This is a genomic window from Parasphingorhabdus pacifica (assembly GCF_054779195.1).
In genome coordinates this window covers 285867-343537 of sequence record NZ_BAAGYS010000010.1, presented here as the reverse complement: position 1 = coordinate 343537, position 57671 = coordinate 285867, and the positions used below count along the sequence as shown (strand labels likewise).

At 67.8% G+C, this 57671-nt stretch carries 53 protein-coding genes and 1 pseudogene (1 of these 54 only partly in view); 37 read left to right on the top strand and 17 right to left on the bottom strand.

Annotated elements, in window-relative coordinates; all coding sequences use genetic code 11:
* Window positions 1–114: 114 nt before the first annotated feature.
* Window positions 115–1158, bottom strand: coding sequence for a polysaccharide deacetylase family protein (locus tag ACYVAN_RS16865; protein ID WP_460960669.1), 1044 nt, complete (start codon window positions 1156–1158; stop codon window positions 115–117).
* A 212-nt stretch (window positions 1159–1370) separates the two neighbouring features.
* Between ACYVAN_RS16865 and ACYVAN_RS16860 the strand changes: the two genes are divergently transcribed.
* The 6 genes from ACYVAN_RS16860 to ACYVAN_RS16835 all read left to right on the top strand — a co-directional run bounded on the left by ACYVAN_RS16860 (window position 1371) and on the right by ACYVAN_RS16835 (window position 7892).
* On the top strand, window positions 1371–2933 hold the full coding sequence (locus tag ACYVAN_RS16860; protein ID WP_460960667.1) for a putative glycoside hydrolase: 1563 nt from the start codon (window positions 1371–1373) through the stop codon (window positions 2931–2933).
* Window positions 2934–3199: 266 nt separating this feature from the next.
* Window positions 3200–4063 carry a CE1 family esterase gene (locus ACYVAN_RS16855; protein ID WP_460960665.1) on the top strand — a complete coding sequence of 288 codons (864 nt, stop codon included), beginning with the start codon at window positions 3200–3202 and terminating at the stop codon, window positions 4061–4063.
* A 197-nt stretch (window positions 4064–4260) separates the two neighbouring features.
* Window positions 4261–4809, top strand: coding sequence for a peptide deformylase (gene def, locus ACYVAN_RS16850; RefSeq protein ID WP_460960663.1), 549 nt, complete (start codon window positions 4261–4263; stop codon window positions 4807–4809).
* Between the two features lie 10 nt (window positions 4810–4819).
* Window positions 4820–5740 (top strand): methionyl-tRNA formyltransferase, encoded by a 921-nt coding sequence (gene fmt / locus ACYVAN_RS16845; protein WP_460960661.1) that lies wholly within the window; start codon window positions 4820–4822, stop codon window positions 5738–5740.
* Between the two features lie 257 nt (window positions 5741–5997).
* A complete protein-coding gene (locus ACYVAN_RS16840; protein WP_460960659.1) occupies window positions 5998–7317 on the top strand; it encodes an RsmB/NOP family class I SAM-dependent RNA methyltransferase in 1320 nt (439 codons plus the stop codon).
* Window positions 7318–7433: 116 nt separating this feature from the next.
* Entirely contained in the window at window positions 7434–7892 is a 459-nt protein-coding gene (locus ACYVAN_RS16835; RefSeq protein ID WP_460960657.1) for a nucleoside deaminase, read from the top strand.
* A 138-nt stretch (window positions 7893–8030) separates the two neighbouring features.
* Here the strand turns inward: ACYVAN_RS16835 and ACYVAN_RS16830 are convergent, their stop codons facing one another.
* Entirely contained in the window at window positions 8031–8750 is a 720-nt protein-coding gene (locus ACYVAN_RS16830; protein WP_460960655.1) for a zf-HC2 domain-containing protein, read from the bottom strand.
* Window positions 8751–8813: 63 nt separating this feature from the next.
* Between ACYVAN_RS16830 and ACYVAN_RS16825 the strand changes: the two genes are divergently transcribed.
* The 9 genes from ACYVAN_RS16825 (at window position 8814) to ACYVAN_RS16785 (ending at window position 16286) form a co-directional block, all read left to right on the top strand.
* Window positions 8814–9386, top strand: coding sequence for a sigma-70 family RNA polymerase sigma factor (locus ACYVAN_RS16825; RefSeq protein ID WP_460960653.1), 573 nt, complete (start codon window positions 8814–8816; stop codon window positions 9384–9386).
* 151 nt (window positions 9387–9537) lie between these two features.
* A complete protein-coding gene (locus ACYVAN_RS16820) occupies window positions 9538–9954 on the top strand; it encodes an OsmC family protein (RefSeq protein ID WP_460960651.1) in 417 nt (138 codons plus the stop codon).
* Window positions 9955–10053: 99 nt separating this feature from the next.
* Window positions 10054–11481: an amino acid permease gene (locus ACYVAN_RS16815; protein ID WP_460960649.1), complete on the top strand. Its 1428-nt coding sequence runs from the start codon at window positions 10054–10056 to the stop codon at window positions 11479–11481.
* A gap of 167 nt (window positions 11482–11648) precedes the next feature.
* Window positions 11649–12350: a ribulose-phosphate 3-epimerase gene (gene rpe / locus ACYVAN_RS16810; protein ID WP_460960647.1), complete on the top strand. Its 702-nt coding sequence runs from the start codon at window positions 11649–11651 to the stop codon at window positions 12348–12350.
* A gap of 6 nt (window positions 12351–12356) precedes the next feature.
* Window positions 12357–13379, top strand: a complete 1023-nt coding sequence (ribD, locus tag ACYVAN_RS16805; RefSeq protein ID WP_460960645.1) for a bifunctional diaminohydroxyphosphoribosylaminopyrimidine deaminase/5-amino-6-(5-phosphoribosylamino)uracil reductase RibD — start codon at window positions 12357–12359, stop codon at window positions 13377–13379.
* 9 nt (window positions 13380–13388) lie between these two features.
* Window positions 13389–14036, top strand: a complete 648-nt coding sequence (locus ACYVAN_RS16800) for a riboflavin synthase (protein ID WP_460960643.1) — start codon at window positions 13389–13391, stop codon at window positions 14034–14036.
* Window positions 14033–15346, top strand: a complete 1314-nt coding sequence (locus tag ACYVAN_RS16795; RefSeq protein ID WP_460960641.1) for a bifunctional 3,4-dihydroxy-2-butanone-4-phosphate synthase/GTP cyclohydrolase II — start codon at window positions 14033–14035, stop codon at window positions 15344–15346. Before ACYVAN_RS16800 ends, ACYVAN_RS16795 begins: the two co-directional genes overlap by 4 nt.
* Window positions 15343–15840, top strand: a complete 498-nt coding sequence (gene ribH, locus ACYVAN_RS16790) for a 6,7-dimethyl-8-ribityllumazine synthase (protein ID WP_460960640.1) — start codon at window positions 15343–15345, stop codon at window positions 15838–15840. Before ACYVAN_RS16795 ends, ribH begins: the two co-directional genes overlap by 4 nt.
* Window positions 15837–16286, top strand: coding sequence for a PH domain-containing protein (locus ACYVAN_RS16785; RefSeq protein ID WP_460960638.1), 450 nt, complete (start codon window positions 15837–15839; stop codon window positions 16284–16286). Before ribH ends, ACYVAN_RS16785 begins: the two co-directional genes overlap by 4 nt.
* 65 nt (window positions 16287–16351) lie before the next feature.
* Here ACYVAN_RS16785 and ACYVAN_RS16780 read toward each other — a convergent pair whose 3' ends face one another.
* On the bottom strand, window positions 16352–16615 hold the full coding sequence (locus ACYVAN_RS16780; RefSeq protein WP_460960636.1) for a GlsB/YeaQ/YmgE family stress response membrane protein: 264 nt from the start codon (window positions 16613–16615) through the stop codon (window positions 16352–16354).
* 187 nt (window positions 16616–16802) lie between these two features.
* Here ACYVAN_RS16780 and ACYVAN_RS16775 point away from each other — a divergent pair, with 187 nt between their 5' ends.
* Window positions 16803–17867 (top strand): beta/alpha barrel domain-containing protein, encoded by a 1065-nt coding sequence (locus tag ACYVAN_RS16775; protein ID WP_460960634.1) that lies wholly within the window; start codon window positions 16803–16805, stop codon window positions 17865–17867.
* A 127-nt stretch (window positions 17868–17994) separates the two neighbouring features.
* On the opposite strand, the gene ACYVAN_RS16770 is transcribed toward ACYVAN_RS16775, so the two are convergent.
* Entirely contained in the window at window positions 17995–18813 is an 819-nt protein-coding gene (locus ACYVAN_RS16770; RefSeq protein ID WP_460960632.1) for a maleate cis-trans isomerase family protein, read from the bottom strand.
* 972 nt (window positions 18814–19785) lie between these two features.
* Here ACYVAN_RS16770 and uvrC point away from each other — a divergent pair.
* From uvrC to rraA, 11 genes are all read left to right on the top strand, one after another.
* The gene (gene uvrC / locus ACYVAN_RS16765) at window positions 19786–21822 is read left to right on the top strand and encodes an excinuclease ABC subunit UvrC (protein ID WP_460960630.1); all 2037 of its coding nucleotides are present in this window, start codon (window positions 19786–19788) and stop codon (window positions 21820–21822) included.
* A 399-nt stretch (window positions 21823–22221) separates the two neighbouring features.
* The gene (gene rapZ / locus ACYVAN_RS16760; RefSeq protein ID WP_460960628.1) at window positions 22222–23100 is read left to right on the top strand and encodes an RNase adapter RapZ; all 879 of its coding nucleotides are present in this window, start codon (window positions 22222–22224) and stop codon (window positions 23098–23100) included.
* Window positions 23097–24086, top strand: a complete 990-nt coding sequence (locus ACYVAN_RS16755) for a gluconeogenesis factor YvcK family protein (RefSeq protein ID WP_460960626.1) — start codon at window positions 23097–23099, stop codon at window positions 24084–24086. The genes rapZ and ACYVAN_RS16755 overlap by 4 nt, the downstream gene beginning before the upstream one ends.
* On the top strand, window positions 24056–25063 hold the full coding sequence (gene whiA / locus ACYVAN_RS16750; protein ID WP_460960625.1) for a DNA-binding protein WhiA: 1008 nt from the start codon (window positions 24056–24058) through the stop codon (window positions 25061–25063). Before ACYVAN_RS16755 ends, whiA begins: the two co-directional genes overlap by 31 nt.
* A 304-nt stretch (window positions 25064–25367) precedes the next feature.
* A complete protein-coding gene (gene gap, locus ACYVAN_RS16745; protein WP_460960623.1) occupies window positions 25368–26378 on the top strand; it encodes a type I glyceraldehyde-3-phosphate dehydrogenase in 1011 nt (336 codons plus the stop codon).
* A 302-nt stretch (window positions 26379–26680) separates the two neighbouring features.
* Window positions 26681–27883 (top strand): phosphoglycerate kinase, encoded by a 1203-nt coding sequence (locus ACYVAN_RS16740; protein WP_460960621.1) that lies wholly within the window; start codon window positions 26681–26683, stop codon window positions 27881–27883.
* Window positions 27884–28015: 132 nt separating this feature from the next.
* On the top strand, window positions 28016–28801 hold the full coding sequence (gene tpiA, locus ACYVAN_RS16735) for a triose-phosphate isomerase (RefSeq protein ID WP_460960619.1): 786 nt from the start codon (window positions 28016–28018) through the stop codon (window positions 28799–28801).
* A gap of 297 nt (window positions 28802–29098) precedes the next feature.
* A complete protein-coding gene (gene secG / locus ACYVAN_RS16730; protein ID WP_460960617.1) occupies window positions 29099–29332 on the top strand; it encodes a preprotein translocase subunit SecG in 234 nt (77 codons plus the stop codon).
* A gap of 58 nt (window positions 29333–29390) precedes the next feature.
* Window positions 29391–29732 (top strand): RNA polymerase-binding protein RbpA, encoded by a 342-nt coding sequence (locus ACYVAN_RS16725; RefSeq protein ID WP_460960616.1) that lies wholly within the window; start codon window positions 29391–29393, stop codon window positions 29730–29732.
* A 998-nt stretch (window positions 29733–30730) separates the two neighbouring features.
* Window positions 30731–32065 (top strand): hypothetical protein, encoded by a 1335-nt coding sequence (locus ACYVAN_RS16720; RefSeq protein WP_460960614.1) that lies wholly within the window; start codon window positions 30731–30733, stop codon window positions 32063–32065.
* A 248-nt stretch (window positions 32066–32313) separates the two neighbouring features.
* Window positions 32314–32787, top strand: a complete 474-nt coding sequence (gene rraA, locus ACYVAN_RS16715) for a ribonuclease E activity regulator RraA (RefSeq protein WP_460960612.1) — start codon at window positions 32314–32316, stop codon at window positions 32785–32787.
* Window positions 32788–32893: 106 nt separating this feature from the next.
* Here rraA and pgl read toward each other — a convergent pair whose 3' ends face one another.
* The 6 genes from pgl to tkt form a co-directional block, all read right to left on the bottom strand.
* A complete protein-coding gene (gene pgl, locus ACYVAN_RS16710; protein ID WP_460960610.1) occupies window positions 32894–33643 on the bottom strand; it encodes a 6-phosphogluconolactonase in 750 nt (249 codons plus the stop codon).
* Entirely contained in the window at window positions 33640–34605 is a 966-nt protein-coding gene (gene opcA / locus ACYVAN_RS16705) for a glucose-6-phosphate dehydrogenase assembly protein OpcA (RefSeq protein WP_460960608.1), read from the bottom strand. Before opcA ends, pgl begins: the two co-directional genes overlap by 4 nt.
* The gene (gene zwf / locus ACYVAN_RS16700) at window positions 34602–36137 is read right to left on the bottom strand and encodes a glucose-6-phosphate dehydrogenase (RefSeq protein ID WP_460960606.1); all 1536 of its coding nucleotides are present in this window, start codon (window positions 36135–36137) and stop codon (window positions 34602–34604) included. Before zwf ends, opcA begins: the two co-directional genes overlap by 4 nt.
* Window positions 36138–36139: 2 nt before the next feature.
* On the bottom strand, window positions 36140–37765 hold the full coding sequence (locus tag ACYVAN_RS16695) for a hypothetical protein (protein ID WP_460960604.1): 1626 nt from the start codon (window positions 37763–37765) through the stop codon (window positions 36140–36142).
* Window positions 37766–37995: 230 nt separating this feature from the next.
* Entirely contained in the window at window positions 37996–39099 is a 1104-nt protein-coding gene (gene tal / locus ACYVAN_RS16690) for a transaldolase (RefSeq protein ID WP_460960602.1), read from the bottom strand.
* Window positions 39100–39113: 14 nt separating this feature from the next.
* Window positions 39114–41213 (bottom strand): transketolase, encoded by a 2100-nt coding sequence (gene tkt, locus ACYVAN_RS16685; protein ID WP_460960600.1) that lies wholly within the window; start codon window positions 41211–41213, stop codon window positions 39114–39116.
* 555 nt (window positions 41214–41768) lie between these two features.
* Here tkt and ACYVAN_RS16680 point away from each other — a divergent pair.
* The 4 genes and pseudogenes from ACYVAN_RS16680 to ACYVAN_RS16665 all read left to right on the top strand — a co-directional run bounded on the left by ACYVAN_RS16680 (window position 41769) and on the right by ACYVAN_RS16665 (window position 45351).
* A complete protein-coding gene (locus ACYVAN_RS16680; RefSeq protein ID WP_460960598.1) occupies window positions 41769–42707 on the top strand; it encodes a heme o synthase in 939 nt (312 codons plus the stop codon).
* 172 nt (window positions 42708–42879) lie between these two features.
* A pseudogene (gene tnpA, locus ACYVAN_RS16675) lies at window positions 42880–43277 on the top strand (IS200/IS605 family transposase).
* 74 nt (window positions 43278–43351) lie between these two features.
* Complete coding sequence (locus tag ACYVAN_RS16670) at window positions 43352–44341, top strand: DUF2157 domain-containing protein (RefSeq protein WP_460960596.1); 990 nt, start codon at window positions 43352–43354, stop codon at window positions 44339–44341.
* A 167-nt stretch (window positions 44342–44508) separates the two neighbouring features.
* Entirely contained in the window at window positions 44509–45351 is an 843-nt protein-coding gene (locus ACYVAN_RS16665; RefSeq protein ID WP_460960594.1) for an SAM-dependent methyltransferase, read from the top strand.
* A gap of 147 nt (window positions 45352–45498) precedes the next feature.
* On the opposite strand, the gene ACYVAN_RS16660 is transcribed toward ACYVAN_RS16665, so the two are convergent.
* Window positions 45499–46467, bottom strand: coding sequence for a quinone oxidoreductase family protein (locus tag ACYVAN_RS16660; RefSeq protein ID WP_460960592.1), 969 nt, complete (start codon window positions 46465–46467; stop codon window positions 45499–45501).
* Window positions 46468–46645: 178 nt separating this feature from the next.
* On the opposite strand from ACYVAN_RS16660, the gene ACYVAN_RS16655 reads away from it, so the two are divergent.
* The 3 genes from ACYVAN_RS16655 to ACYVAN_RS16645 all read left to right on the top strand — a co-directional run bounded on the left by ACYVAN_RS16655 (window position 46646) and on the right by ACYVAN_RS16645 (window position 48575).
* Window positions 46646–46963, top strand: a complete 318-nt coding sequence (locus ACYVAN_RS16655) for a hypothetical protein (protein WP_460960590.1) — start codon at window positions 46646–46648, stop codon at window positions 46961–46963.
* A complete protein-coding gene (locus ACYVAN_RS16650; protein WP_460960588.1) occupies window positions 46960–47841 on the top strand; it encodes an ATP-grasp domain-containing protein in 882 nt (293 codons plus the stop codon). The genes ACYVAN_RS16655 and ACYVAN_RS16650 overlap by 4 nt, the downstream gene beginning before the upstream one ends.
* A gap of 239 nt (window positions 47842–48080) precedes the next feature.
* Window positions 48081–48575 carry a GbsR/MarR family transcriptional regulator gene (locus tag ACYVAN_RS16645; RefSeq protein ID WP_460960586.1) on the top strand — a complete coding sequence of 165 codons (495 nt, stop codon included), beginning with the start codon at window positions 48081–48083 and terminating at the stop codon, window positions 48573–48575.
* Between the two features lie 60 nt (window positions 48576–48635).
* On the opposite strand, the gene ACYVAN_RS16640 is transcribed toward ACYVAN_RS16645, so the two are convergent.
* From ACYVAN_RS16640 to mptB, 6 genes are all read right to left on the bottom strand, one after another.
* Window positions 48636–49595, bottom strand: coding sequence for a COX15/CtaA family protein (locus ACYVAN_RS16640; RefSeq protein ID WP_460960584.1), 960 nt, complete (start codon window positions 49593–49595; stop codon window positions 48636–48638).
* A gap of 109 nt (window positions 49596–49704) precedes the next feature.
* The gene (locus ACYVAN_RS16635) at window positions 49705–50562 is read right to left on the bottom strand and encodes an SCO6745 family protein (protein ID WP_460960582.1); all 858 of its coding nucleotides are present in this window, start codon (window positions 50560–50562) and stop codon (window positions 49705–49707) included.
* Between the two features lie 22 nt (window positions 50563–50584).
* Window positions 50585–51388 (bottom strand): ABC transporter permease, encoded by an 804-nt coding sequence (locus ACYVAN_RS16630; protein WP_460960580.1) that lies wholly within the window; start codon window positions 51386–51388, stop codon window positions 50585–50587.
* 214 nt (window positions 51389–51602) lie between these two features.
* The gene (locus ACYVAN_RS16625; protein ID WP_460960578.1) at window positions 51603–52328 is read right to left on the bottom strand and encodes a CAP domain-containing protein; all 726 of its coding nucleotides are present in this window, start codon (window positions 52326–52328) and stop codon (window positions 51603–51605) included.
* 117 nt (window positions 52329–52445) lie between these two features.
* Entirely contained in the window at window positions 52446–53381 is a 936-nt protein-coding gene (locus ACYVAN_RS16620; RefSeq protein WP_460960576.1) for an ABC transporter ATP-binding protein, read from the bottom strand.
* A gap of 11 nt (window positions 53382–53392) precedes the next feature.
* Window positions 53393–54997 carry a polyprenol phosphomannose-dependent alpha 1,6 mannosyltransferase MptB gene (gene mptB, locus ACYVAN_RS16615; RefSeq protein WP_460960574.1) on the bottom strand — a complete coding sequence of 535 codons (1605 nt, stop codon included), beginning with the start codon at window positions 54995–54997 and terminating at the stop codon, window positions 53393–53395.
* Window positions 54998–55238: 241 nt separating this feature from the next.
* On the opposite strand from mptB, the gene ACYVAN_RS16610 reads away from it, so the two are divergent.
* The 3 genes in view from ACYVAN_RS16610 to sufD are tightly spaced (at most 1 nt apart) and all read left to right on the top strand, a layout consistent with a single transcriptional unit that may run on beyond the window.
* Window positions 55239–56087, top strand: coding sequence for a helix-turn-helix transcriptional regulator (locus ACYVAN_RS16610; RefSeq protein ID WP_460960572.1), 849 nt, complete (start codon window positions 55239–55241; stop codon window positions 56085–56087).
* Window positions 56084–57547 (top strand): Fe-S cluster assembly protein SufB, encoded by a 1464-nt coding sequence (gene sufB, locus ACYVAN_RS16605; RefSeq protein ID WP_460960570.1) that lies wholly within the window; start codon window positions 56084–56086, stop codon window positions 57545–57547. Before ACYVAN_RS16610 ends, sufB begins: the two co-directional genes overlap by 4 nt.
* 1 nt (window position 57548) lies before the next feature.
* Window positions 57549–57671 carry the 5' end (the start) of a Fe-S cluster assembly protein SufD gene (sufD, locus tag ACYVAN_RS16600; RefSeq protein WP_460960568.1) on the top strand. 1083 nt of this gene lie beyond the right edge of the window, so only the first 123 of its 1206 coding nucleotides appear in the window; its start codon is at window positions 57549–57551; its stop codon lies off the right edge, out of view.

Sequence of the window (57671 nt, the reverse complement as noted above, 5' to 3'; positions counted from 1 at the left end):
TTCGCCGAGCGGGGGCGTGCGGCGGTTCGGTCTCCGGCGTGGTGCCGGCATCACCCGGTCCCGGAGCTGGTACGCCGGGACCGGGCACGGATGCTCTCGGTTCGATCAGTGGGTCTAGTACCGGTGGACGCGGGGGCCCACGTGTGGGGCGGGCTCCGTGGGCACCGATTTCGGGGCCGAGATCCGTTCCGGGTCGCCGTCGGAGGTGTAGCGACGACCCGGGTTCGCGGCGAGCTCGTCCAGCCACGCGGTCGATCCGAACTCCGAGCCCTCGCCGTCGGGGCCCTGTGAGCGGATCCGGGGCACGTTCACCGGATCGAAGTCCGCCGACCACGGTGAGGGTGCCGGGTTGGAGCCGACGAGCATGACGCTGTCGTACTGGTAGTCGGTGCCGCCGGCGGAGCCTTCGGCGGCGAGCTCTTCCCGGTCCGGATGCACGCCCAGCGGGAGCGCCAGCGAACGAACCCGCATTCCCGGTACCGCGCTGGTGACGAGCCGTTGCAATCCTGCGATCTGGTCTTGCACCTCGGTGTCGTCGACGGTGCCGAGGTTGGGGTGGTCGAGCGTGTGGTTGCCGATCTCGAAACCGTGCTCGTGCAACCAGTTCAGCGTTGCCCGCCCAGCTGGTTCCTCGAAGGGCGGGTCGAACACGTAGAAGGTGGCCACCGGTTGGAATTCGGGGTGTTCCCGGGCCACTTCGAGCATGATGTGCACTGCGGTTCCCGGTTTCGGTGAACCGGATTCGTCCAATCCGAACTGGGTTGCCGAACCGTCGTCGAAGGTGAGTACGACCGGATGTCGTCCGGCGGGGATGTCGATCCGGCCGGTGGCGAATTCCGTGGCGGTGATGGGGGTGTATCCCTCGTCGGCCAGCCTTTCGAGTTCCGCCCGGAACTCCTGAGGCGTGCGGCCGTAGACGCTCGAAGGCGACTCTGTGATCCGGTGGTACATCAGCACGGGGACGTCACCGAGTTCGTTGGCACCCACGGATTCCGGTGTCGGTGACGGTTCTGGGGGTGGCACCGCGGGTTGTGCCGGTGTGGTGGTTCTGTCGGGCTGCGGGCCGGGCGGTTCCGGGCTGCACGAACCGGTGATGAGTGCGGTGAGCAGTGTTGCGGTGGCGACCGTGACTCGGCGCTTGCTCGTTGTCGGACGCATTCGTCCGCAGAGTAGTCGACGCGGCGGCAGTCGTGGATACTCCAAGTGGCTAATTGATCTTTCGTGTGTCACCTGGGAGAGTGGATTGCGCAAGTCGTAGCGACTCAGCGTGAAAACACTTGCGTCGTGAATTCGCCGAAGTCGGGGAGGCGAAAACGTTGACGGGATCAGCATCCGAATCGGAAGCCGCTCGGAAAACCGAATCGGGCGGAATGTCCAGATGGCTATTGGTCGGAGTTATCACGATCGCGGTGGCGGTACTGGGATACCTGCTGCTCCGCTGGTCGTCCACAGAGGATGTTCGAATTCACGGGCTGCCTCCTCATCCGGTGGCACCGGCCGTCGTGTCCGGCGGAGCCATCCGCATCGAGACGGGAGATTCGCAGCGAGCACAGGTGTACCTCGACGGTGAAGAGGTGCCCACCAGCACGCACGGCGACGAACTCGCCGTTCGATCCGGCCCCCTGACCGACGGTGAGCACGAACTGCGCGTCGTGGTTCCGCGCGGATTCTCCTGGCTCGGGTCCAGTGCGGAAACGCGTTCGTTCACAGTGGATAGCGCGGCGCCAGCGCTGCGAGTGGCGGACACGCTGCAACCGGAATCGCCGGGTGCTCCGGTGTCGGTTTCCGGGAAGGTCGATGGGGCGTCCGACGTGACCATCGCCGGGCGCACTGTCGAGCCGGCGGAAGACGGCTCCTTCGCGCTGACGGTCGAACGGCCGGAACGCGAAGTCGAGGTGGTCGCCACCGATCGCGCGGGCAACCGGGCCTCCAAGACCATGACCGTCCACACCAGACACCCCGGCATGCGGGCCGTGCACATGACCGGGCTCGCCTGGACGAGCAGCGCACTGCGTGAACCCGTGCTCGAGATGGCCAGGCAAGGCAAGATCGACACGGTGGAGCTGGACCTCAAGGACGAGAGCGGCGAGGTCGTCTACGACTCCGAAGTGCCGATGGCTCACCGGATCGGCGCGGTCAAGGGGTACTACGACGCCCGCGCGGTCATCGATCAGCTGCACAGCATGGACGTTCGAGTGGTCGGCAGACTGGTCGCCTTCAAGGACCCGATCCTGGGTGAGGCTTCTTGGCACAACGGGCATCCCGAACGGGTGGTGCAGACCGCGTCCGGTCAACCGTGGCAGGGCGGTTACGGCGCGTACGCGTTCACGAACTTCGCGAACCCCGAGGTTCGCCAGTACAACATCGACATCGCCGCGGAAGCGGCTGAGCTCGGGTTCGACGATGTCCTCTACGACTACGTGCGCCGGCCGGACGGGGCCATCGAGGAAATGCGCTTTCCCGGGTTGGGAGGCACTCCGGAGAGCAGCATCGCCGGTTTCCTCCGGCAGACCCAGACCGCGGTGCGGTCGCACGGCGCGATGCTCGGTGCGTCGGTGTTCGGCATCGCCGTCGACCGGCCGACCCAGATAGCCCAGGACATCCCGCAGATGGCCCGGTATGTGGATTACATCGCGCCGATGGTCTACCCGTCCCACTGGGGGCCGGGTGAGTTCGGCGTCGACGCCCCGAACTCCCAGCCCTACGAGATCGTCCGGCGTTCGCTGGCGAAGTTCGCCGAAGCCGTGCGGGGCACGGAGGTGGCGATCATCCCGTGGTTGCAGGACTTCAGCCTCGGCGTCCCCTACGGGCCGGCCGAGGTGGAGGCACAGATCCGCGCGGCCGCGGACAACGGTATGCCGTCCTATCTGCTGTGGTCACCGAGCGTGCGCTACCACTCCGAGGCGCTCGAACCGGACCGAGCGGGCGGGTAGCGGTCGTCTTGCCTTCGGTGGTCGCCCGCGCACCCATCGGGCGTGTTGAGCGGTGTGGCCGCCGGAGGTGCTGTGTTTGCGGAAACCGGTCGGATGACCACGGCCGAGCCGGGCCGGTTGGCCCGTCCCGGTGGCCGATGCGCTCCGCGCTCGGCCACCGGGACGGACGGCGGTTTGTCCGTAGGTCGATACCCGCTCCGTGCGAATAGTGCGGAGCTCGGTGTGGTGGTTTGGATCTCGATGGGCGATGTCCGAGAGTGGTTCGCGTGTGGAGTCGATGGATCACGTTGCTCGGTGTGGTGCTCGTTGTCCTGGCGGGAGTCGTGGGAGGGACCGGAAGTGCGTTGGGGCAGACAGGTGCCGACTGTGGCGGTTCGTTCACCGGGACCGGAACACTCCGATCCGGAGGTGTCGAGCGCAGCTACCGGGTGCACGTACCGGCCGATGCCGGCCGCAAAGTGGCACCGCTGGTGATCGGCTTGCACGGGCGTGGCAGCACCGGCGCGACCATGGAGCGCACCTCGGGCCTGTCCGAGCTGGACGTGATCGCGGTGTATCCGCAAGCACTCGCGGGCAAGGACGGCCAGACGGCCTGGCAGGGCGCGCCATACTCGTCTTCGGTTGACGACGTGTCGTTCATCAACGATCTCATCAACCACCTGGAGGGTCGGTTCTGCGTCGACACCACCCGGGTTCACGCCGTCGGTCTGTCGAACGGTGGTGGGTTCGCCGCGATGCTGGGCTGCCGCCTGTCCGGACGGCTCGCCGGCTACGCCACCGTGGCGGGCGCGTTCTACCCGGGTGGCGGGGACTGCACCCCCACTCGGCCACTGCCGGTGGTCAACGTGCATGGCACGGGAGACCGGGTGGTGCGCTACGAAGGGAATCCGTCGAAGGGGCAGCCTCCGGTTCAGGACTGGTTGCGCGAACGCGCCGAGCACAACCGGTGCCGGAACGAAAAGGAGGGGACCTCGCACAACGACGTGGAAACGCAGCGCTGGACCTCCTGCATCCTCGGATCGGCGGTCACCCATTACCGCATCGTCGGCGGTAGGCACGAATGGCCGCAGCACATCGACACCGCCGAACTGATCTGGTCCGGGCTGAACCGGGTGCACAGCGCTACGTGAGGCACGCGGGCCTCGGTGGGACGGATGGCGAGCAGTGTGGCGCGCACGGCGGTTGGCGCTCGAACCATCGGTTCGGCTGGCCTGACCTGGATCGGCTCGCCCGCCGTGGCCTCTGTGATCCGGTAGGCGCCACGGCGAACCGGCTTCCCGGGCGATTAGACTCGTCGCCAGCCATCATCGATTTCCAGGGAGCTCGTGTGACCGTCCAGCCGATCAGACTTTTCGGCGATCCCGTGCTGCGGACCCGCGCCGACGAGGTCGTCGACTTCGACAAGGAGCTCCGTAACCTGGTCAAGGACCTGTGGGACACGATGGAGACAAAGGGCGGAGCCGGTCTCGCCGCGCCCCAGCTCGGGGTGGGTCTGCGCGCGTTCACGTACCACTGCGACGGCTTCGCCGGTCACCTGATCAACCCCACGTTCGAGGCAGTGGGAGACGAGCTGCAGCTCGGCCCGGAAGGTTGCCTGTCCATCCCGGGTATGTCGTGGGACTGCAGCCGCTACCTGAGGGTGGCCGCGCGGGGCTGGAACATGCACGGGGAACCCGTGGAGGTGGAGGGCTCGGACTTGCTGGCCCGGTGTCTGCAGCACGAGACCGACCACCTCGACGGGGTGTTGTTCGTCGACCGCCTCGACGAGGAGGCTCGCAAGGCGGCGTTGCGGGAGATCCGCCAGGCCGATTGGTTCGACGGGCAGGTCCCGACCGTGAAGGAAAGCCCGCACCCACTGTTCGGAAAGGCCCGCTGAAATGCGCGTGGTGTTCGCAGGCACACCTGAACCTGCGGTACCGGCACTGCGGGCATTGCTCGACTCGCCGGAACACGAGGTCGTCGCTGTGGTGACCCGCCCGGACGCCCCGGCGGGGCGCGGGCGCAGGTTGGTTCGCTCGCCGGTCGGTGCGCTCGCGGACGAGCACGGCATCGAAGTGCTGACACCGGCCCGTGCGTCCGAGCCGGAGTTTCTCGACCGGCTGCGGAGACTGGAACCCGACTGCTGCCCGGTCGTGGCCTACGGTGCGCTGCTGCGGGAGGAGGCGTTGTCGATCCCGGCCCGCGGCTGGGTCAACCTGCACTTCTCGCTGCTGCCCGCTTGGCGGGGAGCAGCGCCGGTCCAGGCTGCGGTCCGCCACGGAGACGAGATCACGGGAGCTACCACCTTCCAGCTGGTCCCGGAGCTCGATGCGGGGCCGGTCCACGGCGTCGTCACCGAGGAGATCAGGAACGAGGACACCACTGGGGACCTGCTGGAACGGTTGGCTTCCTCGGGCGCGAAGCTGCTGGTCGCCACGTTGGACGGGATCGAGAGCGGGACGTTGCGCGCGGAGGAACAGCCTTCCGAAGGCGTCAGCTACGCGCCCAAGGTCACCGTGGACGACGCGAAGGTCGACTTCGAGACGCCCGCGCGGGCGATCGACCGAGTGATCCGGTCGGTCACTCCCGAGCCGGGCGCGTGGGCGAGGTTCCGCGGTGAACGGTTCAAGCTCGGCCCGGTTTCCTTGACCGAGGACGAAGCCGAACTCGCGCCCGGCGAGATCAAGGTGGAGCGCAAGCGGGTGCTGGCGGGCACCGCTACCTCCGCGGTGTGCTTGGGCCAGGTACAGGCACAGGGCAAGAAGCGGATGGCCGCGACCGACTGGGCCCGTGGCACCCGCATCGATCAGGGCGAGCGGTTGGAGTGACCAGCTGGCTCGTAGGAAGAAAAACGGCCGAACTGCGCGGGCCGCCGGATGCGGGTGCGCAGGCCGGGGTGGCGGTCACATCGTCAGAGGAGTGCCGTCGCACGACGTCCGCCCGCCACGTGCGGGAACCGGGCGTCCATTGATTGGAGTTCGCAGTGAAGGACAACCGTCCTCGTCGACCCTCGCGTCCGAAGGGGTCGCGTCCGCCGCAGCGCCGTTCCGGTCCGGAACGGCCGCCGGCGGAGGATCCGGCCCGGATGGCCGCGCTGGAAACGCTGCGGGCGGTCCGTGAGCGCGACGCCTACGCCAACCTGGTCCTGCCCGGCATGCTCAAGCAACGCCGGATCAGCGGCCGGGATGCCGCGCTGGCCACCGAGCTGACCTACGGGGCCTGCCGCGCGAAGGGATTGCTCGACGAGATCATCGTGGATTGCAGCGGTCGACCGCTGTCCGAAGTAGACGATCAGGTACTCGACGCGCTGCGGCTGGGGGCCTACCAACTACTGCGGACCCGGATCCCACCGCACGCCGCAGTGGATTCCACTGTGAATATCGTGCGCGGTGAAGCGGGTTCGCGAATCGCGGGATTCGCCAATGCCGTGCTGCGCAAGATCGGCGAACTGGACGAGCAGGGCTGGATCGACAAGCTCGCACCCGATCGCGCTGTCGACCCGGTCGGGCACCTTGCGCTCCGCTACGCGCATCCGCGCTGGATCGCCAGGGCCTTCTCCGATGCGCTCGGATCCACCGGGGCCGAACTGGAGGCCGCGCTCGCGGCCGACGACGCGCGGCCGGAAGTGCACCTGACCGCACGCCCGGGCGAGATCAGCGCGGACGAGCTCGCCGCGATCACCGGTGGAGACCCCGCGCCATACTCGCCCTACGGCGTCCACCTGGAGCCGGGTGGTGGGGACCCCGGCGAGTTGGAGCCGGTGCAGGAAGGTTTCGCCACGGTCCAGGACGAGGGCAGTCAACTCGTCTCACTGGCCATGACCAAGGTCGAGGTGGCGGGGTCCGACACCCGCTGGCTGGACCTGTGCGCCGGGCCGGGCGGAAAGGCGAACCTCCTCGGCTCGCTGGTCACCCTGGACGGTGGCAGCTTGGACGCCGTTGAGCAGACCAAGCACCGAGCGGAGCTGGTGGAGCGGATCACCAGCGGACTCGCGGTGAACGTGCACGTCGTCGACGGGCGCGAACCCGGACTCGAACCGGGGTACGACCGCGTGCTGGTCGATGCGCCGTGCACCGGACTCGGGGCACTTCGCAGGCGGCCGGAGGCCCGCTGGCGCAGGCAGCCATCGGACGTGGCTGAGCTCGCGAAATTGCAGCGCGAGCTGTTGCTCTCGGCGGTCGGTCTGACCCGTTCCGGTGGTGTGGTGGCCTACGTGGTGTGTTCGCCGCACTTGTCCGAGACGGAAGGGGTCGTCTCGGACGTTGTACGCCGGTCCGGTGCCGAACTGCTCGACGCGCGGCCGTACTTTCCGGACGTCCCCGAACTCGGTGCGGGACCATCGGTTCAGCTCTGGCCGCACCTGCACGGCACCGATGCGATGTTCTGCGCGCTGCTCCGAGTCTGAAGACGGCCCGGGTCCGGGAACGGGATCTGGCCGTGCGGCAGGACGCGCCTGCCTGTGGGCTGTCGGCGGCACGACGAGCGCTGTTCGCGGAGTGAACGCTTGCGAAGGGAACCGAGATGGTCGAGCAGGACTACCATTGGTGGCTGTCGGTGGCCCTGGAGCAGGCACGCGCGAGTGCTGCCGAGGGCGGCATCCCGATCGGTGCGGCGCTCATCGGTACGGACGGCGAGGTGCTGGGGCGGGGCCACAACCGACGCGTCCAGGACGAGGATCCGTCGGTGCACGGCGAGACGGCCGCCTTCCGGAACGCCGGACGGCAGCGCTCGTACTCCGGGACGACGATGGTCACCACACTCTCGCCCTGCTGGTACTGCAGTGGTCTCGTCCGCCAGTTCGGCATCGGCCGGGTGGTCATCGGAGAGGCCCGCAACTTCCACGGCGGCCATGACTGGTTGGCCCGGCACGGTGTCGAGGTGGTCGTGCTCGACGACGCCGAGTGCGCGGAGCTGATGGCGCGGTTCATCGCCGAACGTCCGTCCCTGTGGCACGAGGACATCGGCGAGAACGAAGGCTGACCGGGTCGTTCGGCGGTCCGGAGACCGGCCTCGCGTGGTGAAGTCGGTCGGATCGGTCTCGTGGTGCTCGGAACTCCGACGCGGTGCTGACGCCGAGCGGGTCGCCGCTGCGAAGAGCGGGCCTTGCCCGGCCAAGTGCTACGCGGCGTCCTCCTGCGCGCTCGGCCCCGGGAGCCGGGTTCGCCGCACGTGCGGCCAGCGGGACGGGTGTTCCCGTTCCGGCCGATCCGCGGTGGTGCTGCCGAGAACGTCCGGACTTTCGGCGGTGCTCGGGTTCGGATCGTCTCCCCGGTTCGAGCGATCGATGGCGTAGAGAAACCCCAGGCCCAGCGCGAGCAGGCCGTGGGACGCGACTCGCCCGGGGTCCACCGCACCCACGCTGAGGTCGTGCGCCGAAAAACCCGCCAGCACCAGCAGGAAAACCGAGAGCGCGGGCAGCAAGCCGGATGAGCCGCGATTCCGCACCGCCACCCAGAACAGCGCGACCCCGAGCGCGATGTTCCACGCGGTGCTCTCATTGAACAGGTGGGAACCACCCGAGTGCGGTTGGCCACCGATTCCGAGTGCCTGTACGAGGCCCAGGCCCAGCTGGGCGGTAGCCACACCCCCGAGCGCGAACCGCGCGAACCGCGAACGCCGTTTGGGCAGGGCTTCGGTGCGAAGCACCGCTTCGACCAGATCCGGAGTCGCCACCGCCGGGTGCACGCGCAGGCCACGGGTCAGCGCGGCGGCCTCTGCCTGCCAAGTTCGGCACGCCGGGCACTGTTCCAGGTGCGCGTCCACCTCGTCTTCGGGGTCGCCACCGTCTTCCCCGTCCAACCGCGCCGAAACCGAGGTGCGACAGCTTTCACAGTCCACTCCTCGATTGTCGAGCGTGACGTCCACGGATCTCCACGCGGGTCGTGGATTACTCTGCGAATCGTGTTCTACTCGGAGGCGGAGGACGCCCGCACGACCGAGCTGGCGCTGGCCGCCGCGGCAGGGGAGAAAGACGCATTCGAGAGATTCGTCCGGGCGACCCAGCGCGACGTCTGGCGCTTCATCGCACATCTGGCCGGTGTCGGAAGCGCCGACGACCTCGCGCAGGAGACGTTCCTGCGGGCGCTGCGCGGGGTGCGCGGATTCGCGGGCCGCTCGTCGGCCCGCACCTGGCTGCTCTCGATCGCCAAGAGGGTAGTCGTCGATCAGATCCGTTCGGAGCGGACACGTCCCCGGGCCAGCCGAGCCGACGTCGACTGGACGACCATCGCCGAACGCGCGCAGCTCGATCGTCGCGGAGCAGGATTCGAAGATCTCGTCGAGACCAACCTGCTGCTCGACGAGTTGAGCGAAGATCGGCGGGCAGCCTTGGTGCTCACCCAGCTGCTGGGGTTGCCCTACGAGCAGGCCGCGGACGTGTGCGGCTGCGAGGTCGGCACGATCCGCTCTCGGGTGGCGAGGGCGCGGGAAGATCTCGTGGCCCACACCCGGGGTCTCTCGGCCGGGACGGGCTGAGCGGTCGCGCGCAGGTGGCCGCCCGGTGGTCCGGCCCCTGGACGAGAAGTGGGGAACAATCCCGCCTCGATGCCGGTTGATCACATACGTGTCAGAACACCGGTGAACCCAGCGGAACACCGGTGGCCCCGCCAGAGAGCTGAGGTATCGAATGGCTTCCACCCCCGTCGACGTGCGGCGCACCGGTAAGCACTCGTTCACCGCGACCAACGACCGCGGCATCGAGGTCGCGATCGGTCGGGACGGCGATCCCGACGCGTTCACCCCGGGTGAGCTGTTGCTCGCGGCGATCGCGGGCTGCTCGGCGGTCACCAGCGAGAATCTGCTGACTCGCCGGGTGGGGGAGGAGGCCCCGATCGCGGTGCACGCCGACCGGACCAAGACCCAGGACGATCCCAACAAATTCGCCTCCGTCCAAGTGAACCTCGACGTCGACCTGGACGCGGTCGAGGACCCGGACGAACGGGCGAAGCTGGCCGAAGCCGTCCAGCGGGCGATCGACCGGTTCTGCACGGTGAGCAGGTCGGTGGAGGAAGGTACTCCGATCGAACTCACGCTGCCCGACTGATCGCGCACCGTTCTCCGGGATCTGCCCGCCGAGCCTCCGTCACGTCGTAGAGTGCTCGGGTCGTCGCTCGAGGCGGCTCGCGGAGCACGAGGAGGAGCAGTGGAGCGGACCGACGAAGCGGGCACCGAGGAATCCGGCCTACGTCGAGATCTCAGCGGACGCCAGGTCGGAATGATCGCCATCGGAGGCGCGATCGGAACGGGGTTGTTCCTCGGCTCCGGCCTGGCCATCTCGATCGCCGGTCCCGCGGTGATCATCGCCTACGCGGTGGCCGCGTTCGCCGCGCTCGCGCTGGCCTATGCGCTGGCCGAAATGGTCGTGGTGCATCCGGAAGCCGGGGGCTTCGGGCCGATCGCCCAGCGCTACCTCGGCGGGTTGGCCGGGTTCGTCCAGCGCTGGATCTACTGGGCGGCGCAGGTGGTCAACATTGGCAGCGAGGTGGTCGCGGCCGGGCTCTACATGCAGTTCTGGTACCCGCAGCTACCGCTGTGGATGCCCGTCATCGCGTTCTCGGTGTTGATGCTCGCGATCAACTCGGCGGCGGTGCGCTTCTTCGGTGAGTTCGAGTACTGGTTCGCCATGATCAAGGTCGTGACGATCGTGGTGTTCATCGGGCTCGGACTGACCTACATGGTCATCGGCCTGCCGGGCCAGGACGCCGCGGGAGTGGGGGCGCTGACCGAGCACCAGGGCTTCCTGCCCAACGGGATCGGTGCGGTCTGGTTGGCGCTGACCGTGGTCACCTTCGCCTACCTCGGTACCGAGGCCGTCGCGGTCACCGCGTCCGAGTCCCGCAACCCGGGACGGGACGTGCCGCGCGCCGCGCGCGGCATGGTGCTGCGGTTGGGCCTGTTCTACATCCTCGGCATGCTCGTGGTCGTCTCGATCCTCCCGTGGAACCAGGTTTCGACCGGTGACGATGTCACGCAGAGCCCGTTCGTCCGGCTGTTCGACATCGCGGGAGTTCCGGCAGCGGCGGGAGTCATGAACTTCGTGATTCTCACGGCCGCGTTGTCGGCGATGAACACCAATCTCTACGTCACCGCGCGGATGACCTTCTCGCTGGCGCGGGACGGCTATGCGCCGAAGTGGTTCGCGAAGCTGAGCGACAGCGGTGCCCCACGGCGGGCTCTGGTGCTCTCGGCGCTGGGACTGGCGCTGGCGGCCGCGGTGTCGGTGTTCGCGCCGACCACGGCATTCCCGATGTTGCTGGGGCTGGCACTGTTCGGGGCGCTGGTGACCTGGCTGATCATTTTCGCCAGCCAGCTGGCGTTCCGGCGTCGCCGGGCGGCCGAAGGGCTTCCGCCGTCTCCGGTACGGCTTCCGGGAGCGCCGGTGACCACGGTGGTGGCAATGCTGTTCGTGGCCGCCGTGCTGTTGACGACCCCGTTCACCGAGCAGTTCAACACGGCGTGGAAGGCGGGCGTTCCGTTCCTCGCGGTGCTGTGTGTGAGCTACTACGTGGTCCGCCGACGTGCGCGCACGAGGAGTTCGGTCGGGACCGAGGCGGAACCCGCCTCCGGGTGAGGACCCGCTCGCCGGGTATTGATCCGGCACGTACCGTGCCCAGTCGGACACGGTTCGTGCCGGTTGAGCGGGTCGCTCGGCCGGATGGCGGTCGTTGGCGTCCGGAAAGTTCCTTCAAATCGCAGCCCGTCCGAGAATTGCGGGCGGCGGGATTTACACTCGCGCTTGTGTCGAACCACCCGATGATCGCGCCCTCCATCCTTTCCGCCGACTTCGCGCGTCTCGCCGACGAACTGGAAGCCGTCAACGGCGAGCCCGGTCATCGAGCGGACTGGTTGCACGTGGACGTCATGGATGCGCACTTCGTGCCGAACCTGACCCTGGGCCTGCCAGTGGTGGAGTCGCTGCTGAAGGTCACCGACATCCCGGTCGACTGCCACCTGATGATCGAGAACCCGGACCACTGGGCGATCGGTTACGCCGAGGCCGGTTCCTACAACGTCACCGTGCACGCCGAGGCCGCCGCCGACCCCGTGATGCTGGCGAAGAACCTCCGAGCGGCAGGAGCCAAGGCAGGACTGTCGATCAAGCCGAACACACCGTTCGAGCAGTACGTGGACGTTCTCAAGCACTACGACACCTTGCTGGTGATGTCGGTCGAGCCCGGCTTCGGCGGACAGAAGTTCATGGCCGAGGTGCTCGACAAGGCACGCGCGGCGCGACACATGGTCGACACCGGACACCTCAACCTCGTGGTCGAGATCGACGGTGGGATCAACGCCGACACGATCGAGCAGGCGGCGGAGGCAGGTGTCGACTGCTTCGTTGCCGGTTCGGCGGTGTACGGCGCCGAGGATCCCGCCCGCGCCGTCGAGGCGCTGCGCGAGCAGGCGACCCCGGCCTTCGCGCACTCGCACGCGCAGCGGTGACCCGTGGTGGGTGGCGCGGACTGGGCGACCGCCATGCGGACCGCGATCGCCGAGAGTGAGCGGGTACGCGGGGCCACCAGTCCCAACCCACCCGTGGGTTGCGTGATCCTGGATGCCGACGGTGCCGTCGTCGGTGTGGGGGCCACCAGCCCGCCCGGCGGGCCGCACGCCGAGGTCGTCGCGCTGCGCGCGGCGGGGAACGCGGCGGTCGGTGGCACGGCCGTGGTCACCCTGGAGCCGTGCGGGCACACCGGGCGCACCCCGCCCTGCGCCCGAGCGCTGCGTGAAGCGGGGGTGGTTCGCGTCGTTCACGCGATCCCGGACCCGAACCGCGAAGCTTCCGGTGGTGTCGAGTTGCTCCGTGCGGGTGGTGTCGAAGTCCATTGTGGTCTGCTCGCGGAAGCGGTCGAACGTGGGCCGCTGCGGGCATGGCTGCATTTCGTGCGAACCGGTCGTCCACATGTGACGTGGAAGTACGCGGCTACATTGGACGGACGCTCGGCCGCTGCGGACGGGACCAGCAAGTGGATCAGCTCGGCGGCTTCCCGGGCGGAGGTGCACGGTCTGCGGCGACAGGTCGACGCCATCATCGCCGGTACTGGAACGGTGCTGGCGGACGACCCACAGCTGACCGCCCGCGACCAGGACGGTCGCCCGGCCGACCGGCAACCCCTGCGGGTGGTGGTAGGTGATCGCGAACTCCCGACGGCGGCTCGTGTGCTTGACGACTCGGCCGGGACCGTGCGGCTGCCCGGCGGAGACCCGGCGGCCGTGCTCGCGGAACTGGCGAGACGGGACGTGGTCGACGTGCTGCTGGAGGGGGGTCCCAGACTGGCGGGTGCCTTCGTCGGAGCGGACTGCGTCGACCGGGTGCTGGCCTACGTCGCTCCCGCCTTGTTCGGTAGCGGTTCGGCCGCGCTGGGGGAAGCCGGTGTGGGAAGCATCGGACAGGCCAAGTGGTTGGATGTCGAAGAGACCACGATGAGCGGTCCGGACGTGCGCATCAGCGCCGTTCCGCGACCTCGATAGGAGGCAGCAGTGTTCACCGGGATCGTCGAGGAGCTCGGCACGATCACGTCCGTGGAGCCCGGGGCCGAATGTGTGCGCCTCACCGTGTCCGGTCCGGTGGTGACCTCGGATGCCGGACACGGCGACTCGATCGCGGTAAACGGCGTGTGCCTGACCGTCGTGGACGTCATGGACGGGACCTTCACCACTGACGTGGTGCACGAGACGCTCCGCCGCTCGGCGCTGCGGGACATCGCCGCGGGTGACCGCGTCAACCTCGAACGGGCGATGGCCCTCGGGGAACGGCTGGGCGGCCACATCGTGCAGGGGCACGTGGACGGCACCGCGGTCGTGCAGGGGCGGGACACCGGCGGTCTCACCCGCTTCGAACTGCCCGAACGGTTGTCCCGTTACTTGGTCGAGAAGGGATCCATTACCGTCGACGGCGTGTCGCTGACCGTCGCAGATCTGGGGGAAGCGGACTTCAGCGTCGCCCTGATCCCCACCACCGAGGAACTCACGACTCTGGGTCTGCGCAAGCCAGGTGATGAAGTCAACATCGAGGTGGACGTGCTGGCCAAGCACGTCGAGCGCCTCGCCGCCGCACAGGTGGCTCACCTCACCCGTGGTGACAGCACACTTTCGGGGGAGAATGAACAGGTCGGGACCGAGCGGTGAGCCACAACGAGGTGCACCCCGATAACAAGGGCACGGACACGGTGAGCAGCACGACACGATTCGACGACATCGAGCGCGCACTGGCCGACATCGCGGCCGGGAGGCCGGTGGTCGTCGTCGATGACGAGGACCGCGAGAACGAAGGCGACTTGATCTTCGCCGCGGAGAAGGCGACGCCCGAGCTAGTGGCGTTCATGGTGCGCTACACCTCCGGCTACATCTGCGTGGGCCTACCCGGTGAGGACTGCGACCGGCTCGACCTGCCGCCGATGTACCACTCGAACCAGGACCGGAAGGGCACCGCCTACACGGTCACGGTCGACGCCGCCGAGGGGGTGACCACGGGAATCTCGGCAACCGACCGGGCTCGTACCCTGCAGGTCCTCGCCGACTCCGAAACCACTCCCGAGGACCTGCACCGTCCGGGCCACGTCGTTCCGCTGCGTGCGCGGGAGGGCGGCGTGCTGCGCAGGCCCGGGCACACCGAGGCTTCGGTCGACCTTTCGCGCCTCGCCGGCCTCCAGCCTGCCGGTGCGCTCTGCGAGATCGTCAGCCAGAAGAGCGAAGGCGATATGGCCCGCCGCGACGAGCTGGACGTGTTCGCGGCCGACCACGACCTCGTGGTGATCAGTATCGCCGACCTCATCGCCTACCGGCGCCGGTTCGAGAAGCAGGTCGTCCGGGTCGCGGAGGCACGGATTCCCACCGCTCACGGAACCTTCCGGACCTTCGGCTACGACAGCACGCTCGACGGGATCGAACACCTGGCGCTGGTCTACGGCGAGATCGGCGACGGTACGGACCTGCTGGTGCGGGTGCACTCGGAATGCCTGACCGGGGACGTGCTCGGGTCACTGCGCTGCGATTGCGGCCCGCAGCTCGCCGCGGCCATGGAGAAGGTCGCCGAGGAGGGCCGCGGCGTCGTGCTGTACATGCGCGGTCACGAGGGGCGCGGCATCGGGCTCATCCACAAGCTGCAGGCATACCAGCTCCAGGACGACGGGGCCGACACCGTCGATGCCAACGTGGCCCTGGGCATGCCGGTGGACGGCCGGGACTACGGCCAGGGCGCGCAGATCCTCTGCGACCTGGGCGTGCGATCGATGCGCCTGCTGACGAACAATCCGGACAAGAGGGTCGGTCTGGAGGGCTACGGCCTGAAGATCGTCGGGCGCGAACCGCTGCCGATCCGGCCCAACCCGGAGAACCTCCATTATCTGCAGACGAAACGAGACCGGATGGGCCACGAGCTCAGCGAACTCGACGACGGAGAAGACTCCTCTATCGGTGATGCGGGGGTGACCGCATGAGTGGTGAAGGACGGCCGAGGACCGCAGTGCCCAACGCCGAGGGACTGCGGGTCGGTATCGCGGCCATCCGCTGGCACGAGCGCATTACCGGGCAGCTGCTGACTCGCGCGCTCGCGGCCGCGGAGGAAGCCGGCATCGCCGAACCGACGGTGGTGCGCGTACCGGGGTCGGTGGAGCTGCCGGTGGTGTGCCAACAGCTGGCGCACCAGCACGATGCGGTGGTCGCGCTGGGTGTGGTGATCCGGGGAGGGACACCGCACTTCGAGTACGTGTGCGACTCGGTGACCACGGGACTGACGCGGGTCTCGCTGGACGAGTCCACCGCGATCGGAAACGGTGTGCTGACCACCGACACCGAGCAGCAGGCGCTCGACCGCGCCGGGTTCGAGGATTCCTTCGAGGACAAGGGGTTCGAAGCGACCGCGGCCGCGCTCGACACGGCGATGGTGCTCGGGGAACTTCGAGGGTGGACCAGCGAGCGGGGTTTCCTATGAGCAGCGACCCCGATGCCGTGGTGGTGCGGCCGAAGAAGGTTCGGCGAGTCGCGATTCCGATCGCGATCACGTTCGTGATCCTCTTCGCCGTGGTCGGCACGCTGCTCCGGAGCACGCCCACCGGTGTGTACTTTCGCGTGTCCGATCAGGTCTCGATGGTTGGGCTGGGCGTGTTGCTCGCCGCCGGCGTGATGCTGTTGACGCGCCCGCGGCTGCGGGCGGACAAGGCAGGGCTGGAGATTCGCAACGTCCTCGCCACCCAGCACTACGAGTGGGGGATGGTGGAGGCGGTCAGCTTCCCGGACGGTTCCGCGTGGGCGCGGCTGGAGCTCCCCGCCGACGAATACGTGCCGATCATGGCGATCCAGGCGACCGATGGGCCGCACGCCGTACGCGCGATGCGGGATCTTCGCGATCTGCGGCGGAAGATCGGAAACCTGTCCTGAGCGAGATCGCCCGGCTGGTCCCGGCGAGCGGGGTCCGGAGCGCGCTCCGGACCCCGCTTCGCATCTCACGCGCGGGACTTGTGGAACAGTAGCCGGTAGACGATCAGCAGAATCAGTGCGCCGATCACGGCCCAGAGGAAGCTCATCAGGTCGAATCCCGACACACCACCGCTGCCGAACACCGAGCCGCCCAGCCAGCCGCCGAGGAGTCCGCCGGCGATCCCGAGCAGGATCGTCACGATGATGCCGCCCGGATCCTTGCCCGGCATGATGAACTTCGCGATCACTCCTGCTACCAGCCCGAACACGATCCAACTGAGAATTCCCACGGAGCTCTCCTTTCCGCACGCGCATCGTCCGAAACGCGCTTGCCGATCTTGTGCTCCGCCGGTGTACCCCGATCAGCGGACTTGCACGCGTGACCTCGGCCACCGACTTGGTACTCGTGGTCCTCGGTGGCCCGCGGGTGGCCAGGTGAGTGCGAGGGCCTGCCGGTCGTGAGGGACAATGAGGGCGATGACGCGGATGCGCCGGCGTCGAGGCAGGCAGGAGGACATCGTGAGCGTGGCCCATGAGCGCAACCTTCGGCTCGTGCGGGACGAGCTTCGCGCGCCCGCTGTCCGGCTCGGGGACATCACCTTGCGGAACCGGCTCGTGACTTCCTCCAGCCTCCTGGGGTACGGAGTGGCCAACTCCAAGGTCTTCCCGTACGGCATGAGCCCGATCTCGCAGTTCGTGCCGCTGGACCGGTTCGGTGCGATCACCACCCGGACGCTGACCGTCGAGCCGCGCGAGGGCCACTTCACCACGCGGGACGTCTGGCCGTTGACGGAGCTGCCCGCGCTGATCAAGCGGTATGGTCAGGCGCTGCGCCAGGTCGACGGCGGATGGATCAACGCGTTCGGCTGGTGCAACGTCGGCATCGACTCCTACCTCCGGGACTACTACCCGCGCACCCGCGGACAGAACACGATCATTTCGGTGGGCGGTTTCTCCGTCGAGGAGTTCGTGACCCTGGTCGACAAGGTCAACGCGGCGATTCCCGCCGGAGATATCGCTGCGGTCGAGTTCAACGTCTCCTGCCACAACGTGAACTTCGACTTCAACAGCATCATCGAGGCGGTGCTGGCGGAGGCGGTGCCGCGCAGCAACCACCCGGTGATTCTCAAGCTCTCACCCGACTACGACTACCTGGCCCACGCCCGCCTCGCCGCCGAACACGGTGTTTCGGCGTTGACGGCGATCAATACCGTCAAGGGGTTGCGGCTCGACCCGGAGACCGGCGAACCGTTGCTGAAAAACCGGTTCGGTGGCCTGTCCGGCCGGGCGATCAAGCCGATTGGTCTGCGCGTGATCGCCGAACTGCGGGATGCCGGTGTCACGTTGCCGATCATCGCGACCGGGGGGATCCGCGGTTTCGACGACTGCCGCGAGTATTTCTGGGCCGGTGCGGACGCGGTGAGTCTCGGCAGCGCCAGCTGGTTCGCGAGCTATCCCGGTTATGCGCTCTCGCCGTTGTACGGCATGCGCATCCGGAACCTGCTCCGGCGGATCGAGCGCTACCAGCCGCCGACTCGCTGACGGTTTCGCGCGGTGGGAGATGCCGCGGCGTCGTTCCCTCGTCGCAGGAAAGCGTCCAGAAGCGATTCGAAACGGTCGTGGGGGCGAGCGTGGACCGCGGGGAGTGGCGCGCACCGGGCGGTAACGGTCACATCGCCAGCAGCCGCTCCGCCGGGGCAGGGTTGCGCGGGTGCGGGGCGGACGTTCCGGCTGAGGTATGAGGCAGGTCGGTGTCGGCGGGCAGTTCGGCAATCCTCAGCAGCTTTCCGTATCCGATGAGCGGATCCGGTATGTCGAGCATGCGCAGGGCTGCCCACACGCCCGCCAGGTTGCTGGTGACGATGGGACGACGGTGCACCTGCTCCAGGTGGGAGACGGTATCGGCGATCCGCCAACCCGCACAGCTGACGAAAACGCCGTCGGCGTCGCGGAGCCGCATGAGGTCGGTATGCCAGGCGAAATCGTCGGAGGTGAGCGTATCGATCTCCTCCGGCCGGTGTTCGGCGCCACCGACGCTCGCGATGTCGAACCCGGACTGCTCGAAGAAGGCTCCTTCCAGGGCGTCGAGTTCGGCGGTGTGCGGGGTGACGAGCGCCAGGCGCTGCAGCCGCATTGCCCGGAACGCCTTGAGCGCGGCCGTGGCAGTGGTCATCGTGGGCAGTCCGGTCGTGCGCTCGATCCGAAGCGCGACCGTGCGATCCCAACGCGGGCCGCGCGCCAGACTCGTCGCGGTGCAGCCGAACAGCACGCAGTCGACCCCTCGCTGACGCAGCCGGTGGGCCGCCTGCTCGACGTTCCCCTCCGCGCTCATCGCCGTGAGCGCCTCGATCGACATCTCCCCCTGGGGCGAAGTGAGGTCGGTTGCGACGACGTCGATACCGGCAGGCAGGAGTTCGCGGTACTCCGCGAGCGCACCGGTGTTGCTGCCGGCGGTGATGAGTCCAATGGTTGCGCTGTCCCCCCGCACGCTTGCCTCCCACGGTTCGGGCGTGTATGGCGAATCGCGTTCATGCTGGTCAGACATTCCCATGGGGTTCGATCACTGTCCACATGAAACGAATGGCGCTCGGTTTGCCCGGAGAGGCTCGGGTCTGACCTCGCAGGCCGCCGCACCGTTCGCCGCTCCGGTGGGCAGATGCCTCCGGAACTCGGCACCACGCAGGGGTCAAGAACCCGATGTCCGCTATTCCCGCATGTCGAGTCCGTCGGCGATCCGTCGTGGTTCCGGGTTTCTGTCGGAACCTGCCGCGCGCAGCGGCGAAGCCGGTAAGGTCGCACGGTGAAATGCGTGAAAGGATTTGAAACGCGAATCATGGAATCGTCCTTCTGGCTACCATTCGAGAATCGTGATCTCTCCCCGGTGGATGGTTCGGCAAGGTAGTGCGCCGACAGTGCGATGCCTGGACCGCCGCGCAGGGCATACCTTGAATGTGCTGGTTATCGCTGGTATGTCAGGTTGTCCGCGGCGTGCGAGACCGCGTGGCGGCCGTTCGGGACGTGCGTGCGCGATTGGGGAGAACCCGGGGGTCGTGCCGGTCGAATGGGGTGCATCGCCGTCGGTTCCGCCGCCTGGGAGGAGCGCGGTCGTGCTTTGGCCGGATGCGCGGTGCAGTTGTTCCGACGTCACGTGGAAAATCGCGATCGTCGATCTTCAGCTGCGGTGCCGATTGATCGGAAATCCGGATCGTGTCCGCTCCGCGCGAATTTGGTCTCGCGGATTTTCGATGGTTCTGATCGGAGTTTCCGAGGCGTCCGGAGGCCGGGATCGATCCACCGGCGCCCGGCCGTGAACTGTCCGTCCGAGAGCTTCGAGCTCTACCTGATCGAGTTATCGGCTGTCTTGTTCAACGACGAGTGCCGCCTCGGACGTTCCTCGGTGACCTCCGCGGGTGCGGCCCGCCGTGGCGAGCGGTGTTGGTCCCGCACGTAAGGTGGGATCGTGGCCGATCCGTCCACCTACCGACCAGCACCCGGGACGATCCCGGACGTCCCCGGCGTCTACCGCTTCCACGACGCCGGCGGGCGAGTGATCTACGTCGGCAAGGCCAAGAGCCTCCGCAGCCGGCTCTCCTCCTACTTCGCGGACCTCTCCGGATTGCACCCGCGCACCCGGCAGATGGTCACCACCGCCACCGGGGTTCGCTGGACCGTCGTCAGCACCGAGGTCGAGGCCCTGCAGCTGGAGTACTCCTGGATCAAGGAGTACGACCCGCGGTTCAACGTCCGCTACCGCGACGACAAGTCGTATCCGGTGCTGGCGGTGACGCTCAACGAGGAATTTCCGCGACTGCACGTCTACCGTGGTCCGCGGCGCAAGGGCGTCCGCTACTTCGGGCCCTTCGCCCACGCTTGGGCGATCCGCGAGACCGTGGACATGCTCCTGCGGGTCTTTCCGGCCAGGACCTGCTCCAGCGGAGTCTTCAAGCACCACGCCCAGCTCGGCAGGCCCTGCCTGCTCGGATACATCGGCAAGTGCTCGGCGCCGTGCGTGGGCAGGGTCAGTGCCGAGGAACACCGTGACATCGTCGACGACTTCTGCGATTTCCTCGCCGGTCGCACCGACACCCTGATGCGCAAGCTCGACAAGGAGATGCGGGAAGCCTCCGCGGATCTCCAGTTCGAACGAGCCGCGAGGTTGCGGGACGACCTCGAAGCCCTCCGCCGAGCGATGGAGAAGCAGGCGGTGGTGCTCGGCGACGGCACCGACGCCGACGTCATCGCGTTCGCCGAGGACGAGCTGGCCGCCGCGGTGCAGGTCTTCCACGTCCGCGGCGGCCGGGTGCGCGGCCAGCGCGGGTGGGTGATCGACAAGGTCGAGGAGACCGACACCACGACGTTGACCGAGCAGTTCCTGACCCAGTTCTACGGGGAGCAGGCCGCACTGGCCGATCAGGCTGACGCGGGCGGAACGCCGGTTCCACGGGAGGTCCTCGTACCCCAGCTACCCGAGGACGCGAGCGCGCTCGCCCAGTGGCTCGGCGAGCTGCGGGGCAGTCGGGTCGATCTGCGGGTCCCGCAACGCGGTGACAAGCGGACCCTGCTCGAAACCGTCGAGCGCAACGCCAAGGAGGCGTTCACCCAGTACAAACTGCGCCGGGCGGGTGACCTGACGGCGCGTTCGGCAGCGTTGCAGGAACTGCAGGAAGCGTTGGCCTTGGACAGCGCGCCGTTGCGGATCGAGTGCGTCGACGTCAGCCACATCCAAGGCAGCGACGTCGTCGCCTCTCTGGTGGTTTTCGAGGACGGTGTCCCGCGCAAGTCCGAGTACCGCCGCTTCGCCGTGGGGGAGGGCGTCGAGGGCGGCGACGTGGGCTCGATCGCCGAAGTCGTGCGGCGCCGGTTCGCGCGCTACCTGAAGGAGAACGCGGAACCCGTTCCGGAAGGAGTACAAGCCGACGCCACCGTGGCCTCCGGGGAATCGGAGGGTGCACCGGCTCCCGCGCTGGATCCGGAGACCGGCAAACCCCGCAAGTTCGCCTATCCACCGAATCTGCTCGTGATCGACGGTGGTGCGCCCCAGGTCAACGCGGCCTCGGATGTGCTCACCGAACTCGGGATCACCGATGTCGCCGTGATCGGCATCGCCAAGCGGCTGGAGGAGATCTGGCTGCCCGCCGAACCGGACCCGGTGGTGTTGCCCCGCACGAGCGAGGCGCTCTACCTGCTGCAGCGCGTACGGGACGCGGCGCACGACTTCGCCATCCGCTACCACCGGAGCAAACGGTCCAAACGAATGACCGCCTCCGAACTGGACTCGATACCTGGGCTGGGCCAGGCCAGGCGAACGGCGCTGCTGAAGCACTTCGGTTCGCTTCGAAAGCTCCGCCAGGCGAGCGTCGAGGAGATCACCCAGGTACCCGGATTCGGGAAGCGCATGGCCGAGATCGTGGCTTCCGCGTTGTCCGGCGGTTCGGAACGGTCCGCGGAGGAAGGCGGAACCGACTCGGATGGTGCCGGCACCGGGGACTCCCGATGAGGTCGGCCAGCAGCGGCCGCGGCTGCCGGTGGCCGTCGAGCGGGCAGCGACCTGCTGAACCGGGTCGGGCCGAACCGCTCCCGGCCGAACCAGTCCCGTGGAGCCGCTCGATGAGCTGGCTGCCTGCCGAATCCTCGGACGTATGGGTGAGACTGGCCGGGAGGGAGTGACCGAGAGCGCACAACGGCACGGGTGGACCGAACGCGGGTATCGCGGATCCGATGGCCGCCCTTTGGGAGCCGGGGTCGGAAAGGCGGGTGCGCGTGGCGCGGTATCGGCGGCTCGCATGCCATGCGAGCAGCGGTCCGGCACCGGTCACGCATGCCGACGGGCGACTGACCGGCCGGGTGGTCGCCCGCGCGAGAAGACCTGTCAGGAACGACAAGGGGGACGGAGAGAGTGAGCGAGGAGAAGTCGGGCATCGAGGTCGCGGTGGTCAGCGGGCTTTCCGGCGCGGGGCGAAGTACGGCGGCGAAGTGCCTGGAAGATCTCGGTTGGTTCGTCGTGGACAACCTGCCTCCCGAGCTGATCGCGACGATGGTCGAGTTGGGAGCCCGTTCCAGCGGCGCGATCACGCGGGTCGCAGTGGTGATGGATGTGCGGAGCCGTGCGTTCACCGAAGACCTCGGGTCGGTGATCAAGGACCTCGACGCCAGTGGTTTCAAGCCCAAGGTCCTGTTCCTGGAAGCCACCGACGAGGTGTTGATCAGGCGGTTCGAGCAGGTTCGCCGTGGACACCCGCTGCAGGGGGAAGGCCGGTTGGCGGACGGGATCGGCACCGAGCGAGCGCTGCTGTCGAAGCTCCGGTCGGAAGCCGACCTGGTCGTGGATACCACCGGGTTGTCCGTGCACCAGCTGCGTTCGAAGATCGAGGACGCGTTCGGCACGGAGGCGAGCACCCGTACCCGCGTGACCGTGCTGTCGTTCGGTTACAAGTACGGGTTGCCGATGGACTCCGACCTCGTGATGGACTGCCGGTTCTTGCCGAACCCGTTCTGGATCCCGGAACTACGCGAGTTCAACGGTCTCGACGACGAGGTCCGCAACTACGTGCTCGGGCAGGAGGGCGCGGAGGAGTTCCTGCACAGCTACCAGCAGTTGCTGCACATGGTCGGCGCCGGTTATCACCGGGAAGGAAAGCGATACCTCACCCTGGCGTTGGGGTGCACCGGCGGCAAGCACCGCAGCGTGGCATTGGTCGAGGAGCTTGCCAGGCGGCTGGCCGATGACGAGGGAATGATGGTCAAGACGGTGCATCGAGACCTGGGGCGCGAGTGATCGACGAGTCAGCGGAACGTCCACTACGAGTTGTGGCGCTGGGTGGTGGCCACGGCCTGCAGGCGACCTTGTCGGCCGTGCGCCGCATCACCACCGACGTGACGGCAGTGGTGACGGTGGCCGATGACGGCGGGTCCTCGGGGCGGCTCCGACGTGAGTTGGGGATGCTGCCGCCGGGTGACCTGCGCAAGGCGCTCGCCGCGCTGGCGTCCGCAGGCGAGGACGGCAAGGTGTGGTCGGAGATGTTCGAGCACCGTTTCGGCGGTAACGGTGCGCTGGCCGGACACGCGGTCGGCAATCTCGTGCTCGCCGGTCTGCTCGACGTACTGGGCGACCCCGTGGCCGTGTTGGACCAGGCCTGCCGGCTGCTGGACGTGCACGGCCGGGTGCTGCCGATGTCGTCGGTGCCGTTGGACATGGAAGCCGACGTGGTCGGTCTCGACGAGGACCCGACGTCCGTTCGCACGATTCGGGGACAAGTCGCGATCGCAAGTACACCCGGTCGGGTAAAAGAAGTTCGGCTTTGCGCTGCCGATGGGGAGGGTTGGGAGCCGGCCGCCAGTCCGGAAGCGGTCGACGCGGTGCTCAACGCGGACCTCGTTCTGCTCGGGCCTGGCTCGTGGTTCACCAGCGTACTGCCCCATCTGCTGCTGCCGGAGCTGCAGCGGGCACTGGTCAACACACGTGCCCGGCGCGTCGTCGTGCTCAATCTCATCCCACAACCGGGTGAGACGGCGGGTTTCTCCCCCGAACAGCACCTGGACGTACTCTCGCAACACGCACCACAGCTGCGCGTGGACGCGGTATTGGCGGATGCCGACTCGGTACCGACGCCTGATCGACTTCGGGCTGCGGCCGCCGGCTTGGGTGCGCACACTCTGCTCGACAAGGTCGCCACATCGACGGTTCCGGGGCGGCACGACCCCGAGTCATTGGCGGCGAGCTTGCTGGCCGCATGGGAGAGGAGGACGGACCGTTGGCGATGACCTCCGCGGTCAAGGACGAGTTGAGCCGACTGGCGGTGACCAAGACGTGTTGTCGCAGATCCGAGGTGTCCTCACTGCTGCGCTTCGCGGGTGGCCTGCACATAGTCGCGGGACGTGTGGTGGTGGAGGCGGAGCTGGACAGCGGCTCCTCGGCGCGCAGGCTCCGCAAGGAGATCCACGAGCTGTTCGGGCACCACTCCGACGTGCACGTGATCACCTCCGGCGGGCTGCGCAAGGGAACCCGTTACGTGGTGCGGGTGGTGCGCGACGGTGAAGGGCTCGCCCGGCAGACCGGATTGCTCGACCCACGCGGCCGGCCGGTCCGCGGGTTGCCCGCGCACGTGGTCTCCGGCGGCGCGTGCGACTCGGAGTCGGCATGGCGGGGTGCTTTCCTGGCGCACGGGTCGCTGACCGAGCCGGGCCGGTCGTCATCGCTCGAGGTCACCTGCCCTGGCCCGGAGGCGGCGCTGGCGCTCGTGGGCGCGGCGCGCCGGCTCGGCGTGCAGGCCAAATCCAGAGAGGTTCGCGGTGCGGACCGGGTCGTCGTGCGGGATGGCGACGCGATCGGCGCGATGCTGACCAAGCTCGGTGCGCACTCCAGCGTGCTGGCTTGGGAAGAACGTCGGATGCGCCGTGAGGTGCGCGCCACGGCGAATCGGTTGGCCAATTTCGACGATGCGAACCTGCGCCGTTCCGCGCGCGCGGCGGTGGCCGCGGCGGCACGGGTGCAGCGCGCGCTGGAACTGCTCGGTCCGACGGCGCCCGAACACCTGCTGGTCGCGGGGCGGTTGCGATTGGCGCACCGACAGGCATCGCTGGAGGAGCTGGGCCAGCTGGCCGATCCCCAGATGACCAAGGACGCGGTCGCGGGCAGGATCCGCAGGCTGCTGGCGATGGCGGACAAGCGGGCGCGTGAGCTCGGTCTACCGGACACCGAATCCGCCGTCACCGCGGAGATGCTGGAAGCCGAGGTCTGAAGCGTGGTGGGAGCGTGACCCGAACCGGTTCGGAGATTTCGATCACCGGTTCGGGGCACCCGCGAGTTCCGCGTCGAGGGCGCTGCGACCGCGTGAACGACGTCCTCGTCTTGGGCGAAAGGCACAAGCCCGACACCCGACCGATCATCTCCTCCCGCAGTCCGGGATTCGCCTGTGCGCCGCGTGGACCTGCAACGCCCGCCCGCGTGCTGTCGGCTCCGGGGCAGATAGGGTTGTGACCTGAGTCCATCAACCGCTTACCCGCCGCATGTGCAGGCAGGGTCAGTCACGAGGAGAGATCGACGTGACCGTTCGCGTAGGTATCAACGGCTTCGGCCGGATCGGGCGGAACTTCTGGCGGGCGGCGGTCGCCAGCAACCACGACATCGAGGTTGTGGCCGCAAACGACCTGGGCGATGTGGCGACCATGGCCCACCTGCTGAAGTACGACAGCGTCCTCGGCCGGGTGAATGAGGACGTGAAGGTCACGGACGAGGGCATCGAGGTCGGCGGCAAGCTCATCAAGATCCTCGCCGAGAAGGACCCCGGCAAGCTGCCCTGGTCGGACCTCGGCGTCGACGTCGTGGTCGAGTCCACCGGCTTCTTCACCAACGCCTCCGACGCCCGCAAGCACGTCGATGAGGGCGGTGCGAAGAAGGTCATCATCTCGGCTCCGGCCAAGAATGAGGACCTGACCGTGGTGCTGGGCGTCAACGACGACAAGTACGACGGTTCGCAGACGATCCTGTCGAACGCCTCCTGCACGACGAACTGCCTGGCGCCGATGGTCAAGGTGCTCAACGATTCGTTCGGCATCGAGCAGGGCCTGATGACCACCGTGCACGCCTACACGGCCGACCAGAATCTGCAGGACGGCCCGCACAAGGACCTCCGCCGTGCCCGCGCTGCCGCGGTCAACCTGGTGCCGACCAGCACCGGCGCCGCCAAGGCCATCGGCCTGGTGCTGCCCGAGCTCAACGGCAAGCTCGACGGTTACGCCATGCGCGTCCCCGTGCCGACCGGTTCGGTGACGGACCTGACCGCCACGGTCCGAGCCGACACCACCGCCGAGGAGGTCAATGAGGCCTTCCGCGCGGCAGCGGGCGAGAGCCGCCTCAAGGGCGTGCTGCGCTACAACGAGGACCCGATCGTCTCCACCGACATCGTGACCGACCCGGCCTCCACGATCTACGACGCGCCGCTGACCAAGGTCATCGGTAACCAGGTCAAGATCGTCGGCTGGTACGACAACGAGTGGGGCTACTCCAACCGGCTCACCGACCTGGCCGCTCTGGTTGGATCCAAGCTCTCCTGAGCCTTCTGCGGGAGCCCGTCCGTGGCCGTTGAGCCGAGGCTCGGCGGCCACGGACGGGCGTACTTTCGAGGACGGCCCGCCTACCGGGCCGGTGCAGAATGCGCGCGGTGGTCTCCGCGTCCGCCGTCCCGGCCCCGGCTTCGGGGACGGCTCGAGCACGTCCGTACGCCGCAGCCCACCGCCTCGCGATGGGTGGACCCGCCACTTTAGGCGGAACATCACCGAGGGGCTGCGGGCCGGCCGAGTCGAACCGGCGGCCACCCGTGCCAACCGATCTTGTGAGAAGTACTGAGGAGCAGAGCGTGAAGAACCTCGACGATCTGCTGTCCGAGGGCGTACGTGGTCGCCGCGTGCTGGTGCGTGCCGATCTGAACGTGCCGCTGGACGGCGACCGGATCACCGATGACGGGCGTGTGCGCGCCTCGCTGCCCACGATCGAGAAGCTGACCGGCGCGGGTGCGCAAGTCGTGGTCACCGCGCACCTCGGGCGTCCGAAGGGAGCGCCCGACCCGGCGTTCTCGCTGGCCCCCGTGGCGCGCAGGTTCGGTGAACTGCTCGGTGCCGAAGTCGCGCTGGCCGACGACGTGGTCGGCGAGTCCGCTCGCACGGTCGTCGGTGGTCTCGCCGACGGATCGGTCGCACTGCTGGAGAACGTGCGGTTCGACCCCCGGGAGACCAGCAAGGACGATTCCGAGCGCGAGGCGCTGGCCGACGACCTGGTCACGCTCGTCGGTCCGGACGCGGCTTTCGTGTCGGACGGTTTCGGAGTGGTGCACCGCAAGCAGGCCTCGGTCTACGACGTGGCCAAGCGGCTGCCGGGCTACGCCGGTGGTCTCGTGCTCTCCGAGGTCGAGGTGCTGCGCACGCTGACCGGTGACGCGCAGCGTCCGTACGCCGTCGTGCTCGGTGGTTCGAAGGTCTCCGACAAGCTGGGCGTGATCCAGGCGCTGCTGCCCACGGTCGACAAGCTGTTGATCGGCGGCGGGATGGCCTACACGTTCCTCGCCGCGCAGGGTTACGGGGTCGGCAAGTCGCTGCTGCAGGAGGACCAGATCGAGTCCACCAAGCGGTTGTTGGCCGAACACGGCGACAAGCTCGTCCTGCCGGTCGATGTGGTGGTGGCCGATCGGTTCGCCGCCGATGCCGAAGCGCGGACCGCTGATGTGAACGCGATCCCCGACGAGATGATGGGGCTGGACATCGGTCCTCGCAGCGTAGAGCTGTTCGCCGGGATCCTTTCCGGTGCCAGGACGGTGTTCTGGAACGGTCCGGCCGGGGTCTTCGAGTTCGCCGCGTTCGCCGAGGGGACCAGGGGCGTCGCCCAGGCCATTGTGGACTCCGATGCGTTCAGCGTGGTGGGTGGCGGTGATTCGGCGGCGGCTGTCCGCAGCCTCGGCCTGCCGGAGGACGGCTTCTCTCACATCTCCACCGGTGGTGGTGCTTCGCTCGAATACCTCGAAGGCAAGCAGCTGCCGGGTGTCTCGGTGCTCGAAGGCGGGGACTGAAACTCCTGATCGACCGGTCGTGCGGGCGATCATCGCCCCACGACCCTCCGGTGCGCCGGGCGCGACGGTGGGCCGCGCGTCCGGAGCACCGGTCCACGAACACTCCATCGAGTCGAAGGAACGGGGTTTGTGATGGCCAGGACGCCGTTGATCGCAGGCAACTGGAAGATGAACCTGAACCACCTGGAAGCCATCGCCCTGGTGCAGAAGGTCGGGTTCGCTCTGCCGAAGAAGTACTTCTCCAAGGTCGAGGTGGCCGTTCTGCCACCGTTCACCGACATCCGCAGCGTGCAGACGCTGGTCGACGGCGACGACATGTCCCTGCGCTACGGTGCGCAGGACATCTCCGGACACGACTCCGGTGCCTACACCGGTGACGTGTCCGGTCCGATGCTGGCGAAGCTGGGATGCACCTACGTCGTCGTGGGCCACTCGGAACGTCGGGAGTACCACGAGGAGACCGACGAGGTCGTCAACCGCAAGGTTCGCGCGTCCCTCAAGCACGGGATATCACCGATTCTGTGCGTGGGCGAGCTGCTCGACGTCCGCGAGGCGGGCAATCACGTCGAGCACTGCACCACCCAGCTCATCAATGCGCTCAAGGGACTCAAGGCGGAGCAGGTCAGGCAGGTCGTGCTGGCCTACGAGCCGGTGTGGGCGATCGGCACGGGCAAGGTCGCCACGGCGCAGGACGCCCAGGAGGTCTGCGGTGCGCTGCGGTCCGCCTTGGTCGACAAGTACGGCCAGGAGGTGGCCGACGACGTGCGCGTTCTCTACGGAGGGTCGGTCAAGTCCAGCAACATCGGCGAGCTCATCGGCCAGGAAGACATCGACGGCGCACTCGTCGGTGGCGCCAGTCTCAATGGTGACGAGTTCGCCAAGTTGAGCGCGATGGCTGCGGGCGGACCATTGCCCTGATAGACGGTGATGACGGGACCCACCGCTGTGGGTGGGTTCCGATCACCTAGGGTGTCGTCGTGGTCCGGCAATTCGTCGGACCTCTGTACGAACCCACCAACCGGATCGTTTCCTCGGGTGACCGTCCCGCTCGGCTCAGCCCTCCGCCGTTCCAGGTCATGCTCGCCAGGCAGGACTCCGCAGTGCGCGCGACCACCTCGAAACGCATCCCGCAAGCGCTCTAGGACAGACGGCGGTCAACCCGCTGAGAGCTGCCCGGTACCCTGTGTGGCGAACCGCTGTGCGAACGAGGACGTGATGACTCTTTTCCTGCAGATCATGCTGATCGTGACGAGTGTGGCACTGGTGTTGCTGGTGCTGCTGCACCGCGCCAAGGGCGGCGGGCTCTCCTCGCTCTTCGGCGGCGGTATGCAGTCCAGCCTGGCCGGTTCCAGCGTGGCGGAGAAGAACCTCGACCGCATGACGATGTTCGTCATCGCGTTGTGGATCATCGCCATCGTCGGTACCGGTTTGCTGATCAAGATCGGCTGATCTGTTCGGCTGACCGGCAGCGGTCGGACAATCCGGGTGGCTTGGTGGGTGAGGATGCATGACTGGTGGCAATGCGATCCGCGGTACGCACGTGGGGGCGGGGCCGACGGGTGAAGACGAACGCGGTAGCAGTGTGCCGCGTAAACGGGTGGACTACTGGTGCGCGAATGCGCACCGCACACGCCTGTCGTTCGCGGTAGACGCCGAGGTTCCGGATCGGTGGGACTGCCAGCGTTGCGGTCTTCCGGCTGGGCAGGACGAGCAGAATCCCCCGGAATCGCGGCGAAATGAGCCCTATAAGAGCCACATGGCTTATGTGAAGGAGCGTCGTAGCGAATCCGATGGCATGGCCATCCTCGATGAGGCTCTGGCGAAGCTCAAGGAGCGCAAGGGGCGCTGATCCTTTCGGTCGAGGGCTGGGAGCGCGGTTCCGCGTTCCCAGCCCTCGGCGTTGTTCGTGGTGGCGGAGCCACGGTTCGTCTGCCGCGATCTGGCGACCTCGACAATCGCTTCGAGTTACTCTGAGCGGCCGCCCTTTCGGGTGAAGATTCCTATTGGTCATTTCGATAGGCACGTTCCGCGCCTGGTTGAGCGGCGTGCCCGGTGATCTCGACACGCAGTTCCGGGGGCGTGTTTTCCCGCGGTCGCGGTCCTTGGCTGGTAGACCGGTGTGCGGCGGATTGTTCCGGTACTGTCCGCGGTCGTCGATCGCCGTCGCCGCGTGCGGATCTCGACGGAGACCGGTATGTGTCGCCGACGTGCTCGAACCGTTGGACACATCGCGACGGTCACCGCTCGCGTTTTCTCCTCACCTGTTGGTGGGAGACGGACTCGACGTAGTGGGTTGTCCCGTTCTCGCGGTCGAGCACAGGAATCGCAACATCGATTTGTGCGGTGCTGAATCCCGGACTTAGGTTGATACCGGCCGTACTTTCACCGCACGAGGAGTGACGTCGATGGTGTGGACTTCCGAGCCCGAGGATGTCGACCGTCGAACCGCTCTTTCCACTCCGGATCGATACGGCGCTGAATTGCGTGGTGGCGTAGGGAAATTTGGCGAATCGCGGACACCGGGACACCTGAATTCGAGTTCCCGTAGACGTCGTCCTCCCGGTTTCTTCCGTGAGGTGCCGGTGTGCGGCGGAATTCGGCGGGCGGGTCACCGGGCGGCGAACCACACGGGGCGGAGGGCCACCGGGCGACGGGGCTGCGCAGGCTCCTGAGCCGGTCGAGTGGATGACTGGCCGAGTGGATGACTGGCCGACTGGATGACTGGCCGACTGGATGACTGGCCGAGTGAACGAGTTGCGGCGAAGGACCGGTGAGGCCCGTGGCCGATCCCGGCTCGGGGAGGGCCGTTGCCGAGCTTTGTTCGCACACCGAGTGGGGGAGAGCACGATGAGCACAGCTTTCGAACAGGCCAGAGAGGTGGCGGACGCCGTGCTCTACGCCGGGTACCTCCGGCATCCCCAGCTCGTGCCGACCGGCCAGTACCGGCCGCAGTGGCAGTTCGGAGTGCTCGTGCCTCCGGGGTTCGCACGGGAGGACGAAGGTGAGAGCAGCGAAGCCCGGACCGAATGCGTGTTGGAGTCGTCCGATGCCGCCGGGCTGCACGTCAGGGTCAGATTCCTGCACGTGCAGCAAAAACAGGTGCAGAATGTCGATCGCGAACCGGTCGAGGCCATCGTGGTCGATGGCCAGGAGGTCAGGACTTGGGAAGAGTCCGTCGAACAGGAACGGAGCTTTTCCCTTTCCCTGGGGGTGTTGCTGAGGGAATCCCGGTACTTTCCGATCGATGTGGATGGTGCGGAGATCGCGGAGGACATCCGGGATTCCCTCGGCCGCGTGCGGGGCGGAATCGTGCGTCGGCGCCGGCCGTTGCATGCAGGACTGTGGGTCGAAGCCGAACGGATCGCGGGCGTGCGCGGGGCGATGAGGGTGCGTGCGATCGTCCGGAATCAGACCGCGGTACCGTCCTCGAATCCTGGTGACGTGCAGGTGTCGCGGCACGCGCTAGTCGCGGCCCACCTGTTGCTCGGCGCGGAGAGCGGTGTCTTCGTCTCGCAGGTGGAGCCACCGGGCTGGGCTCGCCGCACAGTGGAGCAGTGCCGGAACGTGCGCTGTTGGCCGGTCCTTCTCGGCGGGACCGAACGAAGCAGCGTGGTGCTGTCCGCGCCGGTGATCCTCAACGACAATCCGACGGTCGGGCCGAAGACCGGGCCGCCGGCACCCGAAGTGACGGAGCTGGCGGACTTTCCGGCGGTGGCCGGTGAGGTGCGGCTCACCGAAGAGGAACCCCGCGAGCTCCCGTACCCCGCCGGCGAGTTCCTCGACGATCTCGGCTGGGCTCGGGCGGATGTGCTGGAACCGCCGTCCGGCGTGGTGCCCAGTCCCCCGGCGTCCATCCCCGCCCGTCGGCAGCCCGAGGAACAGCTCAAGATCCCGTGGTGGGATCCGGAGTCGGAGGCGGCCGGACGTGTTCTCATCACCGGCGTGGCGGTGACCAGGGGGAGCAAGGTCCGGTTGATCCCCGAACAACGCGAGGATCCCGATTCGGACATCTACCTTCGCGGGTCCCTCGCCACCGTGCGCGACGTGCACGTCGATGAGCAGCGCTTGGCGGTGACCCTGGACGGCGACGCGACTCCGGAGCACTCGGGCGAGGAGAGCTACCGGTTCTTCGGCATGGACGAGGTCGAGCCGGTGCGCCCGGACCAAGAAACCGTGTCCTGACGATCAGGCGCCGGGGCACCGGCCGGACACCCGGGTGGCTGTCCGGCCGGTCAGTGGCTCTCCCAGGTGTCGGTGGCTGCCCCCCGTCGGTGGACGACCTGCTCTCGCGGTTCGGAGTGCGAGCGGAAGTCGGGTGTGGTGTTGCTCGCGCGCACGAGCAAGTTCGAGTGAACACCCGTTACGCTCACGCGACTACTCGAAATCCCGTGATTGAAGACCACTGGTGCCACAGTGTTGGGGAGGACTCCATGGACCTGTCGACTGCTGATCTCGCCGATCAGGAGGGCCCCTCGGTTCGCAGCTGCGACGTGCAGTTTCGCCAGTACGGCGGTCGCGCGGTATTCGCCGGACGTATCCGAACGGTCACGTGCTTCCAGGACAACGCACTGCTCAAGAAGATCCTCTCGGAACCGGGTGAAGGCCAGGTGCTGGTCATCGACGGTGCCGGCTCCGTGCACACCGCGCTGGTCGGAGACCTGATCGCGGAGCTCGGACGTTCCAACGGCTGGAACGGGCTCGTGGTCAACGGCGCCATCCGGGACTCGGCCGTCATCGGCGAGATGGACTTCGGGGTCAAGGCACTGGGCACCAACCCCAGGAAGAGCACGAAGAACGGTGACGGGACCGTCGACGACGTCGTCGAGCTCGGGAGCGTCCGGTTCGTGCCGGGGGAGTACCTCGTCAGCGACCACGACGGCGTGGTCGTGCTCGCCCAGGACTGAGCTACCGGTCGGTCGTCCGCCCGCGCGTCCGGTTGCGGGCGGAAATGAGCGGGTGACGGAGGTGGCGGGGACCACGCAGTGGTGCGCCCCGCCACCTACGCAGACCTCACACCAGGTCGCGGGCGGCCTCCTCGTCGAGCAGCCACAGCGTGCGATCACGCCCCCGAGCTCCCGATGCGGGGATCTCGGCAGGATCGGCCCCGCCCAGCGCAGCCGCGACCGGCCCCGCCTTCGCCGCACCGGTGGTCATCAGCCACACCTCCGCCGCTGCCCGGATCGCGGGCAACGTCAACGAGATCCGGGTGGGCGGAGGTTTGGGGCAATCGTGCACCCCGACCACCATGCGATCGAACTCCCGGACGTACGGCGTGTCGGGGAACAACGACGCCGTGTGCCCCTCCTCACCGACACCCAGCATGAGGACGTCGAACCGGGGGACGGGGACATCGGTGGCACGCTCGGCCGTCGCGGCGAGCACCTGCGCGTAGTGCGCTGCCGCCGCTTCGGCGTCGTCGCCGAACCGGCCGCCGGAAGGTGCCATCGGATGAACCCGCGCGGGATCGATGTCGACGTGATCGAGAAGCGCCGCACGTGCCTGGGTCTCATTGCGCTCAGCGTCCCCGGCAGGCAGGAAGCGCTCGTCGCCCCAGTACACGTTCACCTTCGACCAGCGCACGACGTCCCGGGCGGGGGAGAGGCGAATCTGATCGAGCACGCTGATCCCTGCCCGGCCACCGGTGAGCACGACCGACGCCTCACCGTGCTCGACCTGGGCATCGACCAGGCGCGTGATCAGTCGGGCAGCCGCGGAAGCCGCCAGTTCGGCGCCGTCGTCGTGTGCGATCACCTCGTTCATGTTTGCTCCGCCTCGGTCGTCTCGGCCGAGGCAGCGGGGTCGTCGCGCACGATCATGGTCAGTCCGCGAAGGGTCACCTCGTAGATGTCGTCCGGGTCGAGCCTGCGCAACTCCTCGGCCAGGCAATCCCGCGTTTCGCGGCGGTGCAGGGCCACTCGGCGGTCCGGTTGCCCTGGCTGAGTCAGCGTGCCGACGCGCCCATCGGGACGCACGATCTCCACGTTGCCCGAGGGACGCTCCAGAACCGCGGAGATGATCCCCGCCTCCTGCCGTCGGTGCTCGCTGCGGTGAACCGGGATGTCCAGGTACACGGCGAGCCAGGCCGCGAGCAGATCGGTCGATGGCGAGTCCCCGGCTCCGCGCACGGTGGCGGAGGTGACCTGCTCGAAAGGCGGCAGGTCCAGGGACGCGGCCAGCAGCGCCCGCCACGACGTCAACCGAGTCCACGCCAGGTCGGTGTCCCCGTCCACGTAAGAACGAACCCGAGACTGCAACGCCTCGATCGGGTTCTCTTCGGCGGCGGCGTCGGTGATGCGGCGATGAGCCAGCACCCCGATCGGATCCTTGGCCGGGAACTCTGGAGCCTCCGTCGGCCACCACACCACCACCGGAGCGTCCGGGAGCAGCAACGGGACGACCGAGCCCGCCCCCTCGTCGGCCAGCGCACCGTACAGGCGCAGCACGATCACCTCCGAAGCGCCCGCGTCTCCGCCGATGCGGATTTGCGCGTCCAACCGGGGAGCGGCTTCCTTCGCCCCGCGCGCCACCACGATCACCCGGCAGGGATGTTCGCGGCTGGCATCGTTGGCGGCCTGGATTGCCTGCTCGGTCTCGGTACCGTCCCCGGTGACGATCACCAGGGTCAGCACTCGACCGAGTGCGACAGCACCACCGGACTCGCGCAGTTCAACCATCTTCTTGTTGACCCGCGAGGTGGTGGTGGAGGGAAGATCGATGATCACGGTCGCCTCCAGACGCGTCCGGTGCGGGCAAGCATGGCGTCGGCCGAGGTGGGTCCCCAGGTCCCGGCCTTGTAGGGCTCCGGCTTACCGCCGGACTCCCAGTGCGCCAGCACCGGGTCGAGAATCTTCCAGGACTGCTCCACTTCGGCGTTCACCGGGAAGAGTGAGGGTTCGCCGAGAAGAACGTCCAGGAGCAGCCGCTCGTAGGCTTCCGGGGACGATTCGGTGAACGCGTGCCCGTAGCCGAAGTCCATCGTCACGTCCCGGACCTCCATCGAGGTGCCGGGAACCTTCGAACCGAACCGCATCGTCACGCCCTCGTCCGGCTGCACGCGGATCACCAGGGCGTTCTGGCCGAGTTCCTCGGTCATGGTGTCGTCGAACGGTAGATGCGGTGCGCGCTTGAACATCACCGCGATCTCGGTGACCCGCCGCCCCAGCCGCTTGCCGCTGCGCAGGTAGAAGGGTACCCCGGCCCAGCGACGGCTCTCGATCTCCAGTGTGATCGCGGCGAACGTCTCGGTGATCGAGTCGGAGGCGAAGCCGCCCTCCTCGTGCAGACCGGGAACCAACGATCCGCCCTGCCAGCCACCCGTGTACTGGCCACGAGCGGTGGTCTCGTTGAACGGGCCCACCGGTTTGGTCGAGGACAGCACCTTGAGCTTCTCCGAGCGGAGGGCCTCCGGGGAGAAGGAGACGGGTTCCTCCATCGCGGTGAGCGCCATCAGCTGCAGCAGGTGGTTCTGGATGACGTCCCGCGCGGCCCCGATACCGTCGTAGTAGCCCGCACGACCACCCAAGCCGATGTCCTCGGACATCGTGATCTGCACGTGGTCGACGTAGTGGGCGTTCCAAAGCGGTTCGAACAGCTGGTTGGCGAAGCGCAGGGCCAGGATGTTCTGCACGGTCTCCTTGCCGAGGTAGTGGTCGATGCGGAACACCGACTCCTCGGGGAAGACCTCGTTTACGATCCGGTTGAGCTCCTGGGCACTGGCCAGGTCGTGGCCGAACGGCTTCTCGACGACGACCCGCCGCCACTGGTTATCGCCCTGTTCGGCCAAGCCCGACCGGGACAGCTGCTTGAGCACCGTTGGGAATGCCGAAGGCGGGACCGACAGGTAGAACGCGTGGTTCCCGCCGGTGCCGCGTTCGGCGTCCAGCTGCTTGACGGTTTCGGCCAGCCGGTCGAAGGCTTCCGGATCGTCGAAGGAGCCCGAAACGAACCGGAAACCTTCGGCGAGCCGGTCCCACACGGTCTGGTGGAAGGGCGTTCGCGCGTTCTCCTTGACCGCCTCGTAGACGACCTGCCCGAAGTCCTGGTCCTCCCAATCACGTCGGGCGAACCCGGTCAGCGCGAATCCCGGCGGCAGCAGGCCACGGTTGGCGAGGTCGTAGATGGCGGGCATCAGCTTCTTGCGCGACAGGTCGCCCGTCACTCCGAAGATGGTCAGGCCGGAGGGCCCTGCGATCCGCGGGAGCCGCTTGTCGCGCGGATCGCGCAGCGGGTTCTGCCATTCGGACTGAGTCGTCACGGTCACTCCTTACCACCGAGCTCCTGCACGGCCTTGACCAGTTCGACCAGCCCCGCAGCCCGGTCGGTCAGGTGCAGGCGGAGAACCGGTCGGTTCTGCCGTGCGAGCACCTCGCCGTCGCCGAGTGCCTGGGCGCGCTGCAGGCCGGCCAGGGTGTAGGTGCGGTCCGGGACTTCCAGGTCGGCTTCGGGACTTCCGGTGATCTGCAGGAAGACGCCGTTCTGGTGCCCGCCCTTGTGGTATTGGCCGGTCGAGTGCAGGAACCGGGGGCCCCACCCGAACGTGGTTTGCACTTTGCCGCGCCGCGCCAGCTCGGGTCGCAGAACGGCGGTGGAGGCGTCGTCGAGCCGATCGAGGTAGGCCTGGATCGACATGTAGCCGTTCACCGGAACCGAGGACAGGAACACCCGCAGTGCTTCACGTACCGTCCCCACACCTGCGGAGAGCCAGCTGCCCGCCGCATGCACCTCGATCGAGCCGTCCACCAGTGCGGGCATCGCCGCCGGGCCGCCCGCCGGTCCGTCCAGCAGCGCGCGCGCTGCCTCCTTGGCGGCTTCGACGTCGGGCTGGTCGAACGGGTTGATCTCCAGTAGCCGTCCCGCGAGTGCGGTGGCGAACTCCCAGAGCATGAACTGCGCGCCGAGTGGGCCGGAGACGGCGATCTGCGCATCGTCGGTGGCGGGTCCGATCGCGACGGTTGTCGCGTCGTGGCCCGCGTCGGTGAAGCCCGGAGCGCGCTGGTTCTCCACGACCACCGGAAGCAGGCCGGTGCCCTCCTTGCCGGTGGACTCGGCGATCAACTGCTCGGCCCAGTCGGGAAGACCGACGACGTCAGAGCCGGTGTCGGCGAAGACGACCTTCTCCGCGCCGTCGGAATGCGCGGCTGCCAGCGCGGCTGCCAGCTGGACAGCGGGATTCTGCTCGCTGTCGACGCTGAGCTCCTCGTGCGCGGCGGCCGCGTCGTCGAGCAGGGTGGCGATGTCGGCGCCCGCCAGTCCGGCGGGAACCAGGCCGAACGCGGTCAGAGCCGAGTAGCGGCCGCCCACGTTCGGGTCCGCCGTGAACACCTTGCGGTAACCGGCCTCGTGCGCCCCGCTCTCCATCGGCGACCCCGGGTCGGTGACGACGATGATCCGGGTCACAGGATCGATTCCGTTGGCTTCGAAAGCCTTCTCGAAGATGCGGCGGTGGCTATCGGTTTCCACGGTCGTACCGGACTTGGACGACACCACGAGCGCGGTGCGGTCCAGGTCTCCGGAGAGCGCGTCAGCCACCTGCCCGGGGTCGGTCGTGTCCAACACGACCAGGTGCACACCGTCGGTCGCGGTGATCACTTCCGGCGCCAGCGACGAGCCGCCCATACCGGCCAGCACGATCCGGTCCACACCTTCACCGTGCAGTTCGGCGCGCAACGCGTCGATCTCGGCGAGTAGTGGGCGGGAACTTTCGTGCAACGTGGTCCAGGACAACCGGATCGATGCTTCGCTCTCCGCGTCTGCCCCCCAGAGGGTGGCGTCCTGGTTCGCGAGCCTGCTGGCAACCGCGCCAGAGGTCAGCTTCTCAATCAGTGGACGAGCTTTGGCCGCAAGTCCTTCGTCAGAGATCCGAACTGGAGTCTTCGTTGCCATCTAGATCCTTCGACTTGTTGTGATCCTCATACGGGCTCACCCCGGTGAACACCGAACCGGCAATCACCTCGTCGTTGAGGTCCGTGAGTTACCCGCCGCGGCTGCATCGGGCGCTGGAGCGCGAGAACGCTCCAGCGCCGGATACCTGGCCCCGGAGTGTGCCGGGTCATCGCGGGTTCCGCCGCCGGCGCATCGTACGTCGCCGATACCGGCGGCGGAACACCAACGAACTACTTGGCCTGTTCGAGCTGCTCCTCGACCGTTTGGAGCAATTCCTCCCAGGACTTCTCGAACTTCTCGACGCCCTCGCGCTCCAGCACCACGAACACGTCGTCGAGGTCGACCCCCGCGTCGGCCAGGGCGTCGAAGACCTCCTGGGACTCGGCGGCCTTGCCGCGCACGGTGTCGCCCTGCACATCGGCGTGATCGCCGGTGGCGAACAGCGTCGCTTCCGGCATCGTGTTCACCGTGTTGGGTGCCACGAGCCCGTCGACGTAGCGGGTGTCCGAGTAGGCCGGGTCCTTGACCCCGGTCGAGGCCCACAGCGGGCGCTGGACGTTGGCGCCGTCGGCGGCCAGCTTCTTGAAGCGCTCGCTCCCGAAGATCTCCTCGTACGCGGCGTAGGCCAGCCGGGCGTTGGCGATCGCGGCCTTGCCCAGCAGCTGATCGCCGCCTTCCAGCGACTCCAGCCGCTTGTCGATCTCGGCGTCCACGCGCGAGACGAAGAAGGACGCCACCGAGAAGATCCCGGACAGGTCGTGGCCGTTGGCCTTGGCCTGCTCCAGACCGGTCAGGTAGGCGTCCATGACGTCGCGGTAGCGCTCCACCGAGAAGATCAGGGTGACGTTGACGCTGATGCCCTCGGCGAGCGTGCGGGTGATCGCGGGCAGACCTTCGACCGTGGCCGGAATCTTGACCATGAGGTTCGGCCGGTCCACCGCCTTCCACAGGTCCGCAGCCTCGGCCACCGTGCGCTCGGTGTCGTTGGCCAACCGGGGGTCCACCTCGATGGACACGCGGCCGTCGACGCCTCCGGTGGCGTCGTGGACGCTCCCGAAGATGTCGGCGGCGTCGCGCACGTCGGTGGTGGTCAGTTCGCGCACCGCTTCGTCCACGCTCGCGTTGCGGGCGGCGAGCTCGCGAACCGCCTCGCTGTAGTCCGCGGCATTGGAGATCGCCTTGGCGAAGATCGTCGGGTTGCTGGTCACACCGACCACGGAGTGCTCGGTGATCAGCTCGGCCAGGTTGCCGGAATTGATGCGCTGCCTGGACAGATCGTCCAGCCAGATCGATACCCCGGCTTCGCTCAGCGCGGTGAGGTTGCTGTTGCTCACTGGTTTTCCTCCACTCACGCGTTGTCGCGTGCGTTGTTCAGGCTTCGCCGAGCCGCTTCGACAACGGCATCGGTGGTGAAACCGAACTTCTCGAACAGAGTCTTGTAGTCGGCAGACGCACCGAAGTGCTCGATCGAGACGATCTCGCCGCTGTCCTTGGCGAAGCGGTACCAAGGCTGTGCGATACCGGCTTCCACCACGACTCGCGCACGAGCCGACGAGGGCAGCACCTGCTCCCGGTACGCCGCGTCCTGGGCGTCGAACCACTCGACGCAGGGCATGGACACCACTCGGGTCGCCACGCCATCGGCCTCGAGAACCTTCCGGGCCTCGACTGCCAGCTGCACCTCGGAGCCGGTTCCGATGAGCACCACCTCGGGAGTACCCGAAGAGGCCTCGTTCAGAACGTAGCCGCCCTTGGCAACGCCAGCGGCGTCGACACCCTCCAGCGTCGGCACGCCCTGCCGGGTCAGTGCCAGCCCGGCGGGGCCGCTGGTGTCCTCGAGCACGGTCTTCCACGCCGCGGCCGTCTCGTTCGCGTCGGCCGGGCGGACCACGTTCAGACCGGGAATGGCACGCAGCGCGGCCAGCTGCTCGATCGGCTGGTGGGTCGGGCCGTCCTCGCCGAGACCGATCGAGTCGTGGGTCCAGACGTAGACGACGGGAGTCCGCATCAGCGCGGCGAGCCGAACGGCGGGCCGCATGTAGTCGCTGAAGATGAGGAAGGTGCCGCCGTACGGACGAGTTCCCCCGTGCAACGCGATGCCGTTGAGGATCGACCCCATCGCGTGCTCGCGGATGCCGAAGTGCATCGTGCGGCCGTAGGGCGTCGCCGTCCACGAGTTGGTGGAGGTGTGCTCCGGACCGAAGGACTCGACGCCCTTCATGGTGGTGTTGTTGCTCTCGGCCAGGTCGGCCGAGCCGCCCCACAGCTCCGGCAGTACGTCCGCGAGCGCGGCCAGCACCTCACCGGATGCCTTGCGGGTCGCGATGCCCTTGCCATCGGCTTCCCAGGCCGGGAGCTTGTCCTGCCACCCGGTCGGCAGCTCGCGATTGCGCAGCCGGTCCAGCAGGGCCTTGCGCTCGGGGTTGGCCGCGGCCCAGGAGTCGAACTCCACCTGCCACTTCTCGTGCGCGATCCTGCCTCGTTCGCCGACCTCCCTGGCGTGGGCGAGGACGTCGTCGTCGACCTGGAAGGACTGCTCGGGGTCGAAGCCGACCGCCCGCTTGACCTCGGCGACCTCCTCGCCGCCGAGAGCGGCGCCGTGGGCCTTGCCCGAGTTCATCTTGGTCGGTGCCGGGTAGCCGATCACTGTGCGCAGCACGATCAGGGTGGGGCGGTCCTGCTCGGCCTTGCCCGCTTCGATCGCGGCCAGCAGGCCTGTGACGTCCTCGGCGCCGTGCACGGTCTCCACGTGCCAGCCGTAGGCCTCGTAGCGCTTGGCGGTGTCCTCCGAGAGCGCGATCTTGGTGTCGTCCTCGATCGAGATCTCGTTGGCGTCGTAGATGACCGTGAGGTTGCCCAGCTGCTGGGTGCCCGCCAGCGAGGACGCTTCGGAGGTCACACCCTCCTCGATGTCGCCGTCGGAGGCGATGACGTAGACCTGATGATCGAAAACGCTCTCACCGGGTTCGGCCTCGGGGTCGAAGAGGCCGCGCTCGCGGCGCGACGCCATCGCCATGCCGACCGCGGTGGCCAGCCCCTGGCCGAGCGGCCCGGTCGTGGTCTCCACCCCGACGGTGTGGCCGTACTCCGGGTGCCCCGGAGTCTGGGAGTCCCACTTCCGCAGTGCCTTGAGGTCGTCCAGCTCGAGTCCGTAGCCGGACATGAACAACTGCAGGTAGAGAGTGAGGCTCGAGTGGCCCGCGGACAGCACGAAGCGGTCCCGGCCGATCCAGTCGGCGTCAGCGGGGTCGTGCCGCATGACGCGTTGGAAAAGTGCGTAGGCGGTGGGCGCCAGGCTCATCGCGGTGCCTGGGTGCCCGCTCCCGCAGTGCTCGACCGCGTCTGCGGCCAGCACCCGGACCGTGTCCACGGCGCGCTGATCAGCTTCGGTCCAGTCTTCGGGCAGTCGCTTGGTCGTCAAGCGGGCAAGATCGTCGGTGACGGACACGGACGGCAGCTCCAGTTCAATCGACGCGGTGAATACGGTCGCTGACTGGACCGATTCGACCGCTGTTATCCCTCGTCCGACGGGCAGCCTAGCCGTGGCTGATCGGCCGCGTGCGGCCCGTCCGGACTGATGTCGTATTCCACCGCGATGGCGGAGATCACCGGCTCGTCTCATTCGAGGCGGATGCCATGGGACGTATCCTGCACGGCCCCGTCCCGTGCAACTACAACACCCGGATCGGATGGTGTCGTTCCCCGCTCGACTGTCGGCTCGGTCACGCCAAGGATACGCACGCCGACGAGAACCTGATGTCGCCACCGAGGGAATGTTCGCCGAACGGAACGGCTGGTGAGCAGCCATCGCGACGAAACTCATGAATCGGGCGCAGTGGGGAGGCCGTTCGGATCAGGACGAGGACGTCCGGCGCGAACCACCCGAATGTGGTCGGCAGGCGTAGTCGCCCTACTATTCATCCGGCCCGCGTTACGTGAGCTTCACTGGGGCCGGGTCGACCCGATTGACAAGGAGTTCCATGCCGCCGGTGAGTGCAGCCGCGTGACCGCCGCCGTCGATGCTCCCAGAACGCGCCACGCGAAGCGGCCGGGTGAGCTGCTCAAGGCGTACACGAGTCTGATCAAGCCGCAGGTCATCGAACTGCTCCTGGTGACGACCATCCCGGCGATGCTGCTCGCCGAACGCGGTATTCCGTCGCCGTGGCTGGTGCTCGCGACGTTGGTCGGCGGCACCATGGCCGCGGGCAGTGCGAACTCGCTCAATTGCGTCGCCGACGCCGACATCGATCAGGTGATGAAGCGGACGAGAGCGAGGCCGCTCGTCCGCCACACCGTGTCCCGGACCCATGCTCTGATGTTCGGCATCGCGCTCGGTGCGGGCTCGTTCAGCTGGTTGTGGGCGACGGCGAACCTGCTCGCCGCGATGCTCGCTGTCGGCACGATCCTGTTCTACGTCTTCGTGTACACGTTGGTGCTCAAGCGACGCACGGCGCAGAACATCGTGTGGGGCGGTGCGGCCGGATGCATGCCGGTGGTGATCGGCTGGGCGGCCGTCACCGGTCGGGTGGACTGGCCCGCGTTGGCGATGTTCGGGATCGTCTTCTTCTGGACGCCGCCGCACACCTGGTCGCTGGCGATGAAGTACAAGGACGATTACGAGCGGGCCGGCGTGCCGATGCTCCCGGTGGTCGCCGAACCCACCTACGTCTCGCGGCAGATTGTGGTCTTCAGCTGGCTGATGGTGGCCTGGACGCTGCTGCTCGCGCCGGCCGCGAGTTGGCTCTACACCTCGTTCGCGGTGCTCGCGGGCGCTTGGTTTCTCGTCGTCGCGCACCGCTTGCACAGCAAGACCTGCCGGGGTGTCGAAACCAAGCCGATGCGCTTGTTCCACTTGTCCAACACCTACCTGATGGTGGTGTGCGTGGCGCTGTCGGTGGATTCCGCGTTGAGCCTGCCGGTCCTCGGCTGGCCGTTCTTCTGAACACCGGCTGCCGCGTGGTCCGGCTGCCGCGTTGCCCCGCTGCGGCGTCGTCCGGTCAAAAGCGTGGGATGAATGTGATCAGAGCAACGTAGCGCGCAGACCCCCGGCTTCGGCCGTGGGGTAAGCGCATCAAGTTGATGTTAGGTAGCTTCCACCTGCATACACTGCCTGTGTGGCAGTCACGCAGCGGTCCAACGCGAACGTCACGTTCCAGTGCGCGTTCCACGTTGTGTGGTGCCCGAAGTACCGTCGGCCCGTTATCAGTGGCCGCGTGGAAGAGCGGCTGAAGGAACTCGTCCGCGAGGTCACCGCCGACAAGGACGCGTGGCTGGTTGAACTGGAGACCATGCCCGACCATGTGCATCTGCTGGTCGAGGTTGACCCGCAGTTCGGCATCCACCGGCTTGTGAAGGCCATCAAGGGCCGTTCCTCCCGCGTACTGCGGGATGAGTTCCCATGGCTGCGTTCCCGCCTTCCAAAGCTGTGGACGAACTCGTACTTCGTGGCCACTGTCGGCGGGGCCCGCTGGAGGCGATCCGTCGTTACGTCGAGCAGCAGAAGACGCGGTGAGCGCTGACTGGAATCAATCCCCCGGCTTTGCCGTGGGGAGGACGTCAATCGCTCGGAACCGGAGGTGATGAGCTGTGTCGAACGGGTTGACCCCGGCTCAGCGAAAGGTCGTGCGGGAGATGGTCGTCCGCGGAGAGCTGTCCGCGGAACAGGCCGAGCGGGTGATCACCGAGCTGGACGTACCGTCGCAGGGGAAGCCGTCCTTCGGTCGCGGCTTACCGGAGGTGTTCGGGTACATCGGCGGCGCACTCGTGCTCGGCGGTGCGACGTTGCTGGTGGGCATGTCGTGGGACGCGCTGGACCGGGCGATGCGGGTCGGTCTGCTGGTGGCGGCCACCGTTGCGCTTCTTGCGGCCGGCGTGGTCATCGCAGGTGGGTTCCGCGGGATCGCCGGACTGCGTGCGGGGAGCCCAGGGGCTCGTAGTCGCATCGTCGCGGTTCTTCTGGCGCTGGCCGCCCCGCCCGCGTCGATGGCCGTGAGCAGTGCCACCGACGGGTATGCCTCGATTCCGGTGACCGTTGCCGGGTTGCTCGTGGCGTTGGCGGGCTACCTGCTCCTGCCTTCGGTGCCGGGCTTGGCGATGACCGGGGGATTCAGCATCGCGTTGGTGCTGTCGGTGATCGAGGAGTGGTTCGGCGGTGGCTCTTTCGTCGTGATGACCGGTTTGGTCGCGCTGGGCCTCATGTGGGCGGTGTTGGCGTGGTTCGGTGTGCTCGTGCAGCGGCAACTGGGACTCGGGGGCGGTGCCGGCATCGCGCTGGTCGGGGCTCAGTGGCCACTGGCGACGAGTGAACCGGCGTGGGGCTACCTCGGAACCGCGGCCATCGCCGTGCTCTGCTTCGCGTTGTTCCTCGTTCGGCGGGAGGCGGTCCTGCTCGTCGCCGGAGTGATCGGGGTGACGCTGGCGGTGCCGGAGGCGGTCTGGGATTGGACCGGTGGCGCGCTGGGCGGCCCGCTGATCGTGCTGCTGGTGGGTGTGGTGCTGCTCGGTGCCAGCGCTCTGGGGCTGCGCCTGCATCGGGTGCGGGGCGATTCGCTGAACGACACCGCGGGCGGAACGTGACTGGGATCACGAATTCTCTCGTGGGTCTCGCGGGGAAACATCTGCGGTGGTTGTGCCATCGCGCCCGGTCGCGCTGACCAAAAGGAAGATCAACTTTGCCGGGGGTGTTGATCGCGACACGTCTTCGTGGTCGTAAGGTTTCTCATGCTTTCAGGTGATCACGAAAAATGAGCGGGGACTCCACTATGGCGCAGGGTGAAGGAGAATCGGCGCAGATCGACACATCGGTGGCCAGTGTCGCCAGGGTGTACGACGCGATGCTCGATGGTAAGGACAACTTCGAAGCTGACCGGCGGATCCGGGACGAGATCCGGACGTTCGCTCCCGAGATGATGGACGCCGCCACCGACGGTCGCGGTTTCCTGGTCCGAGCGACCCGTTACCTGACCGAGGTGGTGGGCATCGACCAGTTCCTCGACTGCGGGTCCGGCCTTCCCACCGCCGAGAACACCCACCAGGTCGCCCAGCGGATCAACCCGGAAGCCAAGGTCGTTTACGTCGACGACGACCCGGTCGTGCTGGCGCACGGGCGGGCGTTGCTGGAGGAGAACGAGCAGACCCACTTCATCGCCGCCGACCTGGTGAGCTCACAGGAGTTGTTGACCCACCCCGAGGTCACGCGGCGTATCGACTTCGATCGGCCGATGGCGCTGTACCAGATCGGCACGCTGCACCACGTCTCCGATGAGGCGGCCCCGCACCAGGTCATGGCCGACTACATCGAGGCGCTGCCCTCGGGGTCCTACGTCGTGCTCGCGCACTTTTTCAATCCGAGGGACGGTAGCGAGGTCAGCGAGGTCGCCGCCCGGCTCGAAGAGGTCTGCACGAACAGCTCGATGGGCTCGGGGTGGTTCCGCACCCGCGAGGAGATCATGGGATTCGTCGACGGGCTGGAGATCCTCGAACCCGGGCTGGTTCCCGTGTCCGGTTGGTGGCCGGACGGCCCCCAGCCCGAAGAGCTCGAGCTGGCCCGTCAGGCGTACGTCGGTGTCGTGGGGCGCAAACCCTGAACGAATTGGACGGCGGGCCCTGAACGGCCGGTGGCCCTGAAGGAAAACGGCGGGCCCTGAACGGCCGGGCGGTGGCTGATGGCCGTTCAGGGCCCGCCGAGCCCGCTTCGGCCCCGGGCACCGCGGGGTCGACATCGGAAGCGCGGCTCAGGGGAGTACGAGCAGTTTGCCGGTCGTGCGTCGGGCTTCGAGGTCCTCGTGGGCCCGACCGGCCTCTTCGAGCGCATACGTCGCGCCCACGCGGATGTTCAGCCTGCCGTTGGCGATCGCGCCGTAGACATCACCGGCTCGCCAGTCGAGTTCCGACCGCGACAACAGGTAGTGCGCCAGGCTCGGGCGGGTCAGGAAAACCGACCCTGCCGAGTTCAACCGCTGCGGGTCCACCGGCGGCACCGGGCCGCTGGCCGCTCCGAACAGTGCGAGCATGCCGCGCGGACGCAAGCTCGCGAGGCTGCCGTCGAAGGTCGTCTTGCCGACGCCGTCGTAGACGACATCGACACCTCGGCCGTCGGTGAGATCCTTGACCTGCTCGGCCACGTCGGACTCGGTGTAGCGGATGACCTCGTCCGCGCCGGTCGCTCGTGCGAGCTCCTCCTTCTCCGGGGTGGACACCGTGCCGATCACGTTGCCTCCCTTGGCCTTGATCATCTGGGTGAGCAGCAACCCCATCCCGCCTGCCGCCGCGTGCACCAGAGCGGTATCGCCGGTCCGCACGGCATGCGTGGAGTTCACCAGGTAGTGCGCGGTCATGCCTTGCAGCGCGGCGGCAGCGGCGGTGCGGTCGTCGACCTCGGCAGGAATCCGGACCGCCTTGTCCACCGGGATCACGGCGCGCTGCGCATAGCTGCCGGGCGTCATCGCCCAGGCGACCCGATCCCCCACGGCGAACTCGGTGACCTCCGAACCGACCGCCACGATCGCGCCGGCACCTTCCGCACCAGGGGTGAAGGGCAGCGGTACCGAGTACATGCCACTGCGCTGGTAGGTGTCGATGAAGTTCACCCCGGAAGCCGCCACGTCCACGAGCAACTCGCGCCCCGCAGGCTCGGGCTCCGCGGTGTCGGCCACTTCCAGAACCTCGGGGCCACCGTGGGCTTGTACCCGGATCGCTCGCATGTCTGCCTCCTCCTGCCGCAAGGGCTGGTACGTCGACGCCTTCTTCCCCGATCTTCCACCAAGCCGTCCGAGGCTGCCGCAGCGGTGGTCCGCGGTTTCGCCGGAACGCCCGGGTTCGGGGCGAGGTGTATGCCACGTCCGGGTGGGTGTGACCGAGCGAACGTCTACGATCACCTGTATGACAGCTGCCGAATCCGAAGTGGAAGCAGTCACCGCTCCGAAGAAGGCGGTCGCGGCCGCGAGCGCCTTCGCCGAGGCTCACGGTGGTTCCGCCCGAGCCGTCGTCGAGAACATTGGGCAGGCGGGCGCCCGTGTCGTTCTCATCGGCGAGGACGGGATGCTGGGCGATGTCGTCGTGCGCAACGTGGCAACGGGAAACGCGGTCGTGCAGGCCGTGGAGACTCTGACCGCCGCCGAGTGGGACGCCGAGACCACCTCGGCGCTCCAGATCGGCGCCGAGCACCGGCGGCAGATGGCCGGCCCCCGCGCCCGGTGAAACCGGACGTCCTGCTCGCGAGCTGTTCACTCGTCCCCGAATCGGACGGGGACGACACACCGCTGCCGTCGGTGCTCGGCGATGTCGGGGTGGAGGCGGCGTGGGTTCCCTGGGACGACCCGCACACCGACTTCGCAGCCGCCGACCTCGTCGTCCTCCGTTCGACCTGGGACTACGCGGGGCGGCGTGCCGAATTCCTGCGCTGGTGCGAATCGGTGCCCGCGCTCATCAACCCCGTTGCGGTCGTGCGCTGGAACACCGACAAGGCCTACCTGGTCGAGCTGGCCGGTCGAGGCGTGCCGGTGGTGCCCACCCGGTTGGTCGAACCGGGGGAGGTTCCGGCCTGGCCGGAGGCCGAGTTCGTCCTGAAGCCCTCCGTCGGTGCCGGGTCGCGCGGGGCGGCTCGTTTCGGGCCGGCGGATCTCGATTCCGCGCGTAAGCACCTCGACGGACTGCACGGGGACGGGTACCGCGTCCTGCTGCAGCCGTATCAGGAGGCGGTGGACCGCGAGGGGGAGACCGCGCTGGTCTTTCTCGGCGGCGTGTATTCCCACGCCTTCGGGAAGGGGCCGATGCTGACTTCCGGGACCGACCTGGATGGGTCCGGTCTGTTCGTCGGGGAGAAGCTCGGTGCTGTCGAAGCCGGAGTCGAACAGCGCCGCCTTGCCGAGGACGTCCTCGATGCCGCCTGCGGTCGTCTCGGGGTGACGCGCGGCGAGCTGCTCTATGCCCGAGTCGACCTGGTGCGGGGCGACGACGGTGCGCCGAAGTTGCTGGAGCTGGAGCTCGTCGAACCGTCGCTCGGCTTTCGCCAGGCCAGCCCCGAAGCCATGTCCAGGTTCGCTTCCGCGGTGCGCCGAACTCTGTCGACTCGCTGAGCGGCGTTCGCTCGGCTGGGTCGCTGGGCGCTGACTCGCCGGGTCCTGGCACGCTGGGTCGTGGATCTTGGGGCGATGGCCTGCCCTCGCCCGGACTGTATTCGCTGAGTTCCGGCCGCCGTGCGCGCGCGTAACCCGGCGGATGTGTGGCGCGCTGGAGCCTGCGACTGGTCACGCTCCTTTCTGTGGTCTATCTTTTCAGCGTCGACAGAAATTGATCTCGGGAGTGAGGGGCCGGAGTGGCCGACTACGAGCAGCGGACCGACCGACCGGCGATGGCCGAGTGGATCGAGCAGATGGCGGCGCACTTCGAAGCCACCGAGGGTATGCCGTTGATCGCCGGACGCATCCTCGCCTTCCTGCTGATCTGCGATCCCGCGGAGCGGACGGCGGCCGAGCTGTCCCTGGCCCTCAGCGCGAGCACGGGTTCGGTCAGCACGAACGTGAGGTTGTTGTTGCGGCTGGGGATCATCTCCAAGACGACCCGGCAGGGGCGGGAAGCCGCCCTGTACCGAGTCGAGGAGGACCGGTGGCCGCAGCTGGTGCGGCAGCGCATGGAACGCGTGACCGACCTCGAGGAGCTCACGGAGAAGGGGCTTCGCATGTTCAGCGGCGAGGGCGAACGTGCGCGCCGCCTGCGCACGGTGCACGAGTTCTACCGCTGGTTGGCAGGTGAGATGCCCGAGCTGTGGCGACGGTGGGAGCGCGAAGGCCGCCCCCGGCTGCGCTTCTAGCGCGAGAGCGCCGCCGAGCGAGCGGCCCACGGCTGAAACAGTAGGTGCCGACCTCGTCGGTCAGGCGATCACGCTCTCCTGGGCCACGGGTTCGGTGGCATTCGGCGTCTTGCCGCGGTACCGGGACTCGCCCCACAGCAGCGAGGTCACGATGATCACCAGGGTCGCTCCGAGCACGTGCAGCACCACCAGCGGTTCCGGCACGCCATAGGCGTACTGCACCGACCCGAGCGCGCCCTGGGCGAGCACCAGCACGCAGGCGGCGGCGTAGACCCGGAGCAACGCCCTGGTGGGTCGTGCGCTGCGCAACCAGACGCCGAACACGGCCAGCAGGCACACGTAGGCCATCACGGTCAGTCCGTGGATCTGGGTGAGCAGCGGGATCGGCAGCTCGAGCCGAGGCGTCTCCGCGTCGCCGGCGTGCGGTCCGGCCGCGGTCACGAGCGTGCCTGCCATGAGCATCAGCGCGGTGGTGCCCGTGAGCACCACCAGCAGCCTGCGCATCGGCGCGGTGATCACGGAGATCGGGGTGTCGTCACCCTCGCCCGAGGCCTTGAACAGGTACGTCGCCAGCCAGATGAGCACGGCCGAAGCCAAGAAGTGGACCGATACGCTCCACCAGGCCAGGTCGACCAGGACGGTGATACCGCCGATCACTGCCTGCACGGCCACGCCGATCGGCATGATGACCGCGAGCCGGACGAGGCGGGGACGGTACGGGCGGGTGTGCCACGCGGCGAGCAGGCACGCGAGAGCGATGAACCCGACGAGGCCGGTCAGCGTCCGGTTCCCGAACTCGATCACCTGGTGCAGGGTCGAGACCTCGGGGTGAGAGATCGGGACCATGCTCCCCGGGAAGCACCTCGGCCAGGTCGGACAACCCAGCCCGGAGCCGGTCACCCGGACCACGACGCCGGTCACGCTGATCAACGCCTGGGTCACGATCACGGCAAGGGCGAGAGCTCGCATCAGGGCAGGGCTGGTGTGGGGAATCCGGTTCAACAACGACGCCGTCGGCACGCTCCGATGGTAAGCGGAAGCCGGCACCGGACGGTCGGAGGGCCGGACATCGGCGCGTAGCGGCACGCGGCGGTGAGCAGGCAACCCGCCCACCGCCGGTCGGGACCGACTACCTGTTGGCGCCGAAGTTCTCCCGGGGGAAGGCGCCCGCCTTGGCCACCTGCTTGCTCAACGCGGCGCCGTGTTCGAACAGCGACGTCGCCTTGTCCGCGCCGAAAGCGGCCCACGGCGCCACCGCGAGCCGGTCGGTGTTGTCCTCGAGCTCCGCGCGGAACCGGCGCCCCTCGTCGCTCACCGCGTTCGCCTCGTCGAGCAAGCCACGTGCGCGCAACGAGTCCCGCGCCGCATCCCACTGTTCGTCGGACCAGCCCCTGCTGAGCTTGGCGAACTTCTCGGCGAGGCCTTCACCGCTGGAGACCTGCAGGACGAGTGCTTCCAGACCGGTCAGGTCCGTGTCCTGGAGTGCGGCGATGTGTCCGTCACCGCGGAATTCCCGCAGGATCGAGGTCGCGTGCCAGAGCACCAGGTGTGGGGCTTGGGGCCATTCGAGCTCGGCGTGTCCGGCGTAGAGCGGACGTCCTTCGGGGAAGCATCCCTCGGTGGCCTCGCGCGCCAGCCGGGCGGCCTCGGCCACGGACTCGGAAGCGACGACCTCGTCGCCGAGCAAGCGGCGCAGGGCTGCGTCCACGGCCTCGAACCGCGCGGTGACCACGTCGGAAGGCGAGGTGATGGACCACGCTCTGGGGAACAGCGGGGAGATGACCTTCGGGTTGAAGTTGTAGAAGGTCGAGGTCACGACGCCGGCACCGACCGCTCCCATGGGGGCGGCTCGTCCCGCGAAGTAGGTCATCCGGCGCGGTTCCAGGCCGAGTTCCTGGTACCGCTCCTCTGCTTCCGGGGCGAAGTAGATGAACGCGTGCAACGGTTCCAGGCACTGGTGCGCCTGGCGGGCGAGGGTGGTCGTCATGCGGTCACCCTAACGGGAAAGATCAGGTCAACCGAGTGGTGCGAGTGGCGAGCACTCCCGCGATCGCGCCCCAGAGGACCAGTACGAGGACCGGCTGGAACCCCGGTATCGAACCGTGGACCAGCGCGGCATCGAGCGATTCCGCCAGGGCTCCGGACGGCAGCCACTTCGCAACCAAACCCGCCGAGGCGGGCAGGTCGTCGACCGGTAGGGCGAGTCCACCCGCGAGCAGCAGCACGAACCAGATCGCGTTCGCCAGTGCCAGCACGATCTCGGCGCGGAAGGCACCACCGATGAGCACACCCGCCGCGCCGAACGTGAGCGTGCCGAGGACGAGCAGTCCTGCCGCCGGCAGCAGGCCGACCAGCGACGGGCTCCAGCCCAGCAGGACTGCGGTGATCCCCAGGACAACGGCCTGCAAGGCCACCACCAGCAATGCGGCGAGCACCCGCCCGGAGATGAGCGTCCACCGGGGTAGTGCCGTGGCCGACAACCGCTTGATGACCCCATAGCGGCGGTCGAAGCCGAGCGCGATCGCTTGCCCGGTGAAGGCGGTGGACATCACGGCGAGGGCGAGGATCCGCGGCATCACGGAGTCGACCCGGGGTTCGGGCAGTGCGCCGATTTCCAACACGCTCAAGCCGATGAGCAGCGCCAGCGGGATGATCAGCGTCAGCAGTGCTTGCTCGCCGTGCCGGATGATCAGCAGCGCCTCCACGCGGGTGTGCGCGCGGAGCATCCGCGTGGCCCGGGCGGGACCGGGCGCGGGGCGAAACGTCCCGGCCGGGAATCGGCCTGTGGTGCTGACCTCGGTGTCGGTGCTCAAGAACGTGGCTCCCGTCCGGTCGGCCGTGATCGTGCAGGCCGAACGGGACACTGCCCCCGTCCCCGGCTGCGCTGTTGCGGGCTGCGGCGTTTCGGCATCAGACCAGCAGTGTCGCATTGCATCGCCGGTGACCACGCACGCGGTTGTCGTGTGGACCGTTGTGACCAGTGACGTCAGGATTCCGCGGTCTACGGGTGGGCTGCTCGACGGCCGATCAACGGCCGAAGACCTGGGTCCAGTACCAGCCGCTGGTCGACAGGCCCACGCCCACGTTGGTCAGTGAGCAGTCGAGGATGTTCTCGCGGTGGTCTTCCGACTCCATCCAGCTCTGCATGACCTGCTTGGCGGTGCGCTGACCCATGGCGATGTTTTCGGCTGCCGGAGTCGGATAGCCCTCCTGCAACGCTCGTTGGACGAAGCTCAGGCCTTCGGGGCTGAGATGTGCGAAGTAGTCGCGCTTCGCCATGTCCGCGCTGTGGGCCACGGCTGCTCGGGAGAGTCTCTTGTCGGTGGTGACCGGTTCGCAGCCGGCTTCGTCGCGCGCCGCGTTGACGAGGGCGACGACTACGGTTCCGGGTGATCGGGCCGGGGACGAGGTGGTGGTCGTCGTCGGTTCCTCGTCTGCTTCCACGGTCGGTGTCGTGGTCGACGTGGGGTGGTCTTCTTGCTCCGTCGTCTCCGGAGCTGGGGGAGGAGGCGGGGGCGGTGTCGAGGAAGTGGGCCCGGGGAGGCGCTTTGTGGTCGTCGTGGTGGAGGCGGGGTTCGTATCCCGCGTCGGTGGGGGCGCCACCGGGTCTTCCGCGGCAACAGGAGGTTTCACGGGATCCACGGCGGAGCCGCTCGTGGCGGTGAGCGTGTAGACGCCTGCGGTTCCTGCGCCGACGGCGGTTGCCAACGCGCAGATCGCCATCACCGAACGTGGCCGGATCGGGGAATTCACAGCCGGGCAACTTACCGCAATCCGAGCTGATCGAGAATTGTTTCGTTGCTCATGTCGCTCGTCGTGGAGTGCGTCCGTCTCCCGACGCGGGGCAGCGGCCGCCGGATGTCGCTGTGCTCAGGCGCGAAGTTCGCGTCCGGTCAGTTCCAGGAAGACGTCTTCGAGGCTGCGCCTGCTCACCCGGAGCTCCTCCGCCAGCACCCCGTGCTGGGCGCACCAGGCCGTCACCGCGGACACCACCTGCGGGTCGATCACTCCGCTGACGAGGTAGTCGCCCGCGCGGATCTCGACGGCCGCACACCCCTCGGGTAGCGCAGAGAGCAGCAGGTTCAGGTCGAGAGCGGGTTGGGACCGGAACCGCAGTTCCTGCTCGCCGCCGCGTGGCCTGGTCAGCTCGGCGGTTGTCCCCTCGGCCACGATGCGCCCCTGGTCGATGATGACGACCTGATCGGCCAGGTATTCGGCTTCGTCCATCAGGTGCGTGGTGAGCAGCACGCTGACGCCGTCCCTGCGCAGTGCCGAGATGAGCTCCCAAACCAGGCGGCGGGCCTGCGGGTCCATTCCGGCGGTCGGCTCGTCGAGGAAGATCAGTTCTGGGCGTCCCACCAGGGCGCAGGCCAGCGACAGCCGTTGCTGCTGACCACCGGAGAGCCGCTTGTACGGAGTACGTCCCACTTTGCCGAGTCCGAGCGTGTCCAGCAGCCAGCCCGGGTCGAGCGGATCGGCGGCGCACGAGGCGACCAGCCGGAGCATCTCGTCGGCACGCACGCCGGGGTACGCTCCGCCGCCTTGGGGCATGACGCCGATCCGGGGACGCAGCCGGTCACCGTGCTGGTGCGGATCGAGACCGAGCACCCGCACGGAGCCCTCATCCGGGCGCTGGAAGCCTTCGCAAATCTCGATCGTGGTCGTTTTGCCCGCGCCGTTGGGGCCGAGCAGGGCCACTACCTGGTCTCGTTCGGCCCGCAGGTCGATGCGGTCGACGGCTTCGGTGTCGCCGAAGCGCTTTCGCAACCCGCGTACTTCGACGGCGGGGTCCTCGGCGTCGCTCACGGGAGTCAAGCCTAGGACGCGGCCGACCGGGGGCCGGTGCGGGTGGGCAACAACGCGGGAACCTTGCCCCGGACCAGCCACAGCATGATTCCGAACGCCAGCAACGCGGCGACCACGGCGAGCGGAATCTGGTAGGCCCGCAGGAGGAAGCCTGCTCCGGTAGGCGGTACGACCAGGGCGACGGTGCCGCAGATCGCCGCCGCGGTGACGCGGAACCGGGTGTCGTTGGTGGCCAGCGCCAGCGGAACCACGGCCCACAGCAGGTACCAGGGGTGCAACACCGGGCCGAGCACGGCCAGCGTGCCGAGGGTGATTCCGAGAGCGGTCAGCGGCTCGATGCGGCCCTTGAACGAGCTCCACAGCAGACGCACGCAGACAGTGCCGGTCACGGCATAGCCGATGACCTTGGTTATGGCCAGCATCGCGTCCGTGTGGTTTCCCAGCCCGAGAAGCATGCTGACGCCGCCGCCGGTCATTCCGAGCGCGGTCATCGGCGCGAGCCACGTCTTGATCCGGTTGGGCACGTCGAAGGTTTCGATCCAGCCGAGTCCCCAGCCGCTGGCGACGGTGATGATCGTCATCGTGACGAGGAAGATCACGGTCAGTAAGACGGCCATCTGCACGAGGTCGCGGAATCGGCCGCCTCTCCGGTGGGCGAGGTAGATGCCGAAGAAGCCGAGTGCGATGAATCCCGGTGGTTTGATCGCACCGCCGATGACCAGCAGGGTGGCGGCTCCGATGGTGCTGATCAGGTCGGTTCGGCGGAGGCCGAGTTCGATGGCAGCGAGCATGATGCCCACCAGCAGCGCCTCGTTGTGCATGCCACTGATGACGTGGAACAGCACGATCGGATTCGCCGCGCTCAGCCACAGCGCGGCGACCGGCTGAACGCCGCAGCGCACGGCGAGGCGGGGAATCGCCCAGACCGCCAGTGCGAGCCCGATGAGCATCACGATGCGCCAGAAGAGGACGCCGAAGACGACGTTGTCCCCGACGAGCATGGCGATGTACTGGCCGAACATGAGGAACAGCGGCCCATAGGGCGATGGTGTGTCCCGCCAGATGTTGGGCACGTTGGCGACCAGCGGGTGGTCGACACCGAGCGCGGTGACCGAGCCGAGCGTGTAGGGGTCGATGCCCTTGGCGGCCACCGCCGTCTGCGCGAGGTAGCTGTACATGTCTGTGCTGAACAGCGGCGGTGCGACCGCCAGCGGAAGTCCCCACATCACGATCGTGCGACCGAGCTGGGTCTTCGAGATCATCCGCTCGCGGCCCGGCCAGGAGAGCCGGCCAAGCCACAGCCAGGCGACGACGACCATGAGCATGCCCAGCCAGGCGCAAGCCATGGCGACCGTGGGCATGCGGACGGGCAGGCCGAGCACGCGAATTCCGGAGAGGGGGTTGTCCACCGGCGCCGCCCCCGCGCCGATCGCGCCGAACGCGAGGACCAGGGATCCAGCGGTGCCGAACCTGCGGACGATGTCCAGCTGACGTCGCTCACCGCCGACGAGCGGCGCGGGCGTGCTCATGCCGTTCGACGTACTGTCGCGCTGCTTCTCGCCGGTCGTCGTCCCGTCGTCGAGCTCTGCACCGTCGACTGCTTCACCTGCCGCCACGGCCCGGAAGCTTAGAGGTGACGACTTCGCGATGCTCGAGCCCCGCTGCCCAAACCGGCGGTGCGCGGGTTGCCGGTGGTGGGCCGGACGTCTGTGCGGTTGCTGTTCCGGCCTCCGCGGCTTCCCGCTGCTGTCCGGGTTGAAACCCACCCGTGCAGGTGACGAGGGTCGATGGTGAGTCATGTCACCCGTACGACCCCATGGTCTGGCGTTGCTGGAGGAAATAGGTAACATTCATGTTGTGAAAAACGCCGGAACGCCTTCCACGGCTGCGGCGGCCGACCGGAGCCCCGCGGCAAGAGCAGCTGCTCCCGCGACGGGGCAGCACGGTGCGGCCGGGCAGTCCGGGGATGGGCGTACCCGGCACACGGTCGCACGGTTGGTGCTGGAGCAAGGTCCGATCACCGCTGCGGCGGTGGCCGAAGAACTCGGTTTGAGTGCGGTCGCGGTGCGGAGGCACCTCGATGCGCTGGTCGCCGAAGGCGAAGCGTATACGAGGGATTCCTCGCCCCGGGGGCGTCGAGGCCGAGGTCGACCGGCGAAGTTGTTCCTGCTGACCGAGGTGGGCAGGGCCAGGTTCGGCCATGCCTACGATGATCTCGCGGTGGCAGCGCTGCGGTTCATCGCCGAGAACGATGGCGAGCAGGCGGTCCGCTCGTTCGCCGAACGACGGATGGCCGCGATGGTTTCCGTCCACCGAGAGGCACTTTCGGAGAGTCGGACCACTGCCGAACGCGCCGAGGTCCTCGCCAACGCGTTGACCCGGGAAGGCTACGCTGCTTCGACGCGAAGCGTCGGGAGCGGTGAGCAGCTGTGCCAACACCACTGCCCGGTGGCGCACGTCGCTGCGGATTTTCCGCAGTTGTGCGAAGCCGAGACCGAGGCATTCGCCGAGGTGCTCGGTACCCACGTGCAACGGCTTGCCACGATCGCCAACGGCGACGCGGTCTGCACGACGCACGTGCCGCTCGCGCGGTCCGAGCAGCCGGGCGAAGAAGACCGTTCAGAAACCGATCCGACGTCTGCTGGGCCGTTCCCGAAGGACCAGCAGGAGATCGCCCCAATTCCTGATGGAGGGGAGTCCGTATGACTGCCGCTGCGGAGCAGCGCACACCCACCACGGTGCCGAATGACTCTGGTCAGTTGACCCAAGAGGAAACTCTGGCGACGTTGGGCAATTACGAGTACGGCTGGGCCGACTCGGACGACGCGGGCGCAGGTGCTCGACGCGGCGTCAACGAGGACGTCGTGCGCGAGATCTCGGCGAAGAAGGACGAGCCCGAGTGGATGCTCGAGGCTCGCCTCAAGGCGCTGCGCCTGTTCGAGCGCAAGCCGATGCCGAACTGGGGCGCCGACCTCTCGGGCATCGACTTCGACAACATCAAGTACTTCGTGCGTTCCACCGAGGAGCAGGCCCAGACCTGGGACGACCTGCCCGAGGACATCAAGAACACCTACGACAAGCTGGGCATCCCCGAGGCGGAGAAGCAGCGGCTGGTCGCGGGCGTGGCGGCGCAGTACGAGTCCGAGGTCGTTTACCACCAGATCCGCGAGGACCTCGAAGAGCAAGGTGTGCAGTTCCTGGACACCGACACCGCGCTGCGGGAGCACCCGGAGACCTTCAAGGAGTACTTCGGCTCCGTCATCCCGGCCGGTGACAACAAGTTCTCCGCGCTCAACACGGCGGTCTGGTCGGGCGGCTCGTTCATCTACGTGCCGAAGGGCGTGCACGTGGACATCCCGCTGCAGGCCTACTTCCGGATCAACACCGAGAACATGGGCCAGTTCGAGCGGACCTTGATCGTGGTCGACGAGGACGCCTACGTCCACTACGTCGAGGGCTGCACCGCGCCGATCTACTCCAGTGACTCGCTGCACTCGGCAGTCGTGGAGATCGTGGTCAAGAAGGGTGCGCGCTGCCGCTACACGACCATCCAGAACTGGTCGAACAACGTCTACAACCTGGTCACCAAGCGGGCGAAGGCCGAAGAGGGCGCCACCATGGAGTGGGTCGACGGCAACCTCGGCTCCAAGGTGACCATGAAGTACCCGTCGGTCTTCCTGATGGGTGAGCAGGCCAAGGGTGAGGTCCTCTCGGTGGCATTCGCCGGTGAGGGACAGCACCAGGACGCGGGCGCGAAGATGGAGCACATGGCGCCGCACACGTCGTCGTCCATCGTGTCGAAGTCGATCGCTCGTGGTGGTGGGCGCACGTCCTACCGCGGTCTGGTGAAGGTCGCCAAGCGCGCCAACCACTCCTCCTCGAACGTGAAGTGTGACGCCCTGCTGGTGGACACCATCAGCCGGTCGGACACATACCCCTACGTCGACGTCCGCGTCGACGACGTGTCCATGGGCCACGAGGCCACCGTCTCCAAGGTCAGCGACGACCAGCTGTTCTACCTGATGCAGCGAGGTCTGACCGAGGACGAGGCGATGGCGATGATCGTGCGCGGCTTCGTCGAGCCGATCGCGCGCGAACTGCCGATGGAATACGCGCTGGAACTGAACCGCCTGATCGAGCTGCAGATGGAAGGGGCCGTCGGCTGAGATGACGAGCACCACCAGTACCGACGACCTCACGGCCGGAACCCAGCACGGCCTCGACGAGCACTCCCACGGGGGAGGCGCGGTTGTTCCGCAGTCCTCCCGTGGGCAGCGTTTCACGTCCTAC

Excerpts from the sequence above, each read along its gene's own strand:
- ACYVAN_RS16725 (WP_460960616.1), top strand. The coding sequence starts at position 29,391 with ATGACTGGTGGCAATGCGATCCGCGGTACGCACGTGGGGGCGGGGCCG.
- ACYVAN_RS16660 (WP_460960592.1), bottom strand. The coding sequence starts at position 46,467 with ATGCGAGCGATCCGGGTACAAGCCCACGGTGGCCCCGAGGTTCTGGAA.
- ACYVAN_RS16720 (WP_460960614.1), top strand. The coding sequence starts at position 30,731 with ATGAGCACAGCTTTCGAACAGGCCAGAGAGGTGGCGGACGCCGTGCTC.
- ACYVAN_RS16665 (WP_460960594.1), top strand. The coding sequence starts at position 44,509 with ATGAGCGGGGACTCCACTATGGCGCAGGGTGAAGGAGAATCGGCGCAG.
- pgl (WP_460960610.1), bottom strand. The coding sequence starts at position 33,643 with ATGAACGAGGTGATCGCACACGACGACGGCGCCGAACTGGCGGCTTCC.
- secG (WP_460960617.1), top strand. The coding sequence starts at position 29,099 with ATGACTCTTTTCCTGCAGATCATGCTGATCGTGACGAGTGTGGCACTG.
- whiA (WP_460960625.1), top strand. The coding sequence starts at position 24,056 with ATGGGAGAGGAGGACGGACCGTTGGCGATGACCTCCGCGGTCAAGGAC.
- ACYVAN_RS16695 (WP_460960604.1), bottom strand. The coding sequence starts at position 37,765 with ATGGCAACGAAGACTCCAGTTCGGATCTCTGACGAAGGACTTGCGGCC.
- ACYVAN_RS16835 (WP_460960657.1), top strand. The coding sequence starts at position 7,434 with ATGGTCGAGCAGGACTACCATTGGTGGCTGTCGGTGGCCCTGGAGCAG.
- ACYVAN_RS16655 (WP_460960590.1), top strand. The coding sequence starts at position 46,646 with ATGACAGCTGCCGAATCCGAAGTGGAAGCAGTCACCGCTCCGAAGAAG.
- ribH (WP_460960640.1), top strand. The coding sequence starts at position 15,343 with ATGAGTGGTGAAGGACGGCCGAGGACCGCAGTGCCCAACGCCGAGGGA.
- rraA (WP_460960612.1), top strand. The coding sequence starts at position 32,314 with ATGGACCTGTCGACTGCTGATCTCGCCGATCAGGAGGGCCCCTCGGTT.
- ACYVAN_RS16820 (WP_460960651.1), top strand. The coding sequence starts at position 9,538 with ATGGCTTCCACCCCCGTCGACGTGCGGCGCACCGGTAAGCACTCGTTC.
- ACYVAN_RS16860 (WP_460960667.1), top strand. The coding sequence starts at position 1,371 with ATGTCCAGATGGCTATTGGTCGGAGTTATCACGATCGCGGTGGCGGTA.
- ACYVAN_RS16865 (WP_460960669.1), bottom strand. The coding sequence starts at position 1,158 with ATGCGTCCGACAACGAGCAAGCGCCGAGTCACGGTCGCCACCGCAACA.
- ACYVAN_RS16840 (WP_460960659.1), top strand. The coding sequence starts at position 5,998 with ATGGCCGCGCTGGAAACGCTGCGGGCGGTCCGTGAGCGCGACGCCTAC.
- ACYVAN_RS16775 (WP_460960634.1), top strand. The coding sequence starts at position 16,803 with ATGACGCGGATGCGCCGGCGTCGAGGCAGGCAGGAGGACATCGTGAGC.
- ACYVAN_RS16785 (WP_460960638.1), top strand. The coding sequence starts at position 15,837 with ATGAGCAGCGACCCCGATGCCGTGGTGGTGCGGCCGAAGAAGGTTCGG.
- ACYVAN_RS16635 (WP_460960582.1), bottom strand. The coding sequence starts at position 50,562 with ATGACGACCACCCTCGCCCGCCAGGCGCACCAGTGCCTGGAACCGTTG.
- tpiA (WP_460960619.1), top strand. The coding sequence starts at position 28,016 with ATGGCCAGGACGCCGTTGATCGCAGGCAACTGGAAGATGAACCTGAAC.
- sufB (WP_460960570.1), top strand. The coding sequence starts at position 56,084 with ATGACTGCCGCTGCGGAGCAGCGCACACCCACCACGGTGCCGAATGAC.